At 42.6% G+C, this 44186-nt stretch carries 40 protein-coding genes; 28 read left to right on the top strand and 12 right to left on the bottom strand.

Annotated features, from left to right (window positions below; all coding sequences use genetic code 11):
* The first annotated feature begins 126 nt into the window (after nt 1–126).
* From NBH15_RS22925 to trpS, 11 genes are all read left to right on the top strand, one after another.
* Nucleotides 127–1668: a sulfatase family protein gene (locus NBH15_RS22925; protein ID WP_010801553.1), complete on the top strand. Its 1542-nt coding sequence runs from the start codon at nt 127–129 to the stop codon at nt 1666–1668.
* A gap of 75 nt (nt 1669–1743) precedes the next feature.
* On the top strand, nt 1744–2313 hold the full coding sequence (locus NBH15_RS22920; RefSeq protein ID WP_128133826.1) for an RNA polymerase sigma-70 factor: 570 nt from the start codon (nt 1744–1746) through the stop codon (nt 2311–2313).
* Nucleotides 2314–2378: 65 nt separating this feature from the next.
* Complete coding sequence (locus NBH15_RS22915; protein WP_128133804.1) at nt 2379–3365, top strand: FecR domain-containing protein; 987 nt, start codon at nt 2379–2381, stop codon at nt 3363–3365.
* Between the two features lie 214 nt (nt 3366–3579).
* Nucleotides 3580–6891, top strand: a complete 3312-nt coding sequence (locus NBH15_RS22910) for a SusC/RagA family TonB-linked outer membrane protein (RefSeq protein WP_250823629.1) — start codon at nt 3580–3582, stop codon at nt 6889–6891.
* A 12-nt stretch (nt 6892–6903) separates the two neighbouring features.
* The gene (locus tag NBH15_RS22905; protein ID WP_244050314.1) at nt 6904–8595 is read left to right on the top strand and encodes a RagB/SusD family nutrient uptake outer membrane protein; all 1692 of its coding nucleotides are present in this window, start codon (nt 6904–6906) and stop codon (nt 8593–8595) included.
* Nucleotides 8596–8828: 233 nt separating this feature from the next.
* Complete coding sequence (locus NBH15_RS22900; protein WP_128133805.1) at nt 8829–10364, top strand: sulfatase family protein; 1536 nt, start codon at nt 8829–8831, stop codon at nt 10362–10364.
* 179 nt (nt 10365–10543) lie between these two features.
* Entirely contained in the window at nt 10544–12883 is a 2340-nt protein-coding gene (locus tag NBH15_RS22895; protein ID WP_128133806.1) for a DUF5703 domain-containing protein, read from the top strand.
* A gap of 173 nt (nt 12884–13056) precedes the next feature.
* On the top strand, nt 13057–15207 hold the full coding sequence (locus NBH15_RS22890; RefSeq protein ID WP_250823628.1) for an alpha-L-fucosidase: 2151 nt from the start codon (nt 13057–13059) through the stop codon (nt 15205–15207).
* Between the two features lie 97 nt (nt 15208–15304).
* Complete coding sequence (locus tag NBH15_RS22885) at nt 15305–17848, top strand: glycoside hydrolase family 95 protein (protein ID WP_250823627.1); 2544 nt, start codon at nt 15305–15307, stop codon at nt 17846–17848.
* A gap of 234 nt (nt 17849–18082) precedes the next feature.
* Nucleotides 18083–19528 (top strand): sulfatase family protein, encoded by a 1446-nt coding sequence (locus NBH15_RS22880; RefSeq protein WP_250823626.1) that lies wholly within the window; start codon nt 18083–18085, stop codon nt 19526–19528.
* Between the two features lie 45 nt (nt 19529–19573).
* Entirely contained in the window at nt 19574–20629 is a 1056-nt protein-coding gene (gene trpS / locus NBH15_RS22875) for a tryptophan--tRNA ligase (RefSeq protein ID WP_250823625.1), read from the top strand.
* Between the two features lie 58 nt (nt 20630–20687).
* Here the strand turns inward: trpS and NBH15_RS22870 are convergent, their stop codons facing one another.
* Both NBH15_RS22870 and NBH15_RS22865 read right to left on the bottom strand, forming a co-directional pair.
* Nucleotides 20688–21035 carry a HepT-like ribonuclease domain-containing protein gene (locus NBH15_RS22870; RefSeq protein ID WP_010801557.1) on the bottom strand — a complete coding sequence of 116 codons (348 nt, stop codon included), beginning with the start codon at nt 21033–21035 and terminating at the stop codon, nt 20688–20690.
* Nucleotides 21025–21333 carry a nucleotidyltransferase family protein gene (locus NBH15_RS22865; protein WP_007655564.1) on the bottom strand — a complete coding sequence of 103 codons (309 nt, stop codon included), beginning with the start codon at nt 21331–21333 and terminating at the stop codon, nt 21025–21027. The genes NBH15_RS22870 and NBH15_RS22865 overlap by 11 nt, the downstream gene beginning before the upstream one ends.
* 188 nt (nt 21334–21521) lie before the next feature.
* Between NBH15_RS22865 and NBH15_RS22860 the strand changes: the two genes are divergently transcribed.
* The 5 genes from NBH15_RS22860 (at nt 21522) to NBH15_RS22840 (ending at nt 27575) form a co-directional block, all read left to right on the top strand.
* Entirely contained in the window at nt 21522–22040 is a 519-nt protein-coding gene (locus tag NBH15_RS22860) for an RNA polymerase sigma-70 factor (RefSeq protein WP_044245988.1), read from the top strand.
* Between the two features lie 100 nt (nt 22041–22140).
* Nucleotides 22141–22935, top strand: a complete 795-nt coding sequence (locus tag NBH15_RS22855) for a porin family protein (protein WP_250823624.1) — start codon at nt 22141–22143, stop codon at nt 22933–22935.
* A 14-nt stretch (nt 22936–22949) separates the two neighbouring features.
* Complete coding sequence (locus NBH15_RS22850; RefSeq protein ID WP_250823623.1) at nt 22950–23795, top strand: FecR family protein; 846 nt, start codon at nt 22950–22952, stop codon at nt 23793–23795.
* A gap of 43 nt (nt 23796–23838) precedes the next feature.
* The gene (locus NBH15_RS22845) at nt 23839–26499 is read left to right on the top strand and encodes a carboxypeptidase-like regulatory domain-containing protein (protein ID WP_443146959.1); all 2661 of its coding nucleotides are present in this window, start codon (nt 23839–23841) and stop codon (nt 26497–26499) included.
* A 5-nt stretch (nt 26500–26504) separates the two neighbouring features.
* The gene (locus tag NBH15_RS22840) at nt 26505–27575 is read left to right on the top strand and encodes a DUF4249 domain-containing protein (RefSeq protein WP_250823621.1); all 1071 of its coding nucleotides are present in this window, start codon (nt 26505–26507) and stop codon (nt 27573–27575) included.
* A gap of 1 nt (nt 27576) precedes the next feature.
* On the opposite strand, the gene NBH15_RS22835 is transcribed toward NBH15_RS22840, so the two are convergent.
* Together NBH15_RS22835 and NBH15_RS22830 are read right to left on the bottom strand one after the other, a co-directional pair.
* Complete coding sequence (locus tag NBH15_RS22835) at nt 27577–27786, bottom strand: hypothetical protein (protein WP_122356952.1); 210 nt, start codon at nt 27784–27786, stop codon at nt 27577–27579.
* An 18-nt stretch (nt 27787–27804) separates the two neighbouring features.
* On the bottom strand, nt 27805–28287 hold the full coding sequence (locus NBH15_RS22830) for a cold-shock protein (protein WP_250823620.1): 483 nt from the start codon (nt 28285–28287) through the stop codon (nt 27805–27807).
* A gap of 513 nt (nt 28288–28800) precedes the next feature.
* Here NBH15_RS22830 and NBH15_RS22825 point away from each other — a divergent pair.
* Genes NBH15_RS22825 through NBH15_RS22815 form a run of 3 tightly spaced genes read left to right on the top strand, consistent with a single transcriptional unit; the run spans nt 28801 to nt 31744 of the window.
* Nucleotides 28801–30024, top strand: a complete 1224-nt coding sequence (locus tag NBH15_RS22825; RefSeq protein ID WP_221656584.1) for a site-specific integrase — start codon at nt 28801–28803, stop codon at nt 30022–30024.
* An 11-nt stretch (nt 30025–30035) separates the two neighbouring features.
* Nucleotides 30036–31388, top strand: a complete 1353-nt coding sequence (locus NBH15_RS22820; protein WP_221656585.1) for a site-specific integrase — start codon at nt 30036–30038, stop codon at nt 31386–31388.
* A 2-nt stretch (nt 31389–31390) separates the two neighbouring features.
* Nucleotides 31391–31744, top strand: coding sequence for a virulence RhuM family protein (locus tag NBH15_RS22815; RefSeq protein ID WP_221656586.1), 354 nt, complete (start codon nt 31391–31393; stop codon nt 31742–31744).
* A gap of 56 nt (nt 31745–31800) precedes the next feature.
* On the opposite strand, the gene NBH15_RS22810 is transcribed toward NBH15_RS22815, so the two are convergent.
* On the bottom strand, nt 31801–32112 hold the full coding sequence (locus NBH15_RS22810) for a helix-turn-helix domain-containing protein (protein WP_221656587.1): 312 nt from the start codon (nt 32110–32112) through the stop codon (nt 31801–31803).
* Complete coding sequence (locus NBH15_RS22805; protein WP_221656588.1) at nt 32109–32402, bottom strand: helix-turn-helix domain-containing protein; 294 nt, start codon at nt 32400–32402, stop codon at nt 32109–32111. The genes NBH15_RS22810 and NBH15_RS22805 overlap by 4 nt, the downstream gene beginning before the upstream one ends.
* Before the next feature lie 453 nt (nt 32403–32855).
* Here NBH15_RS22805 and NBH15_RS22800 point away from each other — a divergent pair, with 453 nt between their 5' ends.
* The 9 genes from NBH15_RS22800 to NBH15_RS22760 all read left to right on the top strand — a co-directional run bounded on the left by NBH15_RS22800 (nt 32856) and on the right by NBH15_RS22760 (nt 38602).
* A complete protein-coding gene (locus NBH15_RS22800; RefSeq protein ID WP_249388352.1) occupies nt 32856–33095 on the top strand; it encodes a hypothetical protein in 240 nt (79 codons plus the stop codon).
* A gap of 19 nt (nt 33096–33114) precedes the next feature.
* Entirely contained in the window at nt 33115–33744 is a 630-nt protein-coding gene (locus NBH15_RS22795; RefSeq protein ID WP_221656590.1) for a hypothetical protein, read from the top strand.
* 47 nt (nt 33745–33791) lie between these two features.
* Nucleotides 33792–34217, top strand: a complete 426-nt coding sequence (locus NBH15_RS22790) for a PcfK-like family protein (protein WP_249388351.1) — start codon at nt 33792–33794, stop codon at nt 34215–34217.
* 4 nt (nt 34218–34221) lie between these two features.
* Nucleotides 34222–35517 (top strand): PcfJ domain-containing protein, encoded by a 1296-nt coding sequence (locus NBH15_RS22785; RefSeq protein WP_221656222.1) that lies wholly within the window; start codon nt 34222–34224, stop codon nt 35515–35517.
* Between the two features lie 29 nt (nt 35518–35546).
* A complete protein-coding gene (locus NBH15_RS22780; RefSeq protein WP_221656221.1) occupies nt 35547–36218 on the top strand; it encodes a hypothetical protein in 672 nt (223 codons plus the stop codon).
* A gap of 39 nt (nt 36219–36257) precedes the next feature.
* Entirely contained in the window at nt 36258–36575 is a 318-nt protein-coding gene (locus tag NBH15_RS22775) for a hypothetical protein (RefSeq protein WP_221656220.1), read from the top strand.
* A 12-nt stretch (nt 36576–36587) separates the two neighbouring features.
* Nucleotides 36588–37067: a DUF7258 domain-containing protein gene (locus NBH15_RS22770; protein WP_221656219.1), complete on the top strand. Its 480-nt coding sequence runs from the start codon at nt 36588–36590 to the stop codon at nt 37065–37067.
* A gap of 3 nt (nt 37068–37070) precedes the next feature.
* Nucleotides 37071–37235 (top strand): hypothetical protein, encoded by a 165-nt coding sequence (locus tag NBH15_RS22765; protein ID WP_221656218.1) that lies wholly within the window; start codon nt 37071–37073, stop codon nt 37233–37235.
* Nucleotides 37236–37384: 149 nt separating this feature from the next.
* A complete protein-coding gene (locus tag NBH15_RS22760) occupies nt 37385–38602 on the top strand; it encodes a hypothetical protein (protein ID WP_221656217.1) in 1218 nt (405 codons plus the stop codon).
* Nucleotides 38603–38623: 21 nt separating this feature from the next.
* Here NBH15_RS22760 and NBH15_RS22755 read toward each other — a convergent pair whose 3' ends face one another.
* From NBH15_RS22755 to NBH15_RS22730, 6 genes are all read right to left on the bottom strand, one after another.
* Nucleotides 38624–40327 (bottom strand): hypothetical protein, encoded by a 1704-nt coding sequence (locus NBH15_RS22755; protein ID WP_221656216.1) that lies wholly within the window; start codon nt 40325–40327, stop codon nt 38624–38626.
* 91 nt (nt 40328–40418) lie between these two features.
* Nucleotides 40419–40844: a hypothetical protein gene (locus NBH15_RS22750; RefSeq protein ID WP_225638100.1), complete on the bottom strand. Its 426-nt coding sequence runs from the start codon at nt 40842–40844 to the stop codon at nt 40419–40421.
* A gap of 379 nt (nt 40845–41223) precedes the next feature.
* Entirely contained in the window at nt 41224–42432 is a 1209-nt protein-coding gene (locus tag NBH15_RS22745; RefSeq protein WP_221656215.1) for a DUF6047 family protein, read from the bottom strand.
* 25 nt (nt 42433–42457) lie between these two features.
* The gene (locus NBH15_RS22740) at nt 42458–42919 is read right to left on the bottom strand and encodes a PH domain-containing protein (RefSeq protein WP_221656214.1); all 462 of its coding nucleotides are present in this window, start codon (nt 42917–42919) and stop codon (nt 42458–42460) included.
* An 8-nt stretch (nt 42920–42927) separates the two neighbouring features.
* Nucleotides 42928–43521 (bottom strand): M23 family metallopeptidase, encoded by a 594-nt coding sequence (locus tag NBH15_RS22735; protein WP_221656213.1) that lies wholly within the window; start codon nt 43519–43521, stop codon nt 42928–42930.
* A 62-nt stretch (nt 43522–43583) separates the two neighbouring features.
* Complete coding sequence (locus NBH15_RS22730) at nt 43584–44036, bottom strand: DUF3872 domain-containing protein (protein WP_221656212.1); 453 nt, start codon at nt 44034–44036, stop codon at nt 43584–43586.
* Nucleotides 44037–44186: the final 150 nt, after the last annotated feature.

The raw sequence follows: 44186 nt of genomic DNA, 5'->3' as shown, positions 1-44186 counted from the left end.
TTATTGCTGGTAGGTTGCTCCTCAGCAGAGCCTACTTCCTCTTAACATCCTGATACAAAGATAAATTATAAAAGTTAATTAATAATGAATTATCCAACTTTGTTTGGATTTTAAATGGAAAGAGATATGAATAAGTTAATCAAAAATCGCGGGCTGCTTCTTTCTTTAGGCAGCCTGGCAGTCTTTAGCAGTTGTGCCCAACAACAGCCACAGGAAGCAAAGAAGCCGAATATCGTGTTCATCTTTGCGGATGATATGGGATATGGAGATGTTTCTGCATTGAATGAAAACTCCAAGATAAAAACGACTAATATCGACCGGATTGCTAATGAAGGAGTTGTTTTTACAGATGCACATTCCAGTTCGTCTGTCAGCACACCTTCGCGTTACGGCGTGTTGACCGGACGGTATAACTGGCGTTCCGATCTCAAATCCGGTGTATTGATGGGATACAATAAGGCTTTGATCGCTCCGGACCGCCGAACGATCGCTTCTGTGCTGAGGGATCAGGGGTATCAGACGGCATGTATCGGTAAATGGCACCTCGGATGGGATTGGAATAATATAGAAGCAGGGCCGGATAGTGTGGATTTTAGCAAACCTATCTCCAACGGGCCTACGACAAGAGGTTTCGATTATTTCTATGGGATCATTGCTTCCCTGGATATGGCTCCTTATGTTTATGTGGAAAATGATATGCCGACTGCTTTGCCTGACCGGGTGACTGTGAATGACGGTATGAAGTATTGGCGTAAGGGACCGACGGCTTCCGATTTTGATCATGAACAGACGTTACCCAATTTTATCAACAGGGCGGTGGATTATATCCATGATAAATCAAAGGAAGACAAGCCTTTCTATCTGTATCTCCCGTTACCGGCTCCTCATACTCCGATCTTGCCGATCAAGGAGTACCAGGGTAAATCCGGTCTGAATCCTTACGGTGATTTTGTACTGATGGTGGATGATATGGTAGGCAAGGTAATGAAAGCATTGAAGGATGCCGGTGTTGATGATAATACAATATTGGTATTCAGTACCGACAACGGTTGCAGTCCGCAGGCCAAGTTTGATGAACTACAGGAAAAGGGGCATTATCCGAGTTATATTTATCGCGGGCATAAAGCCGACTTATTTGACGGCGGTCACCGTATCCCTTGTGTTGTAAGATGGCCGGCACAGGTTAAACCTCATACGGTAAGCCAGACGGTCTGTCTGACAGATTTCTTTGCGACGTTTGCCGCTGTTGCCGATTATCAGTTGAAAGATTCTGAAGGTGAGGACAGCTACAATATCTTGCCTTTGTTGTTGAATGAGAAAGAAAGTAATGTTATCCGTGAGGCTACGGTTCATCATTCGATCAATGGTGATTTCACGATCCGTAAAGGAGAGTGGAAGCTATTGTTGTCTCCCGGTTCCGGTGGTTGGAGTTTTCCGAGACCAGGTACGGATGATGATGTTATCAAAACATTACCGTTGGTTCAGTTGTATAATATGAAGGATGATCCGGCAGAAACAAAAAATGTATATGCAGAACATCCTGAGATCGTGAAAGAGCTGAAGGAACTGATGATAAAATATGTCAGGGAAGGCCGTAGTACTCCGGGAGTCCCTCAGAAAAATGATGGTCCCGAAGTCTGGAAGCAACTAAGCTGGATAGAAGAATAATATTTTGAATCCTTGGAAAATCCCGGAAAACAGTTACTTTTGTTTTCCGGGATTTTATTTATCCGAGGGAGAGATATGTTAACAGAAAAGAGGAATATACCGTATGATTTTGAAGAAATATATGTATCATATTTCTCCAGGATGAAATGTTTTGCCCGTGAATATGTCTTGTCCGAAGAAGATGCGGAAAACATTGTACAGGATGTTTTTACAGAACTTTGGGAGAAAAAAGAGTTACTTACCTATAATATAAATTTAGTCGCATTTCTTTTTACTGCTGTAAAAAACAGATGTATAGATCATTTACGCCATAAAGTAACCGTGAGAGAAGCGGTAAACCAAATGCAGGAAGAATACCAGATTACTTTAAATGTGAAACTGGCGTCTTTGGAATTGTTTGACCAATCACTTTTGTCGGAGCAGGATGTTGAAAAGATAATTTCAGAGGCAATCGACTCGTTACCTGAAAAATGTCGGGAGATTTTTATTAAAAGTAAAATAGAAGGGAAGAAACAGAAAGATATTGCCGCAGAATTGAATTTGTCTCTTAAAACCGTTGAGAACCAAATGAATATAGCTTATAAGAAAATCAAGTCCGAGTTAAAAGATTATTTGCCTCTTCTTTTATTTTTTTTGAATAACTAAAAAAATAATTTCCTCTTTGGGGGTTTTTATACCTTCATCCGTTTACTAATTACTAAACGGAAAATATGGACGAACGAATATATAAATACTTTTATGAGGAGCTTTCCCCTGAAGAACGGGTTTCTTTGTTGCGTGATGTTGAAGCAAATGAAGAACTGAAAAGACAATTCGCAGAATATCAGAATCTGTATGCCTTGTTGAATTTGGGGCATCAGGTGGAAAACAGAGAGGTCGGCAAACATAAGTTCAATCAGTTTGTTTCCAGGAAGCAACGTGGAGTTCGCCTGAAATTGTGGTCACGGCGATTCAGTTATGCTGCTGTTATTACCTTACTGGTTGTTTCATCAAGTATATTGACGTATTGGTATGTGTGGAATAGCCTGCAACAGGATTTATCAGCCAATATAATGAATACTTTATATACACCGGCCGGGCAGCGTGCACAACTTGTTTTGCAGGATGGAACGGAAGTGTGGCTGAATGCGAAGTCGAAACTGGTTTATCCGGCACAGTTTGTTGGAAAGGAAAGACGGGTGACCGTTGAAGGAGAAGCCTTTTTTAATGTAGCGAAAAATCCCTCAAAACCATTTATCGTTTCAACACAAGATGTCGATATGAAGGTGCTGGGGACACAGTTTAACGTTTTCTGCTATCCGGATGCCGGGTATATACAGACTAGTTTGCTGGAAGGTTCCGTCAAAGTGTTTTTTCCGGATAAAGAAAATGAAGGGGTTATTCTGAAACCGGACCAGCAGGTTACCGTTTCTCAAGGGGAAATGCATGTTTCACCGATAAACCTGGAAGATCATTTTTTATGGCGTGAAGGTATTTATGCTTTTGAGAACGAACCTTTGATTGAGATCCTGAAGAAAATGGAGCTATATTATGATGTCAGGATTGTAGTTAAAGATACTTCTCTGTTTAACGATACCTATACAGGAAAGTTCAGGCAGCGTGATAGTCTGGATGATGTATTCCGGGTATTACAACAGATACGGAGATTCAAAATCGAAAAAGATAAAGATCGAAATATTATAACCTTGAGTAAATAACATGTTAAACTAAAAATGAGATGCTTATGAGGAAATAACACAAGTAAGAAAACAAAAGCGACAGAAGCTACCAACAACTGCCGCCGATGTAAAGTAAACACAAGATGTAAAATTTTAGTATTCACTTTAAACATTGAACAAATGTATGAAAAGAAAAACTTTGTTACAGTATTTTGCTGTGCATAATAACAGCATTAAAGATTTTTTTAGGATTATGAGAATATCGCTGGTTCTTTTATTTGTCTGTGTATTTCAGTTGATGGCAACTGATATGGATGCACAAAATACAGTAGTCAAGATTAAACAGAATAATATTTCTGTTAAGCAGTTTATAAAAGAGATCGAATCTCAGACTGACTACCTGGTTGTTTTTCGCAATCAGGATGTAGATGTCGATAAGATGATTTCTTTTAGAAAGACATCTGCCAAAGTCGCAGAACTTTTGGAGGAAATGTGTAAAAATGCCGATATTAATTATGTATTTGAAAATAATTATATCACACTTTCCAAAGCTCTTCCGGATGTAAAGCAGAACAAGAAGAGAGTCACAGGTGTTGTGACCGATGCTAAAGGTGAACCGGTAATCGGAGCCAATGTCGTAGAAGCTGGAACGACGAATGGTTCTATTACAGATGTAGACGGAAACTATACTTTAGACGTTAACGATGATGCGACTATCCAGTTTTCATTTATCGGGTATCTCAGTCAGAGTGTGAGTGTGAAAGGAAAGACCGTTCTTAACATTACACTTATAGATGACACGCAGGCTTTGGATGAGGTGGTCGTTGTTGGTTATGGTACCGCAAAGAAGAGCGATTTGGCTGGTTCTGTTGTTCGTGCCGATTTGGGAACATTAAAAGAATCCCCGAATATCAGTTTGGCTTCAGCTTTGCAGGGAACTGTTCCCGGTTTAAATGTGGGTGCGGTCACAGAGGCAGGAAAAGGGCCGGATATATCTATCCGCGGGCGTACTTCCATCAGTGGGGGAAATTCTCCGCTGATAGTCTTGGACGGTATTATATTCCGTGGTGAAATAGTTGATATTAATATGAATGATGTAGAATCCATTGATATATTAAAAGATGCCAGTGCTGCTGCTATTTATGGGTCGGAAGCCAGTAATGGTGTAATCCTTATTACATCGAAAACAGGAAGAGCGATGAGTAAGCCGACTATTGAGTACAGTGGTTCTTATTCATTCCAGTCTCCGACAAACAAAGACATGTATCCGGAAAACAGGGATGGTTTTCTACGTAAGGTTGCTGACCGTTATCTGGATGAAAGCCGGACCGGAGATGATATGCTGCAAATGAATCCTAATTGGGACCCGACGAAACATATGATGGATAATAATACGTTGAATGGTTATTTGAATGGAACCAATACGGATTGGTGGGATTTATTGACAAATGATCATCCTTACATCCAGAATCATAATTTGAGTGTACGTGGAAAGAGTGAATTAAGCAGTTACTTTTTCTCTATGGGATATACCGACCAGCAGAATCTGGTGATTAATGATACTTATAAACGTTATAACATACGTGTTAATTTAGATACTAAAATTACCAATTGGTTAAAGGTGGGTGTTCAGTCCTTCTTTGCTTTAAGCGACTATTCCGGTGTTGCTCCGAGTTTGAGTACAGTTATCGCTTTACCTCCGATTGTATCTCCGTATGATGAAGAAGGTAACATGATCAAACAGCCTTATAAATATTATAATAATCCTTTGCAATCTCTTGATCGGGATGATGTAAATAAGCGCTACAATCTGTTTGCTAATTTTTATGCGGATATAGATTTTCCGTTTATCAAAGGTCTGAATTATCGTTTGAATTTCTCTCAAAATCTGATTGAAAATAAATTATTCAATTTTAATGAATGGGGATCTAACTTTACAGGTGAAGGCTCTAAAGAAAATAATAGTACCTACAATTATACGGTTGACAATATTTTAACTTACAAAAATACATTTGGAAAACATGCTGTAAATGCGACTTTTGTATACGGTATTGAAAAACGGCAGTATGAAATGACTAAAGCCGGATCCACTAATTATGCGAATTCAGCTTTAGGTTTTAATAATCTTGGTGCGGGACAGGCAGATCTTCAGACTGCGAAGTCCGGAGCTTGGGAAGAATCCAGTTTGTATACAATGTTTCGTGCAAGTTATACTTATGCCGATAAATATATTTTTACGGGGACGGTTCGAAGAGATGGTTTTTCCGGATTTGGAGAAAATCATAAGTATGGTGTATTCCCATCCGGAGCGGTAGCCTGGCGTATTAGTGAGGAAGATTTTTTCAAAGATAAGATCGACTGGATAGAGAATTTGAAATTACGTCTTTCGTATGGGCAGAATGGTAATCGTACCGTTGGACGTTATCAGACGTTAGCTAAGATGGGATCTGGAGTTGGATCTGTAAAATTTGATGATACGACTTACAATTCAGGATATTTGTTTGGAGATGGTGCCAGTGCAGAACAAATGCAATGGATTTTATCGCTTGCCAATGCGGATTTGAAATGGGAAACAACGAATACATTCAATGCGGCTGTTGATTTTAGCGCTTTAGGTAGCCGTATTTACGGAACATTGGAGTATTATACTTCTCAAACGAATAATTTGTTATATAATATCGAAATTCCCGAAATCAACGGCATTGGAAAAATTCCTACGAATATTGGGAAAATGAGTAATAAAGGCTTTGAAATGACGGTAACAGGTGTACCTGTGCAGACTAAAGATTTCCAATGGGACGTTACATTTAACTTTTCCCGCAACCGTAATGAGATAAAAAGTATTTTGGGTAATGATGCTGATGGCGATGGCCGTGAAGATGACCTGATAGCTAACAAAATTTTTATAGGCCATCCTTATGGTGTGTGCTACGATTATAATATCATAGGCATGTGGCAACTGGCAGATAAACAGGCCGGCTTGATTCCTTCAGGCTTTGAATATGGAACTTATAAGGTGGAGGATATAGATGGCGATGGTAAATATACGGCCGATAAGGACAGAAAGATTCTGGGTTATACAGATCCAGCTTATCGTTTTAGCATTCAAAACTCATTCAGGTATAAAGACTGGGAATTTAAATTCATGATCAATTCCGTACAGGGAGGAAAGAATTATTATTATGGTCAGCCAGGTAAGAGTCTGGCTAATCCGGATAATATCTACCAGAATAACCTGTTTAAATTTGATTATTGGACACCGGAAAATCCCAATGCACGTTATCGTCAGATCGGTTATTATCCGGAGGCTTTGGGCGGACATGCTTTTTCTCCTTATGTCCAGCGTAATTTTGTCCGTTTGCAGGATGTTACATTGTCTTATAATGTTCCGGCTTCTTTCTTGAAAAAGTTTAATGTAAACAGATTAAAGCTATATGTAACAGGTAAGAACCTGCTGACTTTTACGGATTGGGACGGATGGGATCCGGAAACAGGCAAAGGCTTGGAATCAGATGCTTATCCGGTTATGAAAAGTTATTCAGTCGGTCTTAATGTCGAATTTTAAAACACAGCAATTATGAAAACAATAAAATATGGCATCAGCTTATTATTGAGTCTGCTTACCTTTATCGGATGTGATGACTTTCTGGAAGAGAAACCGTTGGATTTTTATTCTCCGGAGAATTCTATGGTCACGACCGAGCATTTTCAATCTTCATTGAATTACCTTTATAATCGGGTAAGAAGGCAGCTTTGGGAAATGGATCCGGATAGCAGATTGGCTTTTTATTATGCAACTGATTTTGCTCATAACTCTACTGATTATTATAAACCGGCTAAATTGAATGATTATGTCAATACAATGGTTCCAACTTCCAATATACCGAAAAATATATGGAATGAAGTGTATGACGTTATTACGAATGCCAATGTTATTTTGAACCGGATTGATCAAACGGATCAGGTTAATGATGAAAATAAGTCTGTAATTAAAGGAGAAGCTAAATTTTTCCGGGCTTATTCTTACCGGATGCTGGCACATTTATTTGGCGGTGTTCCTCTGACTTTAGAAGAGGTAACAGTTCCACGTCGTGATTACGTTCGTGCGACACGTGAAGAGGTATACAAACAGACTAAGCAGGATTTGGAGGACGCAGTTAATTTACTTCCTGATATTGAATCGGTAAAAGATGGGAAAGTAAATAAACAACTTGCTTTACATCTGCTTACGGAGATCAATATTTGTTTGGGGCTGTACGATGAAGCTGTTAAAACAGCTAGTGATGTCATTAATCATCCGGAACTTTGTCTGATGACTGACCGCTTTGGTTCCCGTCAAGCCGAAGAGGGGGATGTGTATTGGGATCTGTACCGGCTTAACAATCAAAACAGAACCAGCGGAAATAAGGAAGGGCTTTGGGTACTTCAATATGATTATTTGAATAGTGGGTCGACGACCTCTTCTAATCTGGGTGGTTATTTTATCATTCCTTTTTATCAGAATATTATGATTACAGCTAAAAATGCAGCAGGAGAAGATGTTGCAACAACAGCTTTTGCCGGTATTACAGATGGAATGGGGGGACGTGGAATAGGTTGGGTACAACCGACTAAATATTTCTTTGAAGAGATTTGGTCTGGAAATGATATTCGTAATTCGGAATATAATATTATGCATGATGTGAGAATCAATAACTCCACTTCTCCAGCAGCCGGAAAATGGTTTGTAAAAGACGGATATTCTAAACAGGCTGATTCTATCCGCCAGTGGTATCCGATTATAACGAAATTTTCTCGTATGAATAATTTCCCGGAAGAGTTTTGGTTGAGAGATAGCAACGGAAATCCTTTAATGACTATGTTTGGTGAACACCTGATGAGTAATAGTGCCAATTCTTCTTATAAAGATGAATACCTGTTTCGATTGGCCGAGACTTATCTCCTTCGTGCAGAAGCATATCTGATGAAAGGCGATAAGGCTAGCGCTACCGCAGATATTAATGTAATTCGTAAAAGAGCGCATGCGGAGCCTGCGGGAGCAGATGAAGTCGATATTGATTATTTACTGGATGAACGTATGAGAGAATTATATGGTGAAGAACTTCGTATGCTGACTTTGTGTCGCATGGGTAAGTTAGTGGAACGTAATCGGAAGTATAATCCTGTAACCGGGAAATCAATAGAAAATCATCATAATTTATGGCCTATTCCATATAGTGAAATAGAACGGAATACGGAAGCTGTGATAGAACAGAATCCGGGATATTAATTTGTAATAATCAGTTTGGAGTGTTCAGGTGAATTGTTAGCCCTTTATGTCTGGACACTCTTGAATATATCCGAGAAGGACGAAGTACTCCCGGAATTCTTCAAAAGAATGATGGCCCTGAAGTTTGGAGCCAATTGAGTTGGATGGAAGAATAAGGATCTTTGAAATTTGTATAAATCCCGGAAAACTTTAGAAATCGTTTTTCGGGATTTTAATGATAAAATCTAATAAAAATGAACAAACGAATACTTATTTTGTCAAGTATGATGGTCGGTATAGGCTTTCATTTAGTAGCGCAGGATAAGAAATTACCGAATATTGTTTTTATCCTGGCTGATGATTTAGGATATGGTGATCTTTCATATTTGAATGAAAAAGGGAGAATTAAAACTCCCAACCTGGATAGAATGGCCGAAAATGGCGTTGTATTTAACGATGCTCATTCCTCTTCAGCAGTCAGCACTCCATCCCGATATGGAATACTAACTGGACGTTACAATTGGCGGTCAACATTGAAAAATGGGGTATTGGGTTGGTATGATAAACCTTTGATAGCAGGAGATAGAACTACTATGGCCAGTATGCTGAGAAATCAGGGTTATCATACTGCTTGTATTGGAAAATGGCATTTAGGTATGAATTTTCCTACAAAAGATGGCGAGAAACCTGTTGATACACCTGATGCATATAATCTCGATTTTTCAAAAGAAATAACGGGAGGACCTTGTGATGTCGGATTTGAATATTTTTTTGGCGTTGATGCACCCAACTATCCTCCTTATTGCTTTATTGAAAATCGTCATACAATAGGAATGCCGGACTTTTATTATCCGCTTAGTAAAGAAATGGATGCCCGTCCCGGAAGAGGATTGGCTAATTGGAAAATGGAAGAAATTCTCCCTGCTTTAGAAGAAAAAGCTGTTATGTATATAACTCAGGCAGCAAGTAATGAAGATCCGTTTTTTCTTTATATCCCGTTAACTTCTCCTCATACACCGATTGTTCCGACGGATGAATTTGCAGATCAGTCGAAATTGAATAAATATGCTGATTTTGTGATGCAATCGGATGCTGTGGTAGGGAATATAATGAAGGCACTGGCAGATAATAATATTGCGGATAATACAATAATTGTCTTTACTTCCGATAATGGCTGTTCTCCACAAGCTGATTTTAAACTACTTGCAGAAAAAGGGCATAACCCTAGTTATATTTTCCGTGGAATGAAATCTGATTTATTTGAAGGAGGACACCACATTCCCTGTATTGTCAGTTGGCCTTCAGAAATTAATCATCATCGTGTAGACCAGACTATTAGTCTGATTGATTTTATGGCTACATTTGCTTGTATAACGGGCTATGAATTGTCTGATGACGAAGCAGAAGATAGCTATAATATATTGCCTCTGTTGATCCAGGCAGATTACAAACCAAAAATACGTGAAGCAACTGTATACCATTCTATTAGAGGTGGCTTTACTATTTGTAAAGGCGATTGGAAATTACTTTTATCTCCCAGTTCAGGCGGATGGAGTTTTCCAAAACCGGGAAATGATGATGAACTTATTAAAACTTTACCTTCCATACAACTATATAATATGAAGGATGATCCGGCAGAAACTAATAATGTGTATGCCGAATATCCTGAAATTGTCAATGAACTTAAAGCTTTGATGACTAAGTATGTCAAGGAAGGGCGAAGTACTCCCGGAATTCCTCAAAAGAATGATGCACCTGAGGTTTGGAGGCAATTGAGTTGGATGAAATAATTAAAAAAATAAAAATATAGAGACTTTTCTTGAGGAAGGGTCTCTATATATCCGTCTATTTATCACCAGAGCAGGAATATATAAACGAATATTTTAAAATCAATATCATGAATTCTCTAAAATGTTTTCAATTCTTAATCTTTCTTCTGATATTATTATCCTGTCAAAGCAAGGAGAAAATGGCTAATGAAACCCTGTGGACCGACATGTATAATATTACTTGGGAGCAACCTTCATTGAATGCTTCGGAGTCTATGCCTTTAGGTGGAGGAGATATCGGTTGTAATGTTTGGGTTGAATCGGGTGATATTCTGTTTTATATGCAGAAAAGCGGTAGTTTTAGTGAAAATGGCGAATACCTGAAATTAGGGCGCGTCCGTTTACGTCTTACGCCTAATCCTTTTGCCGGAGTGACTGGTTTTCAACAATCTCTCAGGCTGGAAGACGGTTCGATTCTGATTTCGGCCGGTGAAGAAGATAAAGAATCGGTTCATATTAAAATGTGGGTGGATATTTTTACACAATCCATTCACTTCGATCTGCATTCGGATAAAAAAATAGCCATGGAAGCTTTTTATGAGAACTGGAGAACGGAGGATCGGGAGTTGGCTAATGAAAAGAGAGGTCGTTTCGGATGTTTTGGAATGGAAGGTTATCCGGGGGAAGTGATTAAGAAGAAAGATCAGATTGCTTTTTCGGAAAACGGTATCCTGTTTTACCATCGGAATGCGGAAAATACATTATCACCTGATGTGATGATAGAGCAACAGAAACTGACTAAATATAAAGATGAGATTTGTAATACTATCAGTAATCTGACGTTCGGAGGTTTTATGTTTGGCGATAATCTGGTAGCCGGTGATGTAACGGAAGGAAGGTATTGTAACACTGATTTTAAAGCATGGTCTTTGAAAAGCAAGGAAACCAGCAATAATTATCATCTACAGATTGTTACTCACAGGGAACAGACTCCGGATATGAACCAATGGACAACCCGTTTAAAAGAAAAAGCAGCATTGGTGGATAAGGAGAAAGGAAATCCGGGAAAAAATGCGGAATGGTGGCGGCAGTTCTGGAACCAAAGTTGGATTATCACTGATCCGGCCCGGAAAGATACAGGTAGTTTATGGGAAGTTGGACGTAATTATCAACTCTTCCGCTATCAGCTGGGCTGCAATATGTATGGAGAATATCCATCCAAGTTTAATGGTGGTAACCTTACATTCGATCCGGGATATGTCGACCCCAAAATGGAGCATGATCCTGATTGGCGCCAATGGGGCGGCGATGTCTTTACCGCACAAAACCAACGTCTCCTTTTCTGGCCTATGCTGAAGAGTGGCGATTTTGACGGGATGATTGCCCAGTTCAATTTATATAAAAGAGGATTACGCGGTGCCCAGTTAAAAGTCCGGGAGTATTTCGGACATAACGGGGCCGTGTATTGTGAATATGCAAATGATGCAGGTTTGGATTTTGGTGCCGGATGGGGATGGGAAGGAAGTAAAATGAGACAGCGCGGGAAGGAATTACCGTTCGGCTCACCTGAGATAAAAGCTGTCAATACCTATTTTGAGCCTGTTGAACAAGGAGTTATGGCTAACGGTTCCATCTCTTATCATTGGGAATCACAGGTAGAACATGCGTATATGCTTTTGGAATATAATCGTTTCACCGGAAGAAATATTGATGAATATATGCCTTTTATCAAGAATGCCTTGATTTTCTTCGATGAGCATTATCAAAAAAGGCAGCAGATGAGGGCTGGGAAGACGTTGGATGAAAACGGGAAGCTGGTTTTCTTTCCGTCTACTTCGTGCGAGTCCTATCGGGGTGCAAAAAATCCGGCGGATCTGGTTTCCGGTATCCGTTCCTGTCTGGAATCGTTGCTGGTGTTGCGGAGCGACTCTGTGTCGGATAAGGACAGAGCCTATTTCTCCGCTTATCTGGAACGATTGCCCGATTTATATTATGATGTGATAGAGGGTGATACGGTTGTGAAACCGGCAGAATCCTATATCAAGTATCAGAATGTGGAGTGTCCGCAGTTTTATCCTCTTTTTCCTTTCAACCGTTACGATATAAACAGTAGTGAGATTCCTGTATTCAGAAACACATGGAAACATGGGAATTTCCCGAAGAATATGGTAATCAGCTGGCATCAGGACGGCATTTTTTATGCCCGGATGGGGATGGTAGAGGAGGCGTATCAGTATAATAGGCAGAAACTGAAGGATTCGGAACGACGTTTCCCCACGTTCTGGGGGCCAGGGCACGATTGGGTACCGGATCATAATTGGGGAGGCTCGGGTATGATCGGTTTGCAGGAGATGTTATTGCAAACTATAGGAAACAAGATACATGTATTACCTTGCTGGCCGAAAGACAAAGATGTCTGTTTCAAGTTGCATGCTCCTCAAAACACAACTGTGGAAGTGGAATATAGAAATGGTGAAATACAAAAGCTGGAAGTTTTGCCGGAAAGCCGGATGAGAGATGTTGAACTGTTTTTGGAATGATTAAAAATATATTGCTGAGTGAAATAGCAGGTTGAGGTGATATTCAGTGTGTGAATACAACCGGAAAGTCCTTCCTTGCAAACCTTTGCGTAGATTTTTCCCGGCACTTATTTTTAAGTCAAAGATTAATACTGTATTTTTGATCAAATTATCATATCATAATAAACACACACATGAAAAAAATCTATTCTTTTCTGCTTGGGACAATGCTTTTTACAGCATGTTCGCAAACGCAAGAAGGAGGTATGCCTTTTCAAAATACGATTAAGATTGAAGAGGGGGACAGTCAGGAACTCATCATTGAAAAGGCGGCCCATGTTGTTCCGACTCCGAACCAGTTGGCTGCACTGCAAAATGAATTTATTGCTTTTATTCACTTCGGGCCGAATACGTTTACCCGGATGGAATGGGGGAACGGTATGGAAGATCCTAAAATATTCGATCTGAAAGAGCTCGATACCGATCAATGGTGTGAGGCGATGAAAGCTGCCGGGATGAAAATGGTTATCCTGACTGCGAAACACCATGATGGCTTTGTGTTGTGGCAGAGTAGGTACACAAAGCACGGGATTATGTCTTCCGGTTTTGATGATGGAAAAGGAGACGTTCTGAAAGACCTGTCGGCTTCTTGTCAGAAATACGGACTGAAGTTAGGTGTTTATCTTTCGCCTGCCGATTTGTTCCAGATAGAAAGCCCGGATGGTTTATATGGAAATCTAAGTAAATACACTAAACGGACCATCCCGCGCGAAGTTCCCGGCAGGCCGTTCGCTAATCAAACGAAATTTGAATTTGTAGTGGATGATTACAATGAGTATTTCCTGAACCAGTTGTTTGAGGTCTTGACAGAATATGGTCCTATACACGAAGTCTGGTTCGATGGTGCCCATCCGAAGCGGAAAGGCGGACAGACCTACAACTATCCTGCCTGGAAAGAACTGATTCATAAGTTGGCTCCGGATGCCGTTATTTTCGGTCGCGAAGATGTGCGCTGGTGTGGTAACGAAGCCGGAGGAACAAGACCGACCGAATGGAATGTAGTTCCTTATCCGGCAGATCCGGATACCATGACGCAGTTTGCCGATATGACAGATGCCGTATTGGGTGGACGTGACGAATTGTATAAAGGAAAATATCTTCATTATCAACAGGCTGAAACCAATACATCCATCCGCGAAGGTTGGTTTTACCGGGACGATACACATCAGCAGGTTAGAAGTGCCGATGATGTATTTGATATATATGAACGGGCAGTTGGTGGAAACTCGACCTTCCTGCTGAATATACCGCCTAACCGTGATGGGAAATTCTCTCCCAGGGATGTCGAATCGTTGAAAGAAACCGGTAAACGTATCCGTGAAACATATGGTACGAATTTGCTGGCTGGAGCCAAAGGACCGAAAGAGGTGTTGGATGGAAAAGAGGATACTTATTTGTTGATGAAAGATAAGGAGTTCACTGTTAAGATGCCTTCTCCGGTAACGATCAACCGTATCATGCTTCAGGAAGCGATTGCGAAGAATGGGGAGCGTGTGGAAAAACATGCGGTAGATGCCTGGATCGACGGTGCCTGGAAAGAGATTGCCGTTTCCACCAATATCGGATATAAACGCATACTTCGTTTTCCGGAAATAACAACCGATAAACTTCGTTTCCGTTTATTGGAATCGCGTCAGACTCCGGCTATCAGCCATATATCCGCCCATTATTATAAATCCCGTCCGCCTCAGTTGGGTTTCCGGCAGGATATGAACGGAATGGTTACGATCGAACCCAAATTGCAGGACTTCGGGTGGAAGTCTCATGGCGAGAATGCCGCCGGAAACCTGAACGCCGGTTATAAGATCTATTATACGACTGACGGAACAGAGCCGACTGAAGCATCCGCCGAATATACGGAACCTGTGCAGCTGGATCGTTGCGAACTGAAAGCCGTGGCTGTTTTACATGGCGAGAAAGGAACAGTGTCCGGTGAACGACTGGGGTTGATCAAGAAAGACTGGAAGTTGTTGGATGCAAAAGGGGGGAGTAATCCGTCCCTTCTTGCTTTAGATTTGGGTAATAATCAGGATTTGAATGGGTTTGCCTACAAACCACAGACCGGCAAAGGTTTTAAAGGGGGAGTGACAAAAGGAACTTTTAAAGTCAGCGATGATGGCAAAAACTGGCGAACGGTGGAAAGTTTTGAATTCGGTAATTTGATTAACGATCCGAGCAAACGGTACCATTATTTCAAGAAGTCAGTCTCTGCCCGTTATGTACGTTTCGATATAACAGAAATGGCACAGGGACAGTTTACAATAGGTGAATTAGACCTGCTCTGATTGAAAATGGCTTAAATACTTTTGATGTCTCCGGAAAACAACTACTTTTGTTGTCCGGAGACATTGTTTTATCAATTATAATTCTAATATCATCATTATGCGCATTTTATCTTATTTTTTGTTCGTATTCGCTTTTGTTGCGTGTGCGGAAACACCAAGGGAAGAGCCATTGTCTTTATGGTATGATCGCCCGGCGGAGAACTGGAATGAAGCCTTGCCCATAGGGAACGGTCATGCAGGTGCTATGGTGTTCGGAGGTGTAGACTCGGAACAGTTACAGTTGAATGAAAATACTTTATACAGTGGAGAGCCTTCGGTCATCTTCAAAGATATAAAGGTCACCCCGGAGATGTTCGACAAAGTGGTGGGGTTGATGAAAAAAGAAAAATATAAAGAAGCAACCGACCTGGTATGTGAAAACTGGCTGGGACGTTTGCATCAGTATTACCAACCTTTTGCCGATCTTCATATTAAGAACAATAAATCCGGTGAAGTCAGCGAATACAAGCGCGACCTGAATATATCGGATGCCATAGCCGGTACGCGTTATGTGCAGAACGGCATAGCATATGAACGTGAGGTCTTTGCGTCGAATCCGGAGAATGTAATTGTTGTCCGCCTGAAAAGTAATAAGCCGGACGGGATTGATATTTCCCTCAATTTCACATCGGAGCATCCGACTGCTGTACAAAAAAGCAAGAACGACCGTCTGGCCGTACAAGGCAAGGCTCCCGGATATGTGGAACGTCGCACGTTCGAACAGATGGAAACCTGGGGCGACCAGCATAAACATCCGGAGCTGTACGATGAGAAAGGCAACCGGAAGTTTGATAAACGTGTATTATACGGTGAAGAGATAGACAACAAAGGAATGTTGTTTGAGGCACAGATCAAGCCTGTTTTACCTTCAGGCGGTACTTGCGAAATCACAGATTCAGGTATACATGTTAGCGGAACGGATGAAGTTTATTTCGTCATGAGTCTGGCTACCAGCTATAACGGTTACGATAAAAGTCCGAGCCTGGAAGGTATAGACCCGGCTCAGAAAGCTGCCGGTATATTGGATAAGGCTGTTGCCTATGATTACAAAGAGTTGAAAAAGAGACATCTGGATGATTACCGGAATTTGTTCGACCGGGTAAAACTGAAGCTGGTATCAGACCAGGAACAACTGGCTTTACCTACCGACGAACGTATTATCCGTTTTGATGAAAAAGCTGACCCGGCTCTGTCTGCCTTACTGTTCCAGTACGGTCGTTATCTGATGATTAGCGGTTCGCGTCCCGGCGGCCAGCCGTTGAACTTACAGGGAATCTGGAATAAGGAAGTCGTTCCGCCATGGAACTGTGGATATACTATGAATATCAATCTGGAAATGAATTATTGGATGGCAGAGACTGCTAATCTGTCGGAATGTCAGGAACCCTTATTTACTCTGATTAAGGAACTGTCGGAAACCGGAGCAGAGACTGCCCGCGACATGTACGGTCGTCGGGGTTGGGTGGCTCATCATAACACTTCCCTCTGGCGCGAATCCCTGCCGAACGACAATGTCCCTTCCGCCTCTTTCTGGCCGATGGTACAGGGATGGTTATGCAGCCATTTGTGGGAGCATTACCTGTATTCCGGTGATAAGGAATTTTTGAAAAATACGGCTTACCCGTTGACGAAAGGTGCTGCCGAATTCTTTGCCGACTGGTTGATCGACGATGGAAAAGGCCGTCTGGTTACTCCCGTCGGTGTCTCTCCGGAGAACTGGTTTATTACTCCCGGCGGCGAAAGAACCGCTTTGAGTATGGGCCCGACGATGGATATGGCGATTATTCGTGAAACATTCGAGCGGACCATCCAAATGTCTGAAATGTTTAACCTGGATACCGATTTCCGCAAAGAATTGGAAGATAAACTGGCTAAACTGCTTCCTTATCAGATAGGTAGCCGCGGCCAGTTGCAGGAATGGATGTACGACTTTAAAGAGCAGGACCCGCAACACCGCCATTTATCTCATCTGTACGGTTTCTATCCGGGCGACCAAATCACACCGGATAAAACGCCTGAGTTGTTTAAGGCTGTAGAACAGACATTGAACTTGCGTGGCGACGCAGCTACCGGTTGGTCAATGGGCTGGAAGATTAACTGTTGGGCCCGTCTGCTGGATGGCAATCATGCCTATGAAATTATCAGGAACTTATTCAATCCGGTTCAGTTCGGGCCGAAGAAAAGAAACGGCGGAGGTTTATACAGTAATTTGCTGGATGCTTGTCCGCCTTTCCAGATCGACGGTAACTTCGGATATGCTGCCGGTGTAGCCGAGATGTTGATGCAGAGCCATGCCGGATTTATCCAGTTATTGCCGGCCTTGCCTGATGTATGGGGCGAGGGGGCCGTGTCCGGTCTGAAGGCACGTGGCAATTTCGAAATAGCGATGCAATGGAAACAAGGCAGTCTCTCAGAGGCGACCCTCCTTTCCAATAAAGGAAACGAATGCCGTTTGCGGACAGCTGTCCCGGTAACAATCAGGCAAGGAAGCAAGGAGATCGCATCGTCTTCTCCGGTAACTTCCAACGGGAAGGAATATTTCGAAACAGTATTTGCGACTACTGCGGGAACAAGCTACCGGGTAATTCCGGTTACGCCTTGATGTAATTCTTAAGCTCCGGTAAGTAACTCTATTTATCTGCTTATGTAATCTGTTGCCGACGCTGTCGGCAATATTGTTGACACTGTCGAAAGCTTTGCCGACACTGTCGTTTATTTAGCCGACAGCGTCGGCAACAGATTACATAGGCAATCAAGTAATAAAACATCCTGTTTAATAAAGATTTATCTTCGGATGGCAATAAATATAAAGCACATAACATAAAACAGATCTTTTATGAATAAGAAATTAACCTTATTAAGTACGGCCATGCTTTCAGCAACCAGCCTGTTTGCCGCCGACAAGAATCCCAACATCATCCTGATACTGGCGGATGACATGCGTGGAACAGCAATGGATTTCCTGGGTATCGAGGACATACACACTCCCAATCTGGATAAACTGGCTGCCGAAAGTACCGTCTTTACGAACGCTCATATCATGGGCGGAACCTCCGGCGCCGTCAGTATGCCGAGCCGTGCCATGCTGATGACTGGTAAATATCTCTACACCTTGGAAAAGCAGGGGGCAACTGTTCCGGAAGACCATAAACTGATCGGTGAAACATTGCAGCAGTCCGGTTATAATTCCTTTCATACCGGCAAATGGCATAACGGCTATCAGGCAATGAACCGTTGTTTCAATGATGGCAAAGGCATCTACTTCGGTGGCATGTGGGACCACTGGAACGTACCGCTCTACGACTACAATGCCGATTGCGACTATAGCAATAAACGCCCTGTCGTAAAAGATTGGGCAAAAAGCAATGTCATTACGTATGAAAAAGGCGAATATATGCTCTCCGGCAAACACTCGGTAGATATCTTTACCGAAGATGCCATCGAATATATCGAAAAACAAAAGGAAGCCGGCAAACCCTTCTTCCTCTCCGTTGCCTATATGTCGCCGCACGACCCGCGTACTATGCCGGACGAATACATGCGCCAGTACGACTTCGACAAAATCCAGTTGCCGCCGAACTATATGGATAAGCATCCGTTCGACAACGGTGAACTGGTGATCCGTGACGAGGTACTCGCCGCTATTCCCCGTGTGCCAGACGAAATCAAGAAGCATATCATGGAATACTACGCTATGGTTACCCATGTGGACCGCCGTGTGGGCGATATCGTGAAAGCCTTGAAAGAAACGGGTGAATATGAAAATACAATCATCGTCTTTGCCGGCGATAATGGATTGGCTGTCGGACAACACGGTCTGATGGGCAAGCAGAATGTGTATGAACATAGTGTCCGTGTTCCTCTGATGATTAAACAGGTAGGCAAAGATGTCAAAGGACAGAGGAGTGATAAACTGTGTTATCTGATTGACGTTTTCCCGACTTTGTGCGAGATGGTCGGTGCGAACATCCCTTCTTCGGTAGACGGTGTGAGCCTTGTTCCCGCCATCAAGGAAGACAAGCCGGTGCGCGATTATCTCTATTACAGCTACATGGATAACCAACGTGCCGTATCCGATGGCGAATGGAAGCTGTGCGAATATAATGTAAAAGGCGTGCGTACCACCCAACTGTTCAATCTGAAGGCTGATCCTTGGGAGATGAATAACCTGGCAGGAGAAAAGAAACATGCCAAACTGATTAAGAAACTGCGCAGGCAAATGACTTTGGAGCAGGAGAAAACGAAAGACAATTCGTCTTTCTGGAACGGATTTGTATTCTAAAATTACTATCTTTGCGGCTGTTTGAATAAAATAAAGAATTTAGAAATGGAAACAGTAGTAAGTGGCATCAGGCCAACAGGTAATTTGCATCTGGGGAATTACTTCGGAGCAGTAAAGAGTTTTCTGCAAATGCAGAATGAGTATAATTGCTTTTTCTTTATTGCAGACTGGCACTCCCTGACTACGCATCCGCGTCCGGAAAATATCCGTAACAGCGCGAAGACAATCCTGGCTGAATATCTGGCCTGCGGCATCGATCCCGAAAAGGCGACTATCTATATACAGAGCGACGTGCGTGAAGTGGCAGAGTTGTATCTCTACCTCAATATGAATGCCGGTATCGGCGAATTGATGCGTACGACTTCTTTCAAGGATAAGGCGCGTCAGATGCTTCATATCGACCGTGTAAATACGGCGGAAGGTGACGTGGAAAAAGAAATCTTCAACGAAGGAAACCGTCATAGTGTAAGTGCAGGCTTGCTGACTTACCCGACTTTGATGGCCGGTGATATCATCATCCACAAAGCCGTGAAAGTGCCGGTAGGAAAAGACCAGGAACAGAATATGGAGATGGCCCGTCGTTTTGCCCGCCGCTTCAATTCAACGTTTGAAGTCGATTTCTTCCCCGAACCAGCATCATTCCACTTGACAGAGAAGGCTGTAAAAGTGCCTGGCCTGGACGGTTCCGGTAAGATGGGTAAAAGCGAAGGCAATGCCATTTATCTGATCGACGATGAAAAAGCAATCAAGAAAAAGGTCATGAAGGCAGTCACCGATGCCGGTCCTACGGAACCGAACAGTGTGAAGCCCGAACCGATTGCCAACTTGTTTGCCATGATGGATATCGTTTCAACGAAAGATACATACGATTTCTTCAACGAAAAGTACAACAACTGCGAAATCCGTTACGGCGATTTGAAGAAGCAGCTGGCAGAAGATATCAACAACTTCTGTGCACCGATCCGCGAAAAGATTATCGACATCCGTTCCAACGAGGAATACATGGAGAAAGTAGCCCGCATGGGAGCCGAAAGAGCCCGCGAAAGTGCCTCTAAAACATTAGCGGAAGTGCGTGAAATTATCGGGTTTCGGCCGTATTGATTTCAGGATAGTTTAGGAGAAAAAAAGAGAGGCACGCAGAGATCTATTCTGTGTGCCTTTATAATATGGTGAAACCTCCTAATAAGTCTTCAACTTGTTCTTTTAGTTTCGGCAGATTTTTGTTAACAACTCCCCAGATAATGACGTTGTCGACTTTATCATAGCCATGGATTACAAAGTTACGTAAGTCAACAATCTTTCTGGCGTCATCTATCTGAATGTCGGGTTCCATATCTAATATGTGCTTTGCAGCTTCACCGATAATTTCCAGTTCCCGTTCTACTGCTCTACGCAATAGTTTGTTTTGTTCATAAGCGAAGAAATCTCTTTTCTCACCCAGATACTCCTCGATCGATGAGATCGATTGTTGTATATCATATAGATATTTCTGAATACTACGCGCCATAAAGAAGCTGTTTTGTCTGTTCTACATCGGCAATAAAGAATGGGTTTGAGAGTGAACGATGAGTGACAAGATCGATTTTCCTTCGAAACAACTCTGTTAGTTTATTATGTAAAAGAAAATAATTATCGGTATATTCTTCAATAGAAATATCCGGCTCGAACTCTATCAGTAGGTCGATATCGCTTTTTTCGGTAAATCGGGGTGTATTTACCGAACCAAAAGCATAAAGGCTTTTTACTTTATACCGCCGACAAAGCTCCTTTAGAGCTTCCAGTTTATTGTGTAAAATGTGGTTCATACTACCTCCTGTCTTTTTTGTTACACAACAAAGATAACAATCTTGCAATAAATCGTGCTGGATTTGATAATAGATTAACTATCCTTTAGCCCATAATTTCTTAAATATGTGATAAAGATGTTGAAATTATATCTGACTATCAAGAAATCTGCTTTACTTTGTGGTGAATAGTTACAGATAGCAAACGTATGGCAATCATTTCCAGCGGAGAGTTTGAACAGTATTTCAGGGATTTGTATAAACCTCTGTGCTTGTTTGCGCTTCGTTTCACTGAACGGTTAGATGATGCGGAGGATATTGTACAGCAAGCCTTTGCCGATGTATGGGATAAGAACATCAATAATGTGTTGATTGAGAATCTTAAATCCTATATGTATCAGGCGGTACGCAACCGTTCCCTGTCGCTGGTGACTCAGCCGGTCGAATTGCAGACTACCGACCAGTACCCGGATATGGAAGACGTGTCGGAAGAAGAGCAGATGTATAATGCCGAACGCGATGCCCGATTGTGGAATGCCATCGACGGTTTACCTCCCGAACGCAAAAAAATCTTTTTACTTTCCAAACGCGACGGCCTGAAATACCAGGAGATCGCGGAAGAACTGAATATCTCAATCAAGACGGTTGAGAATCAGATGGGTAAGGCTTTGAAAGCGTTGCGGGAAACAGCTGTGCGTATCTATAACTTTCTCTTGGGGCTGGCGTGACCTGAGAAAAAAGTTTTATCCGGAGTAGGGGTTTTTTCCATTAACTCTGTCTTAGAGACAAAAGGTATTACAAATTTTTGTTTCACTAAGAATGAGAGAAATGATGATGAAGAAGATTACATCTTGCGTGATGTTGATGATGATGTTGATGTGTGTGACGGAGGTTAGTGCACAATGGTCTGTAACTCCTGAGGCCGGAATGAATGTGACGAAGTATAAGGGATCACTTTCCGCGATTGGCTTTAAAGCCGGTGCAGCCGTGAGCTACACTTTTGGATCGGGATTGTTTTCCCTTCAGTCCGGTCTGTATTATGTACAGCGAGGAACGGGGAAAAGCTTTTTTGGAACGGCTTATGGTAAAGGTATTGACCAGGACGGTAAAGAACAGGACCGTTATATATCCTTCTCTCCGGGCGGTTTATGGTGCGGTGGTAGCGGCGATATGGGATATTATGGCTCTTATTTTAGTAGTGGCAAAGGATTCTTTCCACAGGATATGCGAGTAGATGGTATCACATTGAGTGAAGGAAGTACTCGAAGAGACTATTTGCAGTTGCCGATCCTGGGCCGTTTTAACTGGAAGGTTGGCAAAGATGTAAAGTTGCATATAGCTGCCGGCCCTTATTTGGCTTATGGGATTTCCGGAAAGACTAAGTCTAAAACAATGGAAATGTCAGAAAAGGGATATTCAACAACGGATGAATCTTGGAACCCATTTGGACAACACATTAGTTATAGACGTTTCGACTGGGGTTTTATGTTGAATGCAGGTCTGGAAGTAAAACGCTTTACGCTGAATGTCTCGTATGATTTAGGACTAGGTAAAGAATATAAATCTCAGAATATGGATTTGAAATATCAAACCGTAAGTTTTACAGTAGGATATAGATTTTAGAGAATTAAATAAATATGAACAACGAGCAGGAACATAAACTGGAACAACGCATTCGTTTCGTAGCGAAACACTACGAGGAAGGACGTTTGGATACTGATAAGGCTTGGCAAAAGTTTGCCGGCAAGCATCAGGTGCGCCGTACGGTCTCTTTCCGTCGCTACTGGATGGCGGCTGCATCGGTGTTGTTGCTGCTCATTGGTTTTGGTACCTATTTTATAACCGATCGTAATTCGCCCGAATGGGTTGCTGTTACGACCGAACCGGGACAAATCATGGAAGTTTACCTGCCCGACAGCACATTGATTTCGATGGCTGGTAATTCTTCCATCCGATATGATAAAAAAGCTTACGGAAAAGAACGGCGTGTAGTGGAGATGAAAGGAAAAGCCTTTTTCCAAGTGACGCGGAATGAAGCACGCCCCTTCTCTGTATATACTGAACGGACGGAAGTCACCGTGCTCGGCACTAGTTTTCAGATAGATGAACAGCCGGACGGGACGGATGTGGATGTGATGACCGGTAAAGTCAGCTTTGGCGCTACCGGATGCGAAACGGACAAAGTGATATTAACCGCCGGAATGTCGGCCTCCTATTCTATGGAAAGTAAAGGAATCACGATACTTGAAGAAGAAGACCTAAATACCCTGTCGTGGAAAACCCGGCAGTTGCGCTTCAATGACACCCCGCTGGAGAAGGTGGTTAGCGATCTGAGTGAATATTATCAGGTGAATATAATCAATAAAGCAGAAACCCCGAATCTGAAACTGACGGCCACTTTCAATGATCTTCCGCTGGAAGATGTTTTATTGGTTATCAACCAGACACTCGATACCCGTCTGGCTCCTGACCCCAATAAATAAGTAATCTATGGAACGTATATGGATATTGCTGACAGGGCTTCTTATGCTTTTTTCCCAGGTAAAAGCCAGGGAAGAAGCCTTCGTTGTCGATCTTCCGGTGGAACCGACGCCTACGGTTACGATGGACAAACGACAGGTCCCTTTGTTGGAAATCTTACAGGAACTGGAAAAGCAAACCGGAATCTTTTTCTCCTATGAATCGTCTTTGCTGGATGAGTTTCCGAAAATCTCATTCAAGGCACAGGATGAATCGCTTTCCTATTGCCTGAGAAGATTATTTTCCACCTTGCCTCTTACTTACCGGCAGACAGGACAGATCGTGATACTGAAACGGAAGCCGCGGCTGTATACGATCAGTGGCTTTGTCCGCGATTCGGTGTCGTATGAAAGTCTGATCAATGCCAATGTATTTGAACGCAAATCCAGAACCGGTACGACTTCCAATAATTATGGTTTTTATAGTATCACGCTTCCACCCGGAAAAGTCACTTTGCGGGCCTCTTATGTCGGGTATGAAGCGAAAGAGGTGACATTTGAATTGTCTTGCGATACATTGATAGATATACCATTGCTTTCGTCGAGGGCATTGGGCGAAGTGGTCGTGGAGGGACTGAATCCCCGATCGGAGGTATTAAGCACACGAACCGGGGTTGTGGAGGTACCTGCCCGGCGCATCAAGTCGATGCCGGCCCTGCTGGGGGAGACGGATGTGGTGAAAACCCTGCAACGACTGCCCGGTGTTGCAGTGGGGACCGAAGGGATGACCGGACTCTATGTCCGGGGAGGTGATGCGGATGGGAACCTCTTTTTGCTGGATGGCAATCCGGTTTATCACACCAACCATCTGCTCGGTTTCTTCTCCGCCTTTAACCCGGATGCCGTCAAAAATGCAACATTTTATAAAGGAAGCTTTCCTGCCGAATATGGGGGAAGGCTTTCGTCCGTAGTAGACGTAAGGACAAATGATGGCGATAGGTATGAATATCATGGTAATCTTTCGATTGGTCTGCTGGCTTTGCGGGGCAACCTGGAAGGTCCTATCGTAAAAGGAAAATCATCTTTCAATGTGTCTGTCAGGCGTACCTGGATGGAGCTGATTACCTGGCCTTTGCTGAAAGCTCTCAACAGCGGGGAAGAGAAGAAGATCAGGGGTGGTTATCATTTCTTCGATATGAATGCGAAAGTAAACCACTCCTTTAGTGACCGGACACGCGGTTATATGAGTTTTTATATGGGAAGCGACAGCTATTTGAACGGAGAGGAGAAAGACGAAGAAGATCGTGTAGGTAAAGATTTCCGTTGGCGCTGGGGGAACCTGATCGGTTCGGCCGGGATCAGCCATGTGTTCAGTAATAAATTGTTTGCTACGTTTACGGCAGGCTATACGCGTTATCGTTCGCATATCCAGCAGGATAAGGAAGGGTATACTTTATCGCCCAATCGGAAGGACCGGCAGTTATTCGGTCAGGAAAACCATTACCGTTCGGCGATGGAAGATGTCAGCCTGCGTGCGTCTTTCGATTATCGTCTGCATGAGAAACATCGCCTGAAGTTCGGGGGAGACTATCTTTTCCATAATTTCCGTCCGGAGCAGAATACGATGAAGAGTCTATATAAAGATTCTGTCAAATCGCAGGAGACCAATACGGTCTATGCAAACTCGCTGATCCACGGGCACGAAGTGTCTCTGTTTGCGGAAGAAGAGATGCATGTGATGGAACGCCTGACCGCTAATGTCGGTTTGCGTGCAACGACCTTTCATGTGCAGGGAGAGACTTATTTCTCTTTGCAACCCCGTTTATCCGCCCGTTATTTGTTGACGCGTAATTTATCGGCAAAACTGTCGTATTCGAAAATGAACCAGTATATCCATTTACTTTCCAATTCTTATATCAGCCAGCCTACGGATATTTGGGTGCCCGTTACCCGTAATATCAGGCCGATGAATGCCCACCAGTTTACAGCTGGTCTTTATTATACATTACACAGGCAGTATAATTTTTCCGTGGAAGGATATTTCAAGCGGATGAATAATCTGATAGAATATAAAGACCGCATTCCGGTCGGTACGGATTATTCTAACTGGGAAGAGCGGGTTGGTATGGGATATGGTCGTGCGTATGGTATGGAGTTGATGGCACAGAAAAAGTCCGGACGCCTTTCCGGCTGGATCGGTTATACGCTGTCCTGGTCTGACCGCCGTTTTCCGGACGGTAGTGTGAACAAAGGGCGTCGTTTCCCATCCAAATACGATAACCGGCATAAGATTGATCTGGTGGCGACTTATAAAATTTCCCGTAAAGTAGAGTTGACTGCCGCCTGGATGTTTGCCTCTGGTAATCATATTACTATCATGGATCAATTGTATCTTGGAGGGACAGGGCAAACTGGCAATGGCTATTTGCAGGGAGAGTCTGGTATTATGGGAAATGACAGGGTGGGATATGCTGCCAGTTCGCGTAATAATTATCAGTTGTCTCCTTACCACCGTCTTGATTTGGGTGTCAATTTTTATCGTTATAAGAAGAAAGGGCGGCTGGGTGTCTGGAATCTGAGCCTTTGCAATGCTTATTGTCATCCGAATCCATTTTCGGTCAGGACAAAATATTATACAGATCATGAGACAGGGAGGAAGGATGTTTTCCTGGAACAATCCATTCTTTTTTTGTTCCTTCCGTCTGTTTCTTATACTTATAAATTCTGATTGTTATGAAGAAGCTGTCATTTATACTGTTCCCGTTATTATCCCTTCTTTTCTCAATCGCTTGTACGCGTGATGTGGAATTGAAGATCGATTCTGTTTCTCCGGCACTGGTGTTGAATGCTTCCATAACACCGGAACGTGAAGTTGCAGCATTCCTGTCGAAAAGTTGGTTTCTGATGGACAGTGTTCCGGAATATGATTTACCGGAAACAGGAGTGAAGATAGATGTATATGTGAATGATACTTTCCGGGGAACGATGTCACGTTCGGATAATCCGGCGGATAGTAGCGAATATAAAGGGCAGTTCAAACTTCCGGGGTGTTATGTACAGACTGGTGATAAGGTACGACTTGAAGCCGATGCTCCGGGATTCGACCCGGTAAGGGGCGAAACGCTCATCCCTTCACAAACTGAAATAGCATTACTTGATACAGCCCGTATGATAACGTCGGGTTCGCTTCTTTTTCGAATATATCTGACATTTGAGGATAAGCCTTTCGACCGGAATTATTATCGCCTGGTAGTAGAACGCCTGATCGAATACCACAAGGGTGACCAGGTGAAGTGGGTAAGTTCATTCTGTGATAGTTGGGGAGAATCACATCAGGTCTCCGGTGATCAGTTTGAAGTGCCGTCTCCCTGGGGGATATTTTCATTGTCATATGATGATCCGGTTTTCCAACCGGGGATTCCTTCATCGGGAATTAATGACGGAACGTATTGCCGTGGTGTATTTTCTGATGATATGTTTAATGGAAAAGAATATACGGTGACGAGTTCATTTTATCCGATAAACTCATTGGAGACGGATTCGGTAACCGCCATTGTACATTATGATGTACATCTGTTATCTATTTCAGAGTCTTACTACAATTATCTGAAGGTGATTCGGAATTTTTCAATATCATTGGGTGACGCCTATGTGGATGGTTTGTTGGAACCTGCTGAAACCTATTCGAATGTGGTTGATGGATTCGGGATTGTAACAGGATACCGTATTTCCACCCGCCGTATAACAATGCCTTTTGACAGTTTTTCGTACGAGTGGAGTAACAGTTATTATCCATTTGAATAGATTATATTTTCGAACTATGTAATTTTTTATAGATCTCGATACGGGCTTCTCTCTCTGCCTGTGTCAGGCTGGCCGGCAATTCAATAGTTGTTCGCGGACCTACTGAAACGAGTATCACTTCGCCAACGCTTTTTTTATACTCTTTCAGTGAATTCTCAATTAATTGATTGGCCTGATTTCTGTCTGACCGCATGTTGATTTCCCTTTTCATACTTTTGTATATTTAATATTAAGTGATATCGTCTTCCGGATTTTTATTCTCCGGTTCGTTCTCCAAAGAGATATTGATCGCATTCATACCCTTCAACCCACGTTCCAGGTCGAATGTTACAATATCACTTTCTTCAACCTTTGAAAGTAAATTGTTTACGTGGAAAAAATATCTTTCACCTCTTACCAGTTCTTTGATAAAACCGAATCCTTTGGATGTGTTGAAGAAATCGACTTTACCTTTTAATATAACCGGTTCCTCTTTTTCCTTTTTAGGTACTGAGATCATTATTTCTTCCTGATTGATCTCTTCTTTTTTGAGATCCTCAGCCGGTGGGGTTGATGAAATAACACCATTCTCATCGACATAGGCAATCATATCCTCAAAACTGCTTGTCTTGCCGGATAACTTCTTTTCTTCTTTCTTCTTTTGCTTTTCTGCTCGTTTAGCGAGTCTTTTCTTTTCATTTTCACGTTTGTCAACTGTCATTGATCTTGCCATATAACTTTTTTTTAAGATAAATACTAAGTGGAGTGAGGAGTATAATTATAAAAGAGAGACCTGCTTAAAATGATAAGGAGAACTGTGCAATAATGATTTATATCTCTAACTCTTCTACAAAGATACGAAAACTTCCGAAAACTTTGGCAAAACTAAGTGGATAAAGTAAGTGGCTGGAAATTAGAAATGTTCGCCGTATCTCGCTTCATTCTGCCCGGAAGTAAAATAGCAGAATATAGCATGGTTAAGCCAAAGATTTCTGACTTGTCCGTTGCCTTTTTGAGTTGCCTTTTATGGCGTAAAATACCTCCGGCAACATGGCGAATAAAGCCCAGACCCCCAAAGAACACTCGTTTTTGCTCTTAGTTCCGTCCAAAGGTACGCAATTTTTTCCAGCAGAGAGGAAAAGATGCCTTTTGAACAGGAAATATGAGTTTTATTCTCCCTGCGGCGGAATACTGCATACCTTCAAATAGCTCTATATCAGGTAAATTTGCATTAATGATTAGAGTTATGAAACAGCAAGAGTTAAAGGTGTCGTTCTACCTGAAAAAGAACGAAATCAAAGAGGACGGCAGATGTCCCCTTATGGCAATACTGAGTATCGGAAAATACTCCGAAACCACATTCAGCACCAAAACGAACGTGCCGCTATCCCTGTGGCAGTCGGGCCGTGCCACAGGGAAAAGCCAGATCGCCAACGAGATCAATCAACGGCTGGATGCCATCCGTGCCTCCGCCCTTTCCCATTACAAAGAGCTGTCAGCCGTCAACGAAAAAGTAACGGCGGAAAACGTAAAAACCCTCCTGCTGGGTATGGCATACGGTCAGGAAACGTTGCTCGATTATTTCCGTACCCATAATGAGAATTTCGACAAGCGTATCGGTGTAAACCGTAAAAAAGGTTCAGAGAAAGGCTACTGGCACGCCCTGGCCCACCTTACCAAATTTCTGGAAGTCAAATACAAACTTTCGGATATACCTTTCACGGCGTTGGACAGGTCGTTTATTGATAAATTCGACCTCTATCTGAAAATAGACTGCGGACTGGCACCGGGTACGATCATATTGCTTACCACCCGCCTGAACACGATTGTCGGGAACGCCATTGTCGAAGGTATCATCACCAAGAATCCCTTTGCAGACTATGAGCCGGAGCGCCCCAGGCACAAGCAAAAATACCTTATCCGCAAAGAGTTGGATAAACTAATGACAACCCCGCTTACCTGCCCGAAACATTACCTTATCCGCGATCTGTTCCTCTTTTCATGCTATACCGGCATTCCGTACAGCGATATGCGGAAGCTGACGAACGAGGATATTTTCATAGCGGAGGATAAGGTAGTCTGGATAAAAACGAGCCGGGAGAAAACAGGGATGGACTACGAGATACCCCTGCTCGAACTCCCGCTGCAAATCCTTGAACGATACAGGGATACTGCGGCCGGAGGCCGGTTGATTCCCATGTACAGTAATTCGGAAATAAACAGGGAATTAAAAATTATTGCCCACACCTGCGGTATCAACCGCCGGCTGACATTCCATTGCGGACGCCATACCTACGCTTCCGAAATTACGCTCTCGCAAGGCGTTCCCATCGAAACGGTGAGCCGTATGCTCGGGCACAGCCAGATTTCGACGACACAGATTTACGCGAAAATCACGAACGAGAAGATCGACGAGGATATGAAAGCACTCGAAAAAAGGATTACAGGGCGATTCAAATTTGCACTTTAAAATTGAAGATTATGAACACAGTAAATAAAGAAAATACAAAAAAGAAAAAACGCAGTACGTTTGCGATTTTATTCTATATCAACCGCACTAAAATCCGTAGGGATGGTATGTGCCAGTTACTTTGCCGCCTGAGTATCGACGGTGAAAATGAACAGATAGGGACAAAAGTTTCGGTTAATCCCGCTATCTGGGAGCCCGGAGAAGGCGAAAGCGGAGGCAGGGCCGCCGGAAAGAGCCGTAACGCGCTGGAGGTAAACAAGGCTATCGGCCTGCTTACCGGAAAGATTAACGGTCATTATAACCGGATATTGGAAAGCCAGGGTTTCGTCACGGCGGAACTTGTGAAAAATGCGCTCAAAGGCGTAGCCCAAAAGCCTGTTACGCTGATGAAACTATTTGAGGAACATAACGAGGAATTTAAAAAGCGCGTAGGTGTTGATCGCAAGAAAGAAGCATACGACATATATGTAGTATCGTATAACCACCTTCTTGCCTTCATACGGAAACAATACGATGCCGATGATGTAAGCCTGCGCAGCCTCGACCTGAACTTTTACGAGGCTTACGACCTCTTTTTAAGGACAGACCGGGGATTACAGCAGAAAACGGTTCACCAGCATCTGTATAACTTCAAAAAGATCACCAAGCGGGCTTTTAATCAGGGAACGCTCCGGCGCGATCCCTACATGAAGCTCTTTCCCGAACTGCCGCCGTTAAAGAGCCGTCACCTCAAACTGGAAGACCTGGAGAAACTGATGCGGCACCGCTTTAACAGACCTAATTTATGCCTTGCCCGTGATATGTTTGTTTTTTCGACATTCACAGGATTGTGTCACGCCGACCTTACCAGGCTGTCCGACGAGCATATCGTACAGGCAGCGGACGGCAGCCTGTGGATTGAGATTAAAAGGCAGAAGACCGGCACGGATTCCCGTATCCGCCTGCTGGAAATCCCGCTGCAAATTATGGAGAAATACCGCCCACAGAAAAAAGACAAGCACATATTTCATGTTTACGGCCGTGGTTATATGGGCAAACTGCTATGCGAGATCGCCGGGATATGCGGTACGGGCCACATCACCTTTCACAAGGCCCGGCATAATTTCGGAACGCATATCACGCTCTCTCAGGGTGTTCCCATCGAAACCGTTAGCCGGATGATGGGACATAAGAATATAACCACCACGCAGATATACGCCAAAGTAACCGACCGGAAAGTGGACGAGGATATGAAACAGCTCAGGAAAAGAACCGCATCCCAATCAAAAAAGATTACTTTGTACGAAGATGAAACGCTCCGGGCGGCTATCCGTTATCCCGGAGCAAGAAAAAACAAGCAAGTAGAACAATCAAACAATCTATAAATATGAATAACGAATCAATTACCATAGAAAAAGGGCGTGTAACCATTCGCCCCCGGCAGGGAACCGTATGGCTTACCCAGCACCAGATCGCCGACCTTTTCGGCGTGTTCGTATCAGCCGTAAACAGCAATATCCGCTCGATACTTAAAAACGGAGTTTTGAGAGAAGAAAAAGTATGCTTCCATGAAGCTACTGCCGGCGGCGGCAGAACACTCTATAATCTGGAAATGATAACGGCACTGGCTTTCCGGCTTAAATCCCTCAAAGCCGAACAGTACCGTCAGTGGATAATCGAACAGGCGGTAAATCCGCTTGTAATCTGGAAAATTCCGGGCATGGAGGCTATGCTGAATTAACTCCGCCCTATCAAAACAAAGAACGGCTCCATCACAGATTGGGGCCGTTCTTTCGTTTAGAGTAATTCCATTTCATCGAGGCATTGTTTTCGTCCGTCCTCCAGGAATTGTTGTATCTCCGATTCCTTGTAAATCACCTTTCCGCAAATCAGGTAATAAGGTATCCTGCCTGCGGAACGGTATTCCTGTAACGTCCGGCGGCTGATCTTCAAAATATCCGACAACTCTTTATCGGTCAGAAAACGCTGTCCGTTAAAGGTGCGTCTGTTGCCGTTATCCAATTTATCGAGCATTTTAATTGTCTTTTCCATACGGCGGAAAAAGTCGGCCACGCACGGTTCCTGCTTGTCTATTAAATAGCTGTTCATGGCGTTGCGATAATTGGATGGTGCGACATTTCCAGCAGTTTCTGCACATCTTCCGGCTTATAGAATATCTTATGCCGGATTTGACTACACGGCAGCAACCCTTTTTCCCTGTAATATTGCAGGGTGCGTTTGCTGATTCCTAAAATCTGGCAAACCTCCTGATGATCCAGCCATTTCTTCAGCCCCAGATCATCCTGCCTGCGGCACAATGTTTCGGCCTTCGCTTCGATTGTTTTCATACGCTCGGCCAATGCGTTGAAAACCTTTACACTTATGCTTATCAATTCCATACTTCTACATTTTGGCCATTCCCGGAAAGCAAATATAAGAAGTCTGGAGCATCTATTTCCCGCTTCATTCTTTAGCGGATGCCTCTGTCCTTATACTGTCGGCTTCGGGCAGCCAAACAGTCGATCACTTCCATAGCTTAGTGTCCGCAGTGATTTTAATTCCCGTATAAAATCACTGTGCGTAATTTTTCTACTGTTCTCTGATATAACGTCTTCCTCATTTTCTTATGCCTTAAAGAGCCGGTTGTAATATGATGAGTTCTGTTGCCAGAAGCGAAGATATATCAGGGGTTCACGCACCCGAAAATTTTTGGCAAAAAATCTTCCGACATCGTTCCGACGTTGCGTATTTCTCACAAAAAATTTGCGTGTGCTAACCCCTTATCTTCCATGCTTCTGAAACAGAACTCATCACACCGGCTCCGTCACGGCATAAAAAAAAAGTCAGACGTTATGAGAACAGCAGAAAAAAATAATTGGAAACGAGAATCTATCAACCTTCCATCCAGCATAAAATTGGGAGCAAAGATAGTGGCGACCGTAGCAGGGTTTTACCTGTGGGGGGTGGACTTTATATGGGTGGTTTTGGGCGTGGTTTTCTGTTGGAATATCCTGAAAAGCATTGCTTCCTGCCTTGTATCTCTTATCTGCCTGATTGGCTTTTTCTATTTCCTTATTACTCACATTTTCTAATCAATTAAAATTCAAAGCCATGAGCGAAAACATTGGACATATTAAGTACGGGAGCGTTGGTTTAGGTTGTTGCGAGAACCTCTATTATACCACATACGACCAACTGAAAAAGGAACTGCCGAGGGCAACGTATCAACCCGGAAATTTGCAACCTGCGGATTACCTCAATCCAAAGTACCCTTTCCGATACCGCTTCCCCTTCCCGGATGAGAATCACGAAGAACTGTTTGGAAGTTACGAAGATTTTGAGCGAGGGTTTCAAATAGCAATTCCACGGTATCTGTTTAACGAGGGCGAATTGTCAATAGGACATAGTAATTTCTACATACGCCACGAACATACATCCGGCTATTCATTCGGCATGAACTTTCCCTGTCCGGGAGACGAAAAAAACGAAATGCCTTTTCAGGACTTACAAAACGTAAAGGGATACTTTGTACTTGAAATCGTACAGCAGAGAATCGTAGACAACCAATTAACCACGATTGCACGATGCCCGTTTTGTGGCAATAAATCCCGAATGACAGAGCAGGAAATTCAAATCATACACCGGATTATCCACAGCGGGACAACCTACTACAACGACCTTACAAAACAGGTAATTGACATTGCATTGGAGGGTTATACAAAATTCACTGAAATAAAATAGTCATCAATATGGGGCGGAGCCAATCCGCCCCACAAAATCCCAAGACGATGAGAACCGAAAATAAAGCAACCGATTATTTCAAAGCGACCATTCAGAACTATCTGGAGCAGAGGGCGCAGGAAGATGAACTGTTCGCACCCGTATTCGCCAACCCGAAAAAGAACATAGACGAGTGCGTGAACTACATACTCAACACCGTGCAGAAAAGCGGTATAAACGGCTTCACGGACGATGAAATCTATTCGATGGCACTTCATTATTACGATGAGGAAGACATTGATGCGGGTAAGCCGATAACGTGTCAGGTGGTAGTTAATCACACCATTGTTCTGACCGAGGAAGAAAAGGCACAGGCACGGCAAAAAGCTATTCAGAAAGCACAGGACGAAGCCTACGCCAAGATGAAGCAGGGCAAGAGCAAGCCGAAAGCCAAGCAACCCGAAGCCAACATACCCAATCTATTTAATTTCTGAAGCCATGAAACCGCAAAATAAATTCCAACAGCAAGTGGTAGAGGCAAGCAAGACTTTGCCCAAACTCACTAACAGGCAGATAGAATGGGGTTACAGGAATATTATCGAACCTATCGGGCACCGCACCGAGAAAGGAGTAATAACCTGTACCGAGTGCGGTCATTCATGGCAGGGCGCAGGATATTTAGTTTCCATTCTGACGGACTGCCATTGCCCGAACTGCCATACCAAGCTAAAGGTAGAAACGACTAAGAAACGGAAATTTGAAAGCCGTTACTATATGACCATTTTCACAGCACACAAGGGGTATCAGGTATTGCGTACCGTCATGTTCCTCTATTCGGCAAAGGTCGGGGAAACCGCCAAATACGACCATTCGGAGGTGATGCAACGGTGGATTGACCCAAGCGGAAAAAAGCATTGCACATTCGCACGGCTTCGGCAGACAATGGGTAATTGCTACATAGATTCGTGGATATTCGGCACTCCGCTGGAACTGCGTAACGAGAACGCCAATAATAAATTTTACGTGAATGTATATGAGCAGATTTCCACGGGCGTAATCTATCCCCGTCAGAAACTTATCCCCGAACTCAAACGAACAGGCTATAAAAAGGGATTCTACGGACAAAGACCGATGAACCTGTTTTGCACCCTGCTATCCGACAACCGTGCGGAAACCCTCTTTAAAACGGGATATACAAGCCTGCTATCGGAGATAATGAACAAAAGCAAAAGACCGATGGATAGTTACTGGCCGTCTGCCCGTATCTGCATCCGCAACGGTTACAAAATCAAAGATGCAGGATTATGGTGCGATTATATTGATTTCCTGCGCTTTTTTGGCAAAGACCTCCATAACGCCAAGTATGTATGCCCGTCAGACCTCCGTGCCGAACATGACCGCTATATGCAGAAAAAAGCGAAGATTGAGGAACAAGAAATCATAGCCAAAAACAGGGAAAAGGAAGCCGGATTCCTGAAAGCCAAAGCACGGTTTTTCGGACTGTTGTTTACCGATGGGCAAATCACCGTCCGAGTGCTTGAGAGCGTGGCAGAGATTATTTTAGAGGGTAAAGCGATGCACCACTGCGTAGGCAGTTACCACTCAAAAGCGGATTCGCTGATACTTTCGGCAATGGTGGACGGCAGGAAAACCGAAACCGTAGAGGTTTCCATATCCCAACTGCGCGTAATTCAATGCCGTGGAGCCTGTAACAACGTTACTCCCTACCATGAGCAAATTGTAAACCTTGTAAACAGCAATATGCCGCTTATCGCAGGAAGGCTGGCAGCATAAGACAGTAATCACCAATAAATTATAACGACATGAAAAAGTGTAGAATTGTAAAAACGGAAAACGGCTATGCCGTAAGGGGAACGAACTTCCTGCATCATTGCGATGCAGATAGGTACGCCTACTATTTGGCAAATACGCTGAATAACAGAGGGAAACTGATATACGTTGCCAACGTGGACGAAGCCATTGAAAAACACAACCAATTAGAAAAATTCACCAATGAGGATTGGTTGCGGTTGTGTTGGAAAAGGAATGTGGGAACTTACCTGCATACTCAAAATGTGTACGCATTAAAAGACAACTCGCTACACGGTAATGTACACCAATGGTACAAGGATGCCGACCAATGGTGGGAATATATGCCCACCCAAACCAAAGCCGTCATTTCGGGCATAGACAGCCAAACGGCGACAGACTACCATTACCGGATGTTTTGGAACAAGATACAGCGGTCGGATAAAGACAATATTCACCAATATTGGAAACACCGCAAAGGCATTATAACGCTTGATTCGGACGATGCCCACTCCCTGCAAATGGAAATCATCTGCGAACTGGCAGACTTGCAGTTGGAACAGGAATACGGTAAAGACCGTGAGGATATGTGTGACGAAAACGGCTCTTTTTATGAAGAATACCAAGACCGTTTTAACAACATCTATGATGATATTGAGGAAAGGCTATTGGATAACGAACTCTAAAAATCGGGGCGGCGACAGCCGCCCATAACAACTAACAGTATGAAAATTATATATAACGGATATATGGGCAGGGAAATAACACCGCTTCCCGAATGTGATTCGGAGGTACAGGATGCCGTGAAAGAGGCTGTAATGCTTGTCGAGGGCAAGCACGGTTTCAGAACCCACTTTGAGATATGGCGCAACTGCGAGTTGATAATCACTATCGGACATAACATGGAAACCACCTCCATCGAAATTCGACCGCCGGAAGGCACTAATATCAAAAGACGGGCAAATTGGTACAACGGCTATACCTATTTCTGTAATGGCGCATTTTGGGCAAACAGGGACAGGACAAAAGCAATATTAATCTAAAAATCAACGGACATGAAAGCAAAAGACGTCAGCGAAGAATTAATCGGCAAACGGTGCAAGTGCATCTTCACGGGACTTATGGTAACGGGAACTATCGAGGAAATTAAGGTCGGGGAACATACTGCGGAAGTAAGGGTACGCTATGACGAACCCCACCAATGGGGAAACCAATCTTACAAGGACGGCTGGGCATTCGCCCGCCTGTGTGATGACTTCGGGTCACTCCGCCACCTTGAAATAATCGACGACAGATACCAAACCCTGCGGGTAAGGTTTACAAAGAGCATAGCTGAAATTGACAGGATGTTTGCCCGTGATTATAAGAGTTGGGGCGCAGTCAATCTGAAAGAATGGATAGACAGCTATGAAAGCAGTCGTTTTACGCTGGTTGCCTACGATATGGCAGTAATCACCTCTGAATACAATATGGCGCATATTGAGGAATGGCTACGCAAAAATACCCCTATTCTTTCTATCGAAAATACTATTTGAGCCATGTATAAACTATTTATCGGCTTTCGGAAGCTGGGCGAGTTTCCGACCATATTGGAAGCCAAAAAATACGCCCAAGACAGCAAACTGACCGGATTTTTCAGTCTGCTGGGAGAGAATTACAGCGACCAATGGTATGTACCGGTTTTTTGTGGACGAAACGAATAACGGGACGGGCGGTTTTTCCGCCCGTTACTTTTTCCATGAGCCAGAAACTGAGCGGGAGAAAAAGTAACAAAAAGCCCTAAAGAATAAGATGTAACAATATTCATCTCATGTCATTTATGCTTATCTTTGGCTCTAAAAATCATCACGATATGAAAAATGTATTTTTATTAGGAGCCGGTGCTTCAAAATCGTATAACTCATCCCCAACGGGACAACGTATGCCTATCGCAAATGACTTTTTCTCTACATATTCAAAGTTGCCGATAAATTTTGACCCTTGGGCATTAAAGACTAAATTATTATATTATCTCAATTTGCGTGATGGGTTAGATCATCTTGATTTATTTGATTTTAATGAAGATATTGAGAACTTGCACTCAGAAATACAAATAAAAGCTTATGATATTATAAAAGCCAATAAAAATAATAAGTCAGTCGAAGAGCAAGTAACCTTAGGTGCTTATTATGAACTTATTTTCTTATTTATTGCAGGTATAAACCAGATTCAAAATGGGCCAATTTCTCAAACGCATTTGGACTTAGCTAAATTGGTTACTAATGACGATGCTATAATCACTTTCAACTGGGATACTTTAATGGATCGTGCTTTGATGGAAGTTACGAGCTGGAATTGCGATACCGGTTATTACGTTAAACCGCTTGGAGTTTATCGTGATAAATGGATGAACACAAACATCAAAAGTATTCAGATGCCGAGATTGCTTAAACTACATGGGTCAAGCAACTGGCTAACCAGCTATGTTACTTTTGAAAATGGAAAAGAAATCCCTATGCAAGCACTTAGTGCTGATAATTTTTTTGTTTATGAAAGCACCCAAAATCCATATTCAACTTATGCTGGAAGATATATGGATGGATATGAACCGTTTTCTTACGGATATTATCCTCCTAATTTGCAAACAGAAGGACGTGCCGCACCCAAAGGTTTTCTAATAACAAGGATGCGACCTAAAAATCCTTTTATGAGAGAAGGGGTATCTGATGACTCAGGTGTAATCTCTATGCCATTGATTATTCCGCCAGTAAGAGATAAAAAGTATGATTTTTATGGGAATCTATTCACTAACCTATGGGATGAGGCGGAAAAACAACTCATTGAAGCGGATAAGATTTTTGTAATTGGTTATTCATTCCCAAAAACGGATTTGAGAAGTAGCGAACTTTTCAAAAAAGCATTTTCATCAAGAATAACGATGCCCGAAGTAATAATTGTTAATCCTGCTCCAGAGCTTATCGAAGAAAGATTTGTGTATGATCTTGGAATAACAACAGACAAACTTATTACAATTAAGGACTATTTCGATAGTAAAATAATCAAGAATGTAATAGTTAATAAAATGAAATGAAAACAAATACCGTTTCAATCATTACTCTTTTATATAGGTTTTAGCAACCTGCATAAACATTCTTTTGTAATCGGGAGAGTACTTCGTTGATAGATAATACTCAAAGGATATTATTCGATCTTTATACATCTTTATTGCCTCTTCTTGTGTACGGGCTTTTTTCGCTATATCCTCGGACACATATTTGTGATAAGAAGAAATCATCTTGTCTAAAGAACCTTCTGATTTTTGGAGTAAGTCTTTATAAACTATAAATACATCTATATTTATGATAGTTATATTTTCTATACGGGAAACATCATATTCCTCTCTCATTTTTTCTAACTCTTCCTCAAACCACATCCTCACCAGATCATTTATACCCGGACAATTATAGATATTATCATGTAGAATGATAATTGGGTATATTCTGATATTTTTTTCTTTATAACCTTGATCCCATTCCGCAGTTTTTCTGAGTATCTTTTGCGTGTTATTTAATAATTGAAGCACTGCTTTATTATCAATTCCACCATTCCTTTTTTCTTCATAGTATAATCGTTTCTTTAGTTCGCTCGAAATATTTTCATAATCATTGGAAACTTTAGTTTCTGATGGGATAAGTATATCTTTTGATTCAAATAGGAAGATTTTATTTCCGTTACGAATATAGTAATCAGGCTCTGCAATAATACCAAATTCATTTTTTATATAGTCGCCTGGCATTTGAATATATTTTTTGCCATATACATCTTTCAAAACATTGTACAAGAGGGTTTGCTCTGAAAAATAATCACAATAAAAAGATCGAAATCCCTTTATTTGCTGGTTCTTTGGTAATTTAGCGTTCAACTCATTTAATTTGAAATATACCCCTTTGTATATTAGTTCTAACAGAAAATATCCATATACAAAATAATAATTCCCTCTACTTTCTTTATAAATAGGATGACTTCGCAATATCCTGAAGTCCATATCCTCTATACCCGCATCTATAACAAGTTTTTCTATAAACTCACATTTTTTGTCATACTCCTTATCTGATGGATCAACAAGCAAATTGACATATGTTTGGTCATCATCTCTTCCCCAATAGATATAAGCAAAAGAAGTCATAAACTGCATAAATTCCTGCCAATCAGCACAGTTATAATATTCCAAATATTTTTCATATAACAACTGTGTCTTCTCATTTGAAGATAAAAACTCATAAAGATAAATGGCTTTCACTGTCTGGACATATAATTCCTGCCTAAACCGATAATTTGTAATATCAAAGTATTGGAACATTTGAGCTAACAATAATGCCTTAGCTCTACCTTCTTGAATATGTTTTGTGCTTTCACTTGCTGTATTATCCCCTGAATTTATTTGTGCATTGAACAACAGATAAGCCTTAAATACATTCATTTCTATTTCAGGCTCTGACAATGTAGTCTCAACTGCATTTATATTGTCAAAAACATATTCATAAAGTCGTAAAGAACTTTCTATGTTAGTAATAGCATAATGATCAATATTATCCTTGCTATTTTCTAAGTTTCTCCATAGCTGGTTTATGTATTCATTATTCTCTTTAGTGAAATAACTTGATAAATAGTCATATACAGTCTCGCTTTTTCGAGTAAGAAACAAAGCACATAGCCGTAATAGGTCATGTCGAGAAATTCCTTGTAAGTAATTAGATATTTCTTGTGGATTTTCTGGAAAACAATCACTATATTCTAATCTGATAAACTGTTTCATATGCCTGCATAATTTTCTGCAAAAATACCCATAAAAAAACACCTGACGAAATATTCTGTCAGGTGTTTTTCAATAAGTTACCGGCACTTGCTTATTTATCTTTCCCTGAAGACAGCGTTTTCTCCAGCCCATCCCAGATATTATCCGCAATAACTTTCGCCGTCGTTTCATGTTTAGGAGGAACAGATGTCGCACCGCTTTTATAGGTATTTATATGCGTTCTGACAGTATCCGTTATGGAAAAAGTATAGAGTTCTCCCGAAAATAACAGAACCTCGATACGGGCGCTAAAAGGAGTGATAGAAGCTATATCCTCAAAACGTATAACTCCCGGAGCATCCGGCCCCGGCAACTGTGATTCGGATATGCCCACCGTGGGAGAAATACCGGGAAATACAAAGCAGTCATTCTGCACCTCAATGCCATGCAAGCGAATGGCCGGAGCCAATTTCTCCGCGACTTCGGAGCGGGTAAGCGCACCGAAAATGTTGTCTGATAATTTTTCTGTTGTTTCCATATTCGTAGCTCTAAATCAATAAACGAAATCGGGCGCAAGAGTTACTGACATATCGGCTTTAGAGGCACAGCCAGCGCCCATGTCCACTGATAGTCTGTAATCTTACGCCCTTTCGATATATGATTTTGCTCATATACACGAATAAGGCAAAAGAGAACTATCATACTTGGGTGGACTTTTGTCAATTGGCTGTTTTCTAAAGCCCCTTATATGCTGTTCTTTCCCGCTTCCGGAGTATTGGATATTATAACCCGATACCCATTTGCAAAGATAGGAATTAATTCCGGTTTTTACATAGAATCCTGACCCTATGTGTTATCCGGCTATACCGGTCTGCGTATTTTGAACCAAAATACTTCATTTCAAGTACCATCCAACTCTACATTTTCAGGCCACCTTTCTTTTGGGGTGGCGTAAACTGCTTTTTGGGCGGCGTGGAAATTTTAGGCGGTGGTGTTTTCTTTTGCATCATTTCCTCTTTTTCCGTTTTCCCTGTTTGCAGTTTATTATCCGCCGGGGTATTCTGTTTTCGGATATTCGGAAAATCCTCTTTGAGTATCTCCCCTGCCAATTTCCTGACCTGATTCATCACCTCATTGCGCCCAGCTTCATCCGGTGCATCCCGGAACCTCTCATCCAGCGGGTCGAAACGGTCGTGATAGGAAAAGAAATTCGGAAAATCATCTGCAATCTCCGGATCATGGCATTTCGGGTCGGACAACCACAAAAGGGCGCTTATATCATAGGTATCGGTTGGGAGTGGAATAATATCGGCATCCAATCCGGCAAACCGGATAAATTGCTCATTTTCCGGAGCCATGTTATATTCATTATTGACGCACACAGCCCTGAAATCGTTCCTGTCGCAATATGCGGAAGCCGGGAGCATCCCGAAAGGCTCCGGCCCATCGGCATACAACGCACCCAGATCCGGATTCACTTTGCCCAACTGCTGCGCATCCGGGATTACATCCAATTTATTGAGGAGTGTAATATCCAGCCGGGCATCAAAGTAATTGGCAGCATGGAAATCAATATATTTCTGTTGCAACTCTTCACCCTGCTGTGTCCCATCGAACAGAACCACCCCTTTATCCGTTTCAATCCCGTGGTAGGTTGGGTAGTCCATCCTTTCCCCGAAATTGGAATACCTTAACACGGCGTGCTGGTATGCAGGCTGTTTTTCCAATTCTTTCTGCGAATTTTCCTGAAACAACGGGTTTAACCCGTTTTCGTAACAATACATGGCCGGATACAAGCGTATAGCCTGATGAGGTTTCAAGCCCTGATCTTTTATCGTATCAAATACCCTTTGATGATGTGCTTCATCACTATCTCCCCTTTTCCAATATGGAACATCCCTACTGTCCTTAAAGCGGTAATGAAGGAAAAAATCATTCAGGTAAGGTGCGTCCCTTCCTTTTTGGAGATAATAAACTGCATCGTATATGAACTCATGGAAGTTTTCATACATGATGTCACCCTCCATCACACTCTTGACTTTCCCTTCGGGGGAAAGCATCATATAAAGATCGCCCGGTTTTATTATCCGGTAAGGATCGAAATTCTTATTTTCTTGTGTTTTCATCTTTAACTTATTAATGTTTGTTATTTTATCTGCTCCGGCAGGCTTCAATCGCGGAATTAACTTCCATTTTGAAACGCATCGGATCGGCAACGAAATGGTAAGTATTGATTGCGCCTCCGGTGGTAACGAGCAACGTGCCGTACCCAAAGAGCCTGCCCGCTACGCTCTGCGTAACTATAAGCCCCTCCACCTTTGTATGTACCAGCTCCCGTACCCGGCGGCTGATAACGCCCGTTTTTAGTATCACCCGGTAATTGGTAACAATGAACAAGGAATCAATCTTAATAAAGATTCGTTGTACCAGTGAAACCAATCCCAGGAACAGCACGGTTATACCGAGCCATTTCATTACCGGGGAAGAAACCCCGTAGAGGATAAACCCGCCGATAGCCAGCAGGCATAACGGCTCCCAAAAGAGAAGAAAGTGGATGCTGGCCCTGTATATTATTTCCTCTCCCGGTTGAAAATAGGTTGCAAGGAATTTCACGTTGATTTTTATAAGTCGTTATTTAACAATTCTAACAGACAGCAGCACCAGCCGGCAGGATTCAGGAAACCTTTACCTTTCCTTACTTCGTAATGCAGGTGGCTGCCCGTTGTTACTCCGGTATCGCCTACACAGCCAATCTGCTGCATGATACTTACCGGATCGCCCGTATTTACCATCGTTTTACTCAGGTGGGCATAGAACGAACGGAAACCGCATGCGTGCCGGATTTCTATATAATATCCGTACCCTGTATTATACCCCTTCCGGGTTACGACGCCGTTCCCCGTGGCATATACCGGAGTACCTTTCACTTGGGTAATATCAATCCCCGTGTGGAACATCCGTACCTTGTAAACAGGATGTTTACGTATCCCGAAACCCGATGAGATTACCGGTTTCTTCACCGGAAAAATAACGGGATAGTCCGATAATTCTCCGACGGACATTTGTAGCGAATCCGCTATCCGCTTAAACCCTGTTATCGTGTAAACAGTTTCCGTGCATTGCTCGACCGCCTGTTCCCTCTTGGGTGATTTACCCGGCTGGCCCCATACGGGCAGGTGCATCAAAACGATGATGGACATTATGATGAATTTCATAATTAGGTTTTCAGTGAAGCAGGCATCCGGTATATACCGGACGCCCGCCTGCGCTGTGAGTTTTATTCCCCGTCTTCATCATCGTCCCCGCTGTCATTCTGCCAGCTGAACGTCTTTTTTGCTACTTGCCCGAAGCTATCCTCAATATAGACATCTATCGTCTGTTGATCCGTACCGAGCGAGGTGTAATACAGCCTGAACTCCGTCCTGTCGAGCGGATAGCGGTCATTCGGGGTAAAAAGCATCCCGTCGTCCATGCGAAGCTCCCCATTGCCGTCGGGCTGAAAATAGCGGATTGTGAATTTCACATCGCTGTACTGCCCCTCCCGCACCAGCGTACAGCGGATTTCCGCCGTTTGTCCGGCAGTAATCTTTTTCTGTACCGGCATCGTTTCCAGGTCGAATGTATATGCCTGTTTTACATCCAGGTCTTCGGAACAGGCAACGAACATCAGGATGATGGCCGCCAGCCACGCCGTCAGTGCAAGTATCTTTTTAAAACCTATCTTTTTCATTGCAAAGTTGTTTTTAATGTATCATAAATTTCAGCCCATATGTTAGCTTTCAATTTATGTTGTATAATAATTGTATTTAACTTGCGAACAGTTAGTTGTGTGTTTTTTGGGTAACATATTTTAGGATGTCTACCTATGCTTTATTATTAA

Source organism: Parabacteroides caeci (assembly GCF_023656795.1).
In the GTDB taxonomy this organism is placed as follows: Bacteria; Bacteroidota; Bacteroidia; order Bacteroidales; family Tannerellaceae; genus Parabacteroides; species Parabacteroides segnis.
Note: the sequence above shows the minus strand (reverse complement) of the source record. Positions and strands in the feature narration are given on the sequence as shown.

Coding starts and splice junctions, on each gene's coding strand:
- NBH15_RS22745 (WP_221656215.1), bottom strand. CDS start 42,432: ATGAAAACACAAGAAAATAAGAATTTCGATCCTTACCGGATAATAAAA.
- NBH15_RS22750 (WP_225638100.1), bottom strand. CDS start 40,844: ATGGAAACAACAGAAAAATTATCAGACAACATTTTCGGTGCGCTTACC.
- NBH15_RS22830 (WP_250823620.1), bottom strand. CDS start 28,287: ATGGCAAGATCAATGACAGTTGACAAACGTGAAAATGAAAAGAAAAGA.
- NBH15_RS22915 (WP_128133804.1), top strand. CDS start 2,379: ATGGACGAACGAATATATAAATACTTTTATGAGGAGCTTTCCCCTGAA.
- NBH15_RS22825 (WP_221656584.1), top strand. CDS start 28,801: ATGAAACAGCAAGAGTTAAAGGTGTCGTTCTACCTGAAAAAGAACGAA.
- NBH15_RS22905 (WP_244050314.1), top strand. CDS start 6,904: ATGAAAACAATAAAATATGGCATCAGCTTATTATTGAGTCTGCTTACC.
- NBH15_RS22910 (WP_250823629.1), top strand. CDS start 3,580: ATGAGAATATCGCTGGTTCTTTTATTTGTCTGTGTATTTCAGTTGATG.
- NBH15_RS22880 (WP_250823626.1), top strand. CDS start 18,083: ATGAATAAGAAATTAACCTTATTAAGTACGGCCATGCTTTCAGCAACC.
- NBH15_RS22760 (WP_221656217.1), top strand. CDS start 37,385: ATGAAAAATGTATTTTTATTAGGAGCCGGTGCTTCAAAATCGTATAAC.
- trpS (WP_250823625.1), top strand. CDS start 19,574: ATGGAAACAGTAGTAAGTGGCATCAGGCCAACAGGTAATTTGCATCTG.
- NBH15_RS22860 (WP_044245988.1), top strand. CDS start 21,522: ATGGCAATCATTTCCAGCGGAGAGTTTGAACAGTATTTCAGGGATTTG.
- NBH15_RS22835 (WP_122356952.1), bottom strand. CDS start 27,786: ATGAAAAGGGAAATCAACATGCGGTCAGACAGAAATCAGGCCAATCAA.
- NBH15_RS22820 (WP_221656585.1), top strand. CDS start 30,036: ATGAACACAGTAAATAAAGAAAATACAAAAAAGAAAAAACGCAGTACG.
- NBH15_RS22780 (WP_221656221.1), top strand. CDS start 35,547: ATGAAAAAGTGTAGAATTGTAAAAACGGAAAACGGCTATGCCGTAAGG.
- NBH15_RS22900 (WP_128133805.1), top strand. CDS start 8,829: ATGAACAAACGAATACTTATTTTGTCAAGTATGATGGTCGGTATAGGC.
- NBH15_RS22735 (WP_221656213.1), bottom strand. CDS start 43,521: ATGAAATTCATCATAATGTCCATCATCGTTTTGATGCACCTGCCCGTA.
- NBH15_RS22870 (WP_010801557.1), bottom strand. CDS start 21,035: ATGGCGCGTAGTATTCAGAAATATCTATATGATATACAACAATCGATC.
- NBH15_RS22845 (WP_443146959.1), top strand. CDS start 23,839: ATGCTTTTTTCCCAGGTAAAAGCCAGGGAAGAAGCCTTCGTTGTCGAT.
- NBH15_RS22920 (WP_128133826.1), top strand. CDS start 1,744: ATGTTAACAGAAAAGAGGAATATACCGTATGATTTTGAAGAAATATAT.
- NBH15_RS22800 (WP_249388352.1), top strand. CDS start 32,856: ATGAGAACAGCAGAAAAAAATAATTGGAAACGAGAATCTATCAACCTT.
- NBH15_RS22890 (WP_250823628.1), top strand. CDS start 13,057: ATGAAAAAAATCTATTCTTTTCTGCTTGGGACAATGCTTTTTACAGCA.
- NBH15_RS22865 (WP_007655564.1), bottom strand. CDS start 21,333: ATGAACCACATTTTACACAATAAACTGGAAGCTCTAAAGGAGCTTTGT.
- NBH15_RS22765 (WP_221656218.1), top strand. CDS start 37,071: ATGTATAAACTATTTATCGGCTTTCGGAAGCTGGGCGAGTTTCCGACC.
- NBH15_RS22785 (WP_221656222.1), top strand. CDS start 34,222: ATGAAACCGCAAAATAAATTCCAACAGCAAGTGGTAGAGGCAAGCAAG.
- NBH15_RS22810 (WP_221656587.1), bottom strand. CDS start 32,112: ATGAACAGCTATTTAATAGACAAGCAGGAACCGTGCGTGGCCGACTTT.
- NBH15_RS22840 (WP_250823621.1), top strand. CDS start 26,505: ATGAAGAAGCTGTCATTTATACTGTTCCCGTTATTATCCCTTCTTTTC.
- NBH15_RS22885 (WP_250823627.1), top strand. CDS start 15,305: ATGCGCATTTTATCTTATTTTTTGTTCGTATTCGCTTTTGTTGCGTGT.
- NBH15_RS22790 (WP_249388351.1), top strand. CDS start 33,792: ATGAGAACCGAAAATAAAGCAACCGATTATTTCAAAGCGACCATTCAG.
- NBH15_RS22795 (WP_221656590.1), top strand. CDS start 33,115: ATGAGCGAAAACATTGGACATATTAAGTACGGGAGCGTTGGTTTAGGT.
- NBH15_RS22805 (WP_221656588.1), bottom strand. CDS start 32,402: ATGGAATTGATAAGCATAAGTGTAAAGGTTTTCAACGCATTGGCCGAG.
- NBH15_RS22925 (WP_010801553.1), top strand. CDS start 127: ATGAATAAGTTAATCAAAAATCGCGGGCTGCTTCTTTCTTTAGGCAGC.
- NBH15_RS22815 (WP_221656586.1), top strand. CDS start 31,391: ATGAATAACGAATCAATTACCATAGAAAAAGGGCGTGTAACCATTCGC.
- NBH15_RS22730 (WP_221656212.1), bottom strand. CDS start 44,036: ATGAAAAAGATAGGTTTTAAAAAGATACTTGCACTGACGGCGTGGCTG.
- NBH15_RS22775 (WP_221656220.1), top strand. CDS start 36,258: ATGAAAATTATATATAACGGATATATGGGCAGGGAAATAACACCGCTT.
- NBH15_RS22850 (WP_250823623.1), top strand. CDS start 22,950: ATGAACAACGAGCAGGAACATAAACTGGAACAACGCATTCGTTTCGTA.
- NBH15_RS22755 (WP_221656216.1), bottom strand. CDS start 40,327: ATGAAACAGTTTATCAGATTAGAATATAGTGATTGTTTTCCAGAAAAT.
- NBH15_RS22895 (WP_128133806.1), top strand. CDS start 10,544: ATGGCTAATGAAACCCTGTGGACCGACATGTATAATATTACTTGGGAG.
- NBH15_RS22770 (WP_221656219.1), top strand. CDS start 36,588: ATGAAAGCAAAAGACGTCAGCGAAGAATTAATCGGCAAACGGTGCAAG.
- NBH15_RS22855 (WP_250823624.1), top strand. CDS start 22,141: ATGATGATGAAGAAGATTACATCTTGCGTGATGTTGATGATGATGTTG.